Here is a 57671-nt window from a genome sequence, read left to right as displayed (position 1 = left end):
TGATGCAGGTACCCCTGCTGACCAGTGATATTCTCAAATCTGCTGTACAGCGTTATCCACGGCAAGAGATCGTCAGTCGCACCAATGAGGATAAGATCCATCGTTATACCTACAGCGATGCCTATCGGCGCAGCTGTCAGCTGGCCAATGTGTTGGCCAGACTGGGAGTTCAGCGAGGGGATCGAGTCGCGACCCTGGCCTGGAACAATTACCGGCATCTGGAACTCTATTACGGCATCTCCGGCTATGGCGCGGTGGTGCATACGCTCAATGCCCGACTCTTTGCCGAGCAGTTGCAGTACATAATTAATCACGCCGAAGACCAGTATATTTTTGTTGATGCTCCCTTTGTGCCGATGCTTGAAGAGGTTCGCGATCATATTCCGACTGTGAAGGGGTTTATCATCAATGGCGATCCGGAGCAGATGCCCGAGACTTCTCTCGCCCCCCTGTACTGTTATGAAACTCTGTTGGCGGCCGAGCCCGATGATTTTGCTTGGCCGCGGTTGGAGGCCACCGACGCTTCGGGGCTTTGTTATACCTCGGGCACAACCGGTAATCCCAAGGGTGTGCTCTACGATCACCACTCCAGCGTGTTGCATGCGATGATGAGTGGCAGTTCCCAGTACCTGGATTTTAGCGAGCGTAGCTGCGTGATGCCGGTGGTGCCCATGTATCACGTGTGCGCCTGGGGGGTACCATTTTCCGCGCCGTTATACGGCGCCAAGCTGGTACTGCCAGGGCCGAATATGGATGGGGCCTCCTTGCAGGCGTTGATCGAAGAAGAAAGCGTCGACAAAGCCTATGCGGTGCCGACGGTCTGGTTGGGTCTGCATAATTATCTGGAGAGCACGGGTAAGAAAATCGATTCATTGAAACTGGTCGGTGTGGGTGGTGCGGCGTCCCCCCGCGCTCTGGTCAAGCTTTATGCTGAGCGCTACAACGTTTACTGGATGGGTATCTGGGGTATGACCGAAACCAGCCCCCTGGCGACCGCCGCGATTCCGACCCCCGATATGGATGCCCTGGATGCCGAAGCACGCTACGACCTGCAAGCAACAGCGGGCAGGGCCATGTTCGGGGTGGAGGTCGAGATCTTCGATGCCAACGACGAACCCGCGCCCCACGATGGCGAAAGTCGGGGCAACCTTCGCGTACGAGGGCCCTGGGTACTGCAGAGTTATTACAAGGGTGAAGGTGAACACAGCTTTGCCGATGGCTGGTTTGATACCGGTGACGTGGCCGTGATCAATGCCGAGGGCTATCTGAAAATTGTTGACCGCAGTAAGGATGTAATCAAGTCCGGAGGGGAGTGGATCAGCTCGGTGGATCTGGAAAGTGCGGCCCTTAACTATGAGGCCGTCAATGAAGCCTGTGTGATTGGTGCGCGCCACCTCAAGTGGGACGAGCGGCCGATCATGCTGGTGACCCTGAAAGAGGGTAAGGCCTACGACGAAACAGAGCTGCGTCGGGTACTGGTGGAGCGGGTCGCGAAGTGGTGGATGCCCGATGCCATTATTGTGGTGGATGAGCTACCCCATACGGGGACGGGCAAGTTGCGGAAAGTGGAATTGCGCCAGGAATACGCCGATTATCTGTTAGAGTCGTCTGACTGATCGCGTTTGTTGTTGGTGTTATAGAGGATTTTTATTCTGAATCAGTGGGTTGTGGGGCTCGTCTCCCTTGCGTATGTGGGCATCCTGTTTGCCATTGCCCTGTTTGGGGACCGTCGCCCCGTGCCTCGCTGGCAACCTCTGGTATACAGCCTGGCGTTGACGACCTTTTGTACCACCTGGACCTTCTACGGTCGGCCCTTCCAGCATATTCAGGATGGTTGGTTATTGGCCCCGGCGTTTCTGGGGGCCATTTTATTATTTGTCGTTGGCGGCCGTTTTCTCGAACGAATGGTCACCCTGGCCAAACGCCAGAACACGACCACCGTGGCCGATTTTATCGCCTCGCGTTATGGTAACTCTCGCAGCATCGCCGGCGTCGTAACCTTGCTGCTGGTACTGGGGGTGGTGCCCTACATCGCCTTGCAGCTCAAAGGAGTGTCGATCAGCTACCACCTGCTCAGCGGCGAGAGTCAGATGGAGCTCGACTGGTGGCGCGATTCCACGCTCTATATCGCGGTGCTTATGGCGTTGTTCTCCATTCTGTTCGGCACCCGAAATATTGATACCAGCGAGCATCACAGAGGCTTGATGCAAGCGGTGGCTTTTGAGTCGGTGGTCAAGTTTGTCGCCTTTGTTTCGGTCGGCCTGTATGCCATTTATGGCATAAATGAAGGTTGGCTCGATCTTTTCTCTCAGGCCTGGCAAGAGCCTCAAATACGAGAAGTACTCACGGATTACTCCACGCCTTACGTATATTTGACTCATGTTGTGCTGGGGGCGCTGGCGATGTTCTGCCTGCCGCGGCTGTTTCATTCGATGGTGGTAGAAAATGATTCGGAACGGGACCTGCGTACCGCCCGTTGGCTGTTTCCCCTGTATCTGTTGTTGATCAATCTGTTTATTTTACCGATTGCTTTTGCCGGTTATTTTGCCATCGATACCAGCGGTATTAATGGCGAATACCTGACTTTGATGATACCCCTGCAGAATGAACAGAACGGCCTGTCGTTACTGGCTTATATTGGTGGTTTGTCAGCCGGCACCAGTATGGTAATTGTTGCCTCGGTCGCACTGGCGACCATGCTCTGTAATGAGATTCTGTTGCCGCTCTGGTTAAAAGTCACCCGACGTACGCTGGATGTGGGCAGCGAGAGTCTGGTGCGGCGGGTGCTGGTGTTGCGCCGACTCAGTATCAGTGTGGTGTTGTTATTGGCATTTGGTTATTACCGCTGGCTATCCGAAGTCGATGCGCTGTCGGCGATTGGCCTGGTCTCCTTTGTCGCCGTTGCCCAGTTAGCGCCGGCTATTTTATTGGGCATGGGGTGGCAGCGAGCCAATCGAAAAGGTGCCTTATGGGGGCTGTCAGCTGGTTTCGGTGTTTGGGGATACACCTTGCTATTACCGGTGCTAGTGCGTGCCGGTTGGGTTGATGGGGCCATTATGGCGGGGCCCTGGGGCATCAGTTCGTTAAGTCCACAGGCGCTGCTGGGTGTCCAGGGCATTGATCCTATAGTGCATGGTGCCCTGTGGAGTTTGCTGGCCAATACGGCAGGAATTATTGTCGGCTCGCTGATGAGTCGGGCTAATTTGTCGGATCATTTACAGGCCAATCTTTTTGTTCAACCGCTGGAATTGCCCGACGCCGTGCGCACTGATTCGGTGGTGAAAGTCTCGGATCTGCAATCACTGCTGGGCAAGTTTGTCAGTGATGAGAAAATCGAGCGCTTGCTGGACACTCATCGCAATCCATTTACCGGCCGTTTGTTGGGCGACGCCGCCGCTAATGCTGAGCTGTTGGCCAGTGCTGAAAAACTATTGGGATCGGTGCTGGGTATACCGGCCAGCCGCTTATTGCTGGAGTCCCTGGCACGCCAACACCATCAGTCGCCCGAGAATCTGGTGTCCATGCTGGACGAAGCCTCCGGGGTATTGCAGTTCAACCGCGAGTTGCTGAACTCGGCGATCCAGAGTCTGAACGAGGGCATCAGTATCCTCGACAAGGAGGGTGCGCTGGTCGCCTGGAACCGGCAGTATCAGCGCATGTTTGACCTGCCCGACAGTCTGATGCAGGTAGGGCGTCCTTTTTCGGATCTGGTGGCTTTCCGTGGTGAACGGGGAGAGTACGGCGAAGGCGACGTGACGGAGATCATGAGGCAGCAGGTCGGTAGGATATACCTGACCGAGCCGTTTGATATGGAACGGCGGCGCGGCGATGGTCGTTATGTTCGCGTTCAGGGCAGTCCGATGCCCGGTGGTGGCGTGATCACGATTTATACCGATATTACGCAGCAGAAACGTATTGACCAGCAGTTACGTCAGGCCAATGAAGAGCTGGAGGCGCGTGTCGACGAACGCACCTGCGAATTGAAATCCCTCAATCAGGAGCTGGATCTGGCGAATCGCAGCAAGACACGTTTTTTGGCGGCGGCGGGCCACGACCTGGTGCAGCCGCTTAATTCTGCATCTCTGTTTCTGTCCTCTTTATCCCATAAATTAGCGCGCCTTGAGGGCAGTGAAGAGGTTTCAGAGTTGGCGCTGAATGTGGAAAAATCCCTCGGCTATGCCGGTACGTTGCTGAGTGAGTTGTTGGAAATTTCCAAGCTGGATGCCCGGGTAGTGAAACCGGAGATTCGTTGTTTGTCTCTCAATCAGCTGATGCAGCCGCTGGTGGAAGAGTTTCGATTACAGGCGAGACATAAAGGGCTCGATATTCGATATCGAGTCAGTGGGGCCAATGTCGTCTCCGATGCTAACCTGCTGCGCAGAGTGATGCAGAATCTGCTCTCCAATGCGATACGTTACACCACAACAGGAGGGATTCTGGTCGCGACCCGGTTGCGTAAAGACCATTGTGTGATCGAGGTCTGGGATTCCGGACCCGGTATAGAGTCCTCGCAACTGGAGCGAATATTCGAGGAGTTTTATCGCCTTGAGGATCCATCACCGCAAGAGGAACGCGGTCTCGGGTTGGGGCTGGCAATCGTCCAGCGTACCTGTGATCTGTTATCCCACTCGCTCAGCGTGCGCTCCTGCCCGGGTAAGGGGACGGTGTTTCGGGTAACGCTGCCCCGGGCAACGGTGGAGCCCGTTATCAGGTACCGTTCGGTGATTGATGACCTGGCCCGCCAGGACCATGAAGCTCAGGTGTTGTGCATCGATAATGAATCCCAGATAGTGGCCGGGATGCTCAGCTTGCTCGATGAATGGGGCTATCCGGTGGTGGGAGCTGTTTCCGAGAAAGCAGCGTTGGAGCAGCTGCAAGGGGTGGTGCCTGATCTGTTGATTATCGATTATCACCTGGACCAGGGCGTGACAGGCATAGATGTCGCCGAGCGATTGCGGCAGCGTTGGGGGCGATCGGTGCCGGTCATTGTGATTACCGCCGACTATACCGAGGAGGTCACCAGTCTGATTCGCGCCCGGGGCCTGCAATTGCTACGCAAACCGGTCAAACCCCTTGCTTTACGAGCCTCATTGTTGGCCGCGCTCGATAGCTGAGCGTTGTTCGTGTGCGATTAGCCAGGCAGTTTGTTTAGTTACTGGGGGGTTTCCAGAAACTGGGTAAACATAGCCGCCTGGGTACGGTTGATAATCCCCAGTTTGTCGAAAATCTCAGAGATATGTGTCTTGACCGTGGTTTCCTTGATATTGAGTTCGGCCGCGATCTGTTTATTCAGCATGCCTTTGGCGATCATGCCCAATACATTCAGTTGCTGTCGGGTCAGGGTGGACAGCCGGCCGATTGCCTGATGATCGGTATCGCTGGTCGAGCTTAAATCAATGTTCTCGGGTACCCAACGCTGGCCGCTCAGCATGGTCTGCATGGCCTGTCGAATACAATCCAGCGAGGAAGCCTTGGGAATATAGCCCAGGGCCCCGTTGTGCATGGCCTTGCAAATGGTCGAAGGTTGATCGGTGGCGCTGACAATGGCCACCGCGATGGCGGGAAAGGTTGAACGTAACTGCACCAGCCCCATCAAGCCGTTGTTGTCGGGCATATTGAGGTCGAGCAGTACCAGGTCGATATGCTCCTGCTCTGCATCGGTGATCGCCATGCATTCGGCGAAAGTACTAGCCTCAAGCCAGTGGATCTGTTGATGTTTCTCCTCCAGGGCTTCCCGCAGCGCGGCGCGAAACAGGGGGTGATCATCGGCTACCAGAATCGTCAGTTTCATATTGTTGTTATGCGGTTTCTGAACAGTCGATAGTGTACCCATGTTGTTGTAGTGCGCAACCGGTACATAAGGGTGTTCAGGTCGCTTATTGTTGATACCATGCCGGACTATTGATGGATGCACGATTGCTTGTATTTGCCGTGGGTGCTGCGCTCTGCAGTCGGGACTTTGCTAAACAGGAAGGGTAATGCCAATGTCTGAATTCGATTTTGATCTGTTTGTAATTGGTGCGGGATCAGGTGGTGTGCGGGCCAGTCGCATTGCGGCGGGCTTGGGCGCACGAGTGGCAGTGGCCGAAGATCGCTACATGGGTGGTACCTGTGTCAATGTCGGCTGTGTGCCCAAGAAGTTGTTTGTTTACGGCTCCCACTTTGCGGAAGACTTCGAAGATGCCCGAGGATATGGCTGGACCGTTGGAAACGCGGAGTTTGACTGGCGGACCCTGCGTGATAACAAGACCCGCGAGATTGAACGCCTGAATGGTATCTATCGCAATATGCTCAAGGGGGCTGGCGTCAATCTGTTAGAAGGGCGCGCCCGCATTGTGGATAACCACCGGGTGGCAGTGGATGGTCAGCAGTACACTGCAGAACGTATTCTGATCGCTACCGGCGGCTGGCCTTTCGTCCCGGATTTTCCAGGCAACCAGCATGTGATCAGTTCCAACGAAATATTCTATCTCGACCAGTTTCCGAAAGATGTGCTGGTAGTGGGTGGTGGTTATATTGCGGTTGAATTTGCCGGCATTCTATCCGGATTGGGAGCCAATACCCGCCTGATCTATCGCGGCGAGCTGTTCCTGAGGGGGTTCGACCAGGAGGTTCGCGATGTGCTCAAAGAGGAGATGGGTGAGCGCGACAATCTGGAGCTGTGTTTCAATACCAATGTGGTTGCCATAGAGCAGCAAACCGACGGGCGTTTGCAGGTGGAACTCACCAGCGGAGAGAGCCTGCTGGTGGATCAGGTGCTCTATGCCACGGGACGGGTTCCCCATACTCATGATCTGGGGCTGGAAACGGTCGATGTAGAGTTGACGGCCAAGGGTGCGATCAAGGTGGATAACAATTTCCAAACCAGCGAGCCTTCCATTTACGCGGTGGGCGACGTGATCGACCGTATGCAATTGACGCCGGTTGCGCTGGCGGAAGGCATGGCGTTGGCGCGCCATTTGTACGGTGGCCAGACCATCGCGATGGATTACGATAACATTGCCACGGCGGTATTTAGTCAGCCCAATATTGGCACTGTTGGTTTGAGCGAGGAGCAGGCACTGGAGCGCTATGGCAAGCTGCGTATTTACACGTCTCGCTTCCGCCATATGAAACATACTCTGAGCGGGCGTCAGGAAAAAACCTTTATGAAGCTGGTGGTGGACGATGCCAGTGATCGTGTGGTCGGTTGTCATATGGTGGGCAGCGACGCTGGCGAAATCATTCAGGGGATTGCTATCGCGATCAAGGCTGGTGCCACCAAGGCGACCTTTGACGGCACCATTGGGATTCATCCCACCGCAGCGGAAGAGTTTGTCACGATGCGTGAGGCGGCTCGTACGGTTGGTGGTTAGCTCCAGGTTAAGACTACTGGCACTAGCGGGCTATCGAGTCGTGCTGGCAGCTGGTATCCTTCGCTCCCTTTATCATGAGCAAAGGCTTACCGCCTTTTAATTAATTGCTTCATTTGCACGGTTTGCAGTGTGGCCCTGAGGAGAATCTTTCAGCATGTCAGACAATAACGAGTCCCCCATCAGTACCGACGAAGGTCGGGTCAGTTACGGAATTGGTCGTCAGATGGGTGACCAGCTGCGCGACAACAGCTTCGACGGTGTCGATATCGCTCTGGTTCAGCGTGGTCTGGGCGATGCCTTCAATGGCGTCGAGAGTGCGGTGTCCAATCAGGATCTGCAAGCCGCGTTTCAGGTGATTAGCGAAAAGGTGCGTGAAGCCCAGGCCGAGCAGCACAAGGAGTTGGCCGCTGAAGGCGAGCAGTTCCTGACTGAAAATGCCAAGCGTGACGAGGTTATCGTGTTGGAGTCTGGCCTGCAGTACGAAGTGCTGGAGATGGGTGAGGGTGAGAAGCCGGTTCTGAACTCAACCGTACGCACCCATTATCACGGGTCCTTGGTTAACGGTACCGTGTTTGACAGCTCGGTCGAGCGTGGCCAACCCGCTGAATTCCCCGTGAGTGGTGTGATCAGCGGTTGGACCGAGGCGCTTCAGCTAATGCCTACGGGTTCCAAGTGGCGTTTGTACGTTCCTTATCAGCTGGCGTATGGTGAGCAGGGTTCGCAGGGCGCGATTCCTCCTTTCGCTGCCTTGATTTTTGAGGTGCAGTTGCTCGATATTCTGTAATTCGACAGCGCTTCTAATAAAAAACGGGATGGCCCTCAGGCTATCCCGTTTTTTTATATCTAACCTGAAAGTGCTGGTGTCGCGCTGAAAGTAGCCGGCGGTTTGTCAGGGGCGGAAGGTGCCCTTGTCGAACAGGTCAAACAGGTCATCGCCGCTCATATCATTGATGTCCGCAGGTTCTGGCTTGGGTTTTCGTTCCGGTTTGGCGGCAGCTGCTTCCGGTGGGTGGCTCGGTTTACCAGGTTTTGGTTTTTTTTGCGCAGCACGATTAGAGCTGGCCTTATTAAGCTCGGCGTTAGCGGCAGGCTTTTTCTGGCCAGTAGTTTTCACCGATGACTTCTTCGCCGGCTTATCCTGTTGTTCCAGATGTTGCTCATACACTGATTTCTGCCGGGGCTTGTCGCGACGGCTTTGCTTCTTGATATTTTTTGACTCTATAGCCTTGCGCGTCGTTTTGCTGATCTTGCGCATCTCTTCAGAAATCGATTTGGTTTTCTTGCGTCGAGTCATGACTCTGTGCCCTGTGGGGTAATAGTCATAGCTTAATCAGGCCGCGTTGCTCAGTCGAGCCATCTTTTGCTGTGCCAGTTGCTCCAGGGCATCAATGCGCTCAATTTGCTGGTGTGAAAACTGCTTCTGTTGCTGTTGGCACCGCTGGGCAAGTTGTTGTCGTTGTCGTGCGATGGCTTCGTTAAGTTGCTGGGCATGCTCGTCGATAGCGGACTCTTCATCCGTTTCAGTGACTGCTTCGCTGCTGGTCGTAAGCTGTGCTTCTGCTTCAGTCGTCTCTTCAGTCTGGGCGATGGGTGTTTCTTTAAGCTGTTGCAACACGCTTAGGGCATCGGCCAGAACCTGCTCGCGATCCTTGACGGCGCTGATGTCAGGCTCAGCTGCGGGTGGAATCTGGGCCGTTTGATGAGCGTTGATAGCATCATCGTCGGCTGCCGTTTGCTGTCCAGAGCCGGTTTCTGAGACGGGTGTTTGTGGCTCAGGCGCTGGCAATTCTATAGTCTCGCTGCTGCCGGGCGTCGAGGCATCAGGCGACGAGCTAGGAACTTGCGCACGAGAGGATCGGCTGCGAGACAGCGGATCTACGACGGTTTGTTCGGGCCGACGGTTGCCAATACCGGCGATGGCATCCTCAATGCTACTGCGCTTACGGTCGAATCGTACGACGGACTCGCCCCCGGCATTGACGTGGCGCAGGGTGCCGGTGTCTTTGGGTTTGCTAATCGGCGCCGGTTTGTTGTCTGAACTATTGGTTGTAGCGGGTTTTGCGTTGCTCGTGACTGCTTTTCGAGTGATTGGCTTGCGGCGCACCGGTTTGGTCACAGGCGCTTTGGTTGCGATGGCAGTTTTATAACCGCGCAACGATTCGCCACCCAGGGTGGTCAGTGCCTCGCGTTCCAGGGTTGCCAGTTCGTGTCGGTCATCGGTGTAGTCCCACTCCTCTACCTGGAAGTTGTCAGCCCCGTGCAGGCGAATTTCCTTATATAAGGGGAAGTCCAGGCCTTCTTCGGCGGCCGCAACTATTTTATCCCACTGCAAAGTGAGATCGTTACGGGTGGTACCAATATAGAGCTTTCCAGTGGAACGGTTGGAAACGGTAAATACGATCACTTATAACCCCTGTCACGGATTATCCGGAAGGATCCGGCGGCGAAAAAGGGCGCAATTATACCGATCGTTTTTTCCCTGAACAGTCTTGACAGTACGCTTATTGGAGAAAAAATTTGGCGGCCAAAACAGTCGATAGATTTGCTCGAAAAAACCAAGTTTGAACTAGAATGTGCAATAGTGGTTTATACCTACAGGTCGGTGTTGAGGTTGTTTTACAATCTTTTTACAGAAGTATCCCGAGATTGGTTGTCTTAATGAATGGTTGATCGCTTCAGAGGTTGGATTGATTGTCGGTGATGTACTTTGTTGGAGTTTTGTATCACCGAACAGATCAGGCCCCGTTTAACGAATTGTGAGGATCGCGAATGGACAGGTCAGAGCATAGCCTTTACACCTTATTTGAGCAGCTGGGTTTGGCTGGCACGGATCAGGAGATCGATGACTTTGTTGAGCAGTTTGGTCCTGTTGATGCCAAGATGGCCTTGGCCGACGCGCCATTCTGGACCGAAGCTCAGGCCCAGTTTTTGCGTGAGGCTATTGAAAGTGATGGGGATTGGGCCGAGCTCGTCGATGAGCTCGATACCCTGATGAGGAAATAGCGGGAAGCATCTGCTCGGGAAGTCGTTAGAAGCTGCGTGCGACGGAGAATTCCGCCAGGGATTCCATTGCGGTACGCGCCTCACTCGCTGGAAGTGCAGCAAGGGATTGAATAGCATCGTCCGCGTATCGTTGGGCCAATTTAGCGGTATAGGTTAAGGCGCCGCTGTCGCGCACGGCTTCAGATATCGCATCAATGTGATCGAGGCCACCCTTTTGAATGGCTTCACGAACCAGTACCGACTGTGCAGGGGTACCTTCTCGCATGGTATAGATCAGGGGCAGGGTTGGCTTGCCTTCCGCCAGGTCGTCACCCACGTTTTTACCCATCTCCTGAGCATCCCCCTGATAATCGAGCAGGTCATCGATCAGCTGGAAGGCAATACCCAGTTTGTCGCCATACTGTTGCAGGGCGCTTTGATGGGTTTTATCGACGCCGCTAAGCACGGCGGCGGCGTGTGTTGAGGCTTCGAACAGCATGGCAGTTTTGGCTCGAATGACATCCATATAGGTGGCTTCGCTGGTGCTGGCATCGCGAACCTTCATCAGTTGAAGGACTTCCCCCTGGGCGATCACGGTGGTGGCATTGGACAGTATGCGCATCACTTCCAGATCGCTGATATCCACCATCATTTCAAAGGCGCGGGAGTAAAGGAAATCACCGACCAGCACGCTTGGGGCATTACCCCATTTGGCGTTGGCCGTGTCCCGGCCCCGGCGCAGGTCCGAGGTATCAACCACATCATCATGCAGCAAAGTGGCGGTGTGCAGGAACTCAATGACGGCTGCCAGAGCGATGCGGGATTCGCCCTCAAAACCGCAGGCGCGGGCGCTCAGTAATACCAGCAAGGGCCGAAGCCTTTTGCCGCCGGCGTTAACGATATAGTTACCGATGGTTTGCACCAGGGGAACATCGGAGCTGAGTTGATGGTGGATGTGTTGGTCCACGGCGGCAAAATCATCGCTGACAACCGCTTGAATCCGGGCAATTGGGCTGCTGTTGGCCATTGGTGCGGGGCTACTTAATGAGTGCAAGATGGGCTCGCATCCTATGGGGTGCTCTCGAGAGTGTCAAGAAGTCACGGATTTCGGGCGTTGTAAGGGTTGTTTGAGGGCTTGGTATGCCGTAGAATCCTCGCCCCCTGATTTTGAAAATCCTGGGGCGCTGTTCCACTTGTTACCCGACTTTACGGTTGTGGATTGGGAATGGTAGCCCGCATGCACGGGTTTGAGCGGTTAAATACCCACCTAAGTGCAGGAGTTTCGGGAAAATTCTGGCCGGCTTGCCGGTTGGATGCCTTTAACAACAAGGCTCGCCTGTATCAGGCTAATCTTGGATTTTCGGAGAAAACATATGTACGCAGTTATTGTAAGCGGTGGTAAGCAGTACCGTGTCGCAGAAGGCGATAAGGTAAAGCTGGAGAAGCTGGAAGTTGCCACCGGTGACAACATTGAGTTTGATCGTGTGCTGCTGGTTGCAGCTGGTGATGACGTAAAGATCGGTGCACCTGTCGTTGAGGGTGCCAAGGTGACCGCTGAGGTGGTAAACCATGGCCGCGCCAAGAAGGTAACGATTGTTAAGTTTAACCGTCGTAAGCATCACCGTAAGCAGATGGGCCATCGTCAGTGGTTCACTGAAGTCAAAATCACTGGTATCAACGCCGGTTAAACGAACGAAGGAGTAATCTAATGGCTCACAAAAAAGCGGGTGGTAGTACACGTAACGGTCGCGATTCAGAAAGCAAACGCCTTGGTGTCAAGCGCTATGGTGGACAGCAGGTCGTAGCCGGTAACATCCTGGTTCGTCAGCGCGGTACACGTTTTCACGCCGGTGAAAACGTAGGTATTGGTAAAGATCACACCCTGTTTGCCAAGTCAGACGGCAAGGTTGTGTTCGAGGTTAAAGGTCCTGCCAAGCGCAAGTACGTTCGTATCGACGCCGCTTAATCGGCTGCCTGGTACGGCAAAAGCCCCGTCAGGTACGGGGCTTTTTTGTGTCTGCCGCCTGAGCGGCAACTGATATACTCTGAGATCGCAATGGCGATTTTTTCTGTTATGGAGTCTCTACATGAAATTTGTTGATGAAGCCCTGGTGCACGTAGCGGCTGGTGACGGGGGGAATGGCTGTCTCAGCTTCCGGCGTGAGAAATACGTTGCCAAAGGTGGCCCCGATGGGGGGGATGGCGGTGATGGCGGTTGTGTGTATATGGTTGCCGACCATGCGATTAATACTCTGGTCGATTATCGTTTTCAGCGGAAATACCGTGCCGAGCGTGGCCAGAATGGCATGAGCCGTCAGTGCACGGGTAAGAAGGGTGAGGACGTTTATCTGAAGGTGCCGGTAGGCACGACAGTGATCGATGAGGCAACCACCGAGGTGATCGGGGATCTGACCGAAGAGGGGCAGGTCTTGCTGGTGGCCCAGGGTGGCTTTCATGGTTTGGGTAATACTCGATTCAAATCCAGTACTAACCGTGCTCCTCGGCAGACGACCCACGGCACTTCCGGCGAGTTAAGAGATCTCAAGCTGGAGTTGAAGGTGATCGCCGATGTCGGCTTGCTGGGTTTGCCTAATGCGGGCAAGTCTACCTTTATTCGTGCGGTGTCAGCGGCCAAACCTAAAGTGGCTGATTACCCCTTTACCACATTGGTGCCCAATTTGGGGGTGGTCAGCGTACAAAAGCACCGCAGTTTTGTGGTTGCAGATATCCCCGGTTTGATCGAGGGGGCGTCTCAGGGGGCTGGTTTGGGGGTGCGATTCCTGAAGCATCTGGCCCGCTGTCGCATTCTGCTGCATCTGGTGGATGTGGCGCCGATTGACGGCAGTGATCCGGTAGAGGCTGCACAATCGATTATTCGCGAGCTGGAGCAGTTCAGTCCGGCGCTGGCGGCGCGGGAGCGCTGGCTGGTGCTGAATAAGGTGGATCTGCTGCCAGACGAAGAGCGTGAACAGGTATGCAGCGATATTATTTCCGGTTTGGGCTGGGAAGGGGAGGTGCGTCAGATCTCCGCAATTGGAGGCTTGGGTACCAATGAATTGTGCCAGCAGCTGCTGACCCGGATTGAAGAACGCAACGCACGGGAGCTTGAAGATGAAGCCAGTGCAGAGCAGGAGCGAGAGTTTAAGGCGCAGATGGAGGCTGAGGCGCGTGAGCAGATGCGCCTGCTGTCTGAAGAGAAGAAGCGTCGACGTGAGGCGCGCAAGCTGGGGTTGGTGGATGACGATGATGATGACGGCGATGATGATCATGATGTCGATGTTGTGTATCAGCCTTAAGGTTAGAAATCGGAGTGCCAATCGTGCGGCGTAATAAAATTCCTGGCTTTCGTCGCTGGGTGGTGAAAATTGGTAGTGCCCTGTTAACCGATGACGGCAAGGGGTTGGATGTTGAGGCTATCGGAGGTTGGGTGGATCAGATGGCCCGCCTGCGGGCTGAGGGTATCGAGTTGATGTTGGTATCCTCTGGCTCCGTTGCGGCGGGTATGACCCGTTTGGGGTGGTCGGAGCGCCCAAACTCCATGCATGAGCTGCAGGCGGCGGCCGCTGTTGGTCAGATGGGTTTGGTGCAAACCTATGAGAGTCACTTTAATCGCCATGGTATGGCGACGGCGCAGGTCTTGTTAACCCATGCGGACCTTTCCAATCGCCAGCGTTATCTGAATGCGCGAAGTACTCTGACCACGTTGCTGAAGCTGGGTGTGGTACCGGTTATTAATGAAAACGATACGGTAGTCACCGATGAAATTCGTTTCGGTGATAATGACACCCTGGGTGCGCTGGTGGCTAATCTGGTGGATGCGGACCTGTTGGTGATCCTGACCGATCAGAAAGGTCTGTTTACGGCTAATCCATCTGTAGATCCGGAGGCGGAGTTGATCGCCGAGTCGGCAGCGGATAATCCGGAATTACCCGCCATGGCGGCGGGTGGTATGGGTCGTCTGGGCCGTGGCGGTATGATTACCAAGGTGAAGGCGGCGGCATTGGCGGCGCGTTCTGGCGCTCATACGATTATCGTTGGTGGGCGAGAGCCGGATGTGCTGACTCGTTTGCTGGCCCAGGAATCGCTCGGAACCTTGCTGTGGCCGCAGCAGGAGCGCTTGGTAGCGCGTAAGCAGTGGTTGGCAGGTCATTTAAAAACCTGTGGCGTCCTGCGTCTGGATGCAGGGGCTGTGAGAGTGTTGCGTGAGTCGGGTAAAAGCTTGCTGGCGGTTGGGGTGACAGGGGTTGAAGGTCGCTTCCTTCGTGGCGAAATGGTCAGTTGTGTCGGTGTGGATGGGCGGGAGGTCGCTCGTGGTCTGGTCAATTACAGTGCCGAAGAAGCATCGCAAATTCTGGGTAAGCCATCCCGTGAGATCGAGTCCATTTTGGGGTACGTGGGTGATCCGGAATTGGTGAACCGGGACAATCTGGTGTTGGTCTAGCGCTGTGGTGAGTCAGATATCTTTCGTGTGACTTGCCGAGCGATATTTCAGGCATAAAAAAACCGGCAGATGCCGGTTTTTTTATATCGTCAGGGCTTACGCCTGAGCCAGTGCCTTTACTTTTGTGTTCAGGCGGCTTTTGTGACGAGCGGCTTTATTCTTGTGAATAATGCCTTTGTCAGCCATACGGTCGATAACGGGAACGGCAGCAGCGTAAGCGGCTTGAGCCTGTTCCTTATCGTTAGCTTCTACGGCTGAGAGAACTTTCTTGATAGTAGTACGTACGTAAGAGCGCAAGCTGGCGTTATGCTGACGACGGTTCTCAGCTTGGCGCGCACGTTTTTTAGCAGAGGGGGAGTTTGCCACCGTCTTGCTCCTTGAAATTAGGGTCGATGAATTTAAGACGCGCAACTATGCCGACTTGGTCGACCATTGTCAACAGTCGTCAGGGTAAAGTTTCGCGATGTTCGCCACTGGCAGGATTGTCAGCGGCGAGTGTGAATCTGGCGCTATAATAGCGCGAACTGTAATATCCGCAAGTAATCTGTTTCGGCGCGAAGCCGTCACCGTTAAGGGATCATTGAGTAGTGGCAGAAAGCGAAGCAAAAGCCGAAGGGGGATTGTTGCGATCCAGCGCCGTGGTGGGTGTGATGACCATGTTGTCGCGCGTTCTGGGTCTGGTGCGTGATGTGGTTATTGCCAACTACTTTGGTTCCAAGGCCGAGGCTGACGCCTTCTTCGTAGCGTTCAAAATCCCTAACTTTCTGCGTCGATTGTTTGCCGAAGGGGCTTTTGCCCAGGCCTTTGTTCCGGTCTTGAGCGAATACCGCAGTCAGCAGGGGCGGCCGCAGGTGAAAGAGTTGGTTGATGCCGTGGCCGGCAGTCTTGGCGGGGTATTGCTGACCATTACCGGTATAGGTGTGGTTGCTGCGCCTTTGCTTATCATGCTGTTCGCTCCGGGTTTTCATGATCTTCCGGAAAAGCTGAATTTGGCCGGGGAGATGCTACGCATTACTTTTCCCTATCTGTTGTTGATCTCTCTGACCGCATTTTGTGGTTCTATTCTGAACAGCTATGGGCGCTTTGCCGTGCCTGCATTTACCCCGGTCCTGCTTAATTTGAGCCTGATTGCGGCGACCCTGTTTTTTTCCTCAATGTTCGATCAGCCTGTTATGGCTCTGGCCTGGGGGGTGTTCGCCGCCGGCGTGGCTCAGCTGTTGTTTCAGTTGCCCTTTTTGTGGCGTTTGGGGCTTCTGCCCAGACCGCGTTTACGTCCACAGCATGAGGGTGTGAGGCGCATTATGACGTTAATGCTGCCGGCTCTGTTTGGGGTTTCGGTGAGTCAGATTAATCTCTTGCTGGATACCGTACTGGCCTCCTTTTTACAAACGGGTTCGATCTCCTGGCTCTACTACTCCGATCGTCTGTCGGAGTTGCCGCTTGGGGTGTTTGGTATCGCTATCGGCACCGTAATATTGCCCAGCCTTTCCCGCCGGCAAGCTGAAAACCAGCCGCAGGCGTTTTCCAAAACCCTCGATTGGGCGTTGCGTTTGGTGCTGTTGATCGGGTTGCCATCAGCGGTTGCTTTGTTTGTACTGGCAGAGCCACTAATCGCCACTATTTTCCATTATGGTGCCATGCAGGATCGGGATGTGCTGATGGCTTCGATGAGCCTGCGGGCTTACGCCAGTGGCTTGCTGGCCTTTATGATGATCAAGGTGTTGGCGCCCGGTTACTTTGCTCGACAGGACACCAAAACGCCGGTCAAAATTGCCATCAAGGCGATGGTGGCCAATATGGTGTTGAATCTTATTCTTGTATGGCCCTTGCAGCATGCGGGGTTGGCTCTGGCGACTTCGCTTTCGGCGTTTCTCAGTTCGGCGTTGCTGTTCCTCGGGCTGAGACGAGCAGGCGTGTTTGAGCTACAGCCGGGTTGGCATTTATATGGGGTTCGGCTATTGGTAGCGAATCTGGCAATGGTTGCGGTGCTGCTGTATCTGGTGGCGGATGTGCAATCCTGGTTGTCCTGGGGGTGGTGGCAACGATCTGTCGAGATGGCTCTGCTGGTGGCAGCCGGATTGCTGACCTATGGAGGGGTTTTGTTGTTGTCCGGAATGCGGCCCAGGCAATTCCGCTATTAGTGCCAGCCTTGTTTTGGTGCTTAATGCCACCTTTAGCGCCAGACAGGGCCTTACCCTAGTGTTCTCCCAAGCCCCACTACTATATAATTTCCGCCTTTGTCGCTCTCTGGTGAGTCTGGGCTAATTATCCCTGCTTTACCCTCTATATATGGAGACCCCTGGTTTAATTCTATGCAGTTGATCCGCGGATTACAGAATCTGGGCCGGCTTGTGCCGGGCTGCGTAGCGACCATCGGTAACTTTGACGGCGTGCATCGCGGCCATCAGGATATTCTGACTCAACTCCACGAGAAGTCGGAGCAGTTGCAGCTCCCCTCGGCTGTCGTGTTATTTGAACCCCAGCCCCGGGAGTTTTTTGCCCCGGATCAGGCTCCGGCGCGGCTGAGCAGCTTGCGCGAAAAACTGGCCCTGTTAACCCATCACGGTGTTGATAGAGTGGTCTGCCTCTGTTTTAACCAGCGTCTCCGTTCATTGTCGGCGGATCAGTTTATCGATCAGGTACTGGTGCAGGGTATGGGGGTGCGCTATCTGGTGGTGGGGGATGATTTTCGCTTTGGATGTGACCGCAGTGGTGATTTTCATCGTTTGCAAAGAGCCGGGTTGGAGCAGGGGTTTGCAGTAACCCATACCCGCACCATTTTGGACGAAGGCGAGCGCGTTAGCAGCACTCGCGTTCGTGCGGCGCTGGCCGAAAATCGATTGGACGAAGCTGAGCGCTTGTTGGGGGCTCCCTATGCCATTCGCGGTCGCATTGCCCACGGTCAGAAACTTGGCCGTGAACTGGGCGTGCCCACCGCCAATGTGCAATTGAAGCGTCTGCAGGCACCGTTGCGAGGAGTGTTCGCGGTAAGGGCCCGGGTTGCGGGTAAAGCCTACAACGGCGTGGCTAACATTGGCATGCGGCCTACGGTCGACGGCCGTAAAGCGTTACTCGAAGTGCACTTGCTGGACTTCGACGGCGACCTTTACGGTCAGGAGTTGGTCACAGAATTTGTGTGCCAGCTGCGTGATGAAAAAAAGTTTGAGTCTCTCGATGCGTTAACGTCGGCGATCCATCAGGATATCGATAACGCACGAAAGTTCTTTGTTTCCACAGATCAATAACTGAATAGATACCAAGCCCATGACTGAATATAAGTCCACACTGAATCTGCCCAAAACCAGCTTTCCGATGAAAGCCAATCTGGCTCAACGCGAGCCCCAGATGCTAAAGCAATGGTACGACATGGGCCTGTACGAAAAGATTCGTGAAGTGAGCCGTGGTCGTGATAAGCAGTTTATCCTGCACGACGGTCCTCCTTACGCCAACGGCAATATTCATATCGGCCATGCCGTTAACAAGATTCTCAAGGACATCATCGTCAAGTCACGCACGGTGGCAGGGTTCGATGCACCCTATGTACCCGGTTGGGACTGTCATGGTTTGCCTATCGAACACCAGGTCGAGAAGAAAATTGGCAAGGCCGGTAACAAGGTTTCTTACGCGGATTTTCGTCAGAAATGCCGTGAGTATGCCGCCAAGCAGGTAAATGGCCAGCGAGAGGATTTCAAGCGCCTGGGGGTTCTGGGTGATTGGGATAACCCTTATCTCACCATGAACTTCGAGACTGAAGCCAACATCATTCGAGCGCTGGGTAAGATCGCCGAGAATGGCCACCTGACCAAGGGCTACAAGCCGGTTTACTGGAGTGTGGTGGGCGCATCGGCTCTGGCTGAAGCAGAGGTCGAGTACCAGGACAAGGTCTCAACCCAGCTGGATGTGCGTTATGCACCCGTTGATGAGCAGGATTTTCTATCGGCCTTCGAGCCGCTGGAAGGCGGCGGCGAAGGGCCTGTTTCAGTGGTTATCTGGACCACGACTCCCTGGACCCTGCCTGCCAGTCAGGCGGTTTCCCTGAGTGCCGATCTGAGTTATGTGCTGGTTGAGCTGGATGCCGGCCAGGGAACTGAGCGCCTGATGTTGGCCGAACCGATGGTCGAAGATGTGATGCAACGCTATGGCATCGAGTCCTGGAAACTGGTGGCTCGAGCTTCTGGTAAAGCGCTGGAACTGAAGCCGTTGCATCATCCGTTCTATGAGCGACAGTTGCCGATCATTCTCGGTGATCATGTGACCACGGATGCGGGTACAGGTGCGGTTCACACCGCCCCGGATCATGGTGTGGAAGACTTCGTGGTCGGTCGCGCCTACCAGATCGGCACCCTGAATCTGGTCGATGATAATGGTGTCTTTATCGATGCCGCAGGTGAGTTTGCGGGTCAGCACGTATATAAAATCGATCCCGCAATGGTTGAGGTGTTGCAACGTAACGGGCGTCTGGTTCGTGAGGATAAGCTGGAGCACAGCTATCCCCATTGCTGGCGCACCAAGACTCCCCTGATCTATCGGGCCACGCCGCAGTGGTTTGTCAGTATGACGGTGAATAATCTCAAGCATGACGCTCTGGAAGCGGTTAAGGGCGTTCAGTGGTTCCCCGGCTGGGGGCAGGCTCGCATTGAATCCATGCTGGAAGCGAGTCCGGACTGGTGTATCTCGCGCCAGCGTACCTGGGGGGTGCCGATTGCCCTGTTTGTGAACAAACAAACCCAGGAGCTGCACCCGCGCACTGCTGAGCTGATTGAGCAGGTTGCCTTGAAAGTTGAGCAGAAGGGTATCGATGCCTGGTTTGAACTCGAGAGCGCGGAGCTATTGGGTGATGAGGCCGATCAGTATGAAAAAGTTACCGATACGCTGGATGTCTGGTTCGATTCCGGGGTGACCCATTATTCTGTGCTGGATCGTCGTGATGATCTGCGTGCCCCAGCGGATATCTACCTGGAAGGGTCGGATCAGCACCGTGGCTGGTTCCAGTCGTCGCTGAAGACGTCGATCGCTATTCGCGGTACCGCCCCTTACAAGCAGGTATTAACCCACGGATTTACCGTCGATCAGGATGGGCGCAAGATGTCCAAGTCGATCGGTAACGTGGTGGCACCTCAGGATGTGATGAATAAGTACGGCGCCGATGTGTTACGTCTATGGGTCGCTTCGACCGATTTCAGTTCAGAAATGGCGGTTTCGGATGAGATCCTTAAGCGCACCGCCGATGCTTATCGCCGCATTCGTAATACCGCGCGTTTTCTGTTGGGTAGTTTGCACGACTTTGATCCGAGTGAGCATCAGGTGGCGCCGGAGCAGATGATCGCGTTGGATCGTTGGGTGGTTGACCGTGCGTTGCAGCTGCAGGCAGAGATCGAACAACATTATGAGCAGTACAACTTTGTCAGTCTGTGCCAGAAAATCAGCAGCTTTTGCTCTCAGGATCTGGGCGGCTTTTATCTGGATATTCTTAAGGATCGCCTGTATACCACGCAGCCATCCAGCGTGGTGTATCGCAGCGCCCAGACGGCTATCTACCATGTGGTCGAAGCTTTGGTGCGTTGGATTGCCCCGATTCTGAGCTTTACTGCCGAAGAAATTTGGCAGGCGCTGCCGGGTGATCGCAACGAATCGGTTCTGCTTAATGTCTGGTATGACGGACTATCACCTTTATCTGACAGCGAAAAGCTGGGTCGCGACTATTGGTCGCAGGTTATGGTACTCAAAACAGCGGTCAATAAAGAGCTGGAAAATGCCCGTAACCAGAAGCAGATTGGTGGTTCGTTGGAAGCAGAATTAACACTCTATTGTGATGAGAGTTTGCAATCGTTGTTGGCTGAACTGGACGAAGAGTTACGCTTTGTATTAATTACTTCCAAGGCGCAGGTAGCACCTCTGGCAAAGGCGGGTGACGATGCCGTGGATACCGATTTGGAAGGCCTTAAACTTCAGGTGAAGGCATCTGAGCATCAGAAGTGCGTGCGCTGTTGGCACCGCCTGGAAGAGGTTGGCCAGAACGATGCTCATCCAGAGCTGTGTCCGCGCTGCGTGACTAATGTTGATGGTGAGGGTGAGCAACGTCGTTTTGCTTAACGGACTGATGGTAATAGATAAGGGCAGTCTCTGGTGCAGAAGTTAGGTATGTTGCGTTGGTTGTGGTTGACGGTGCTGGTAGTGGTGCTGGACCAATTGAGTAAACACTATGTTGTCGGTGCGTTTGAGCTTTATGAGCGTGTGTCCGTGCTGCCAATGTTTGATTTTACCCTGGCCTATAACACCGGCGCCGCATTTAGCTTTCTCAGCGATGCGTCGGGCTGGCAGCGTTGGTTTTTCGCTGCCATTGCCCTGGGGGTTAGCCTGATGTTGGTGTTCTGGTTAAAGTCTCTCAAGCAAAATGAGCGCTGGCTGGCGATCGCTCTGGCGCTGGTATTGGGAGGGGCATTGGGGAATCTGTATGATCGTGTAGTGCTTGGGCATGTGGTCGATTTTATTCTGGTGTATTACCAGAATAGTTATTTTCCTGCGTTCAATATTGCCGATAGCGCGATTACTCTGGGTGCATTTATGCTGATTCTCGATGCCATTCGCAATCGGGACTCGGCTAAAGAAACTGAAAACTGACAGGCACCTGGTTGCCGGGAAAGGAAAATGAGTCATTACTCCGTTGGCCCCGATATGGCCGTCACCCTGAATTTTTCTCTGAAGCTCGAAGATGGTGTCGAAGTAGACTCCACCTTTGATAAGGCTCCTGCTACTTTGACCATTGGTGATGGCAATTTGCCTGAGGGCTTTGAGAGCCTGATTCAGGGGTTGGTGCCTGGCGCCCGCGAGCAGTTTACTGTGGCTCCTGAGCAAGGCTTTGGTATACATAATAAGGCGAACGTGCAGCGTATGCCACGTACCCAGTTTGGTACTGATATTGAGTTATCTGAAGGGGTTATGCTGTCCTTTGCGGATCAGGGTGGCTCTGAGCTGCCGGGTGTGGTCACCTGGTTGAGTGAAACGGTGGTTGAGGTCGATTTTAATCACCCATTGGCCGGTCGAACCCTGCTGTTTGATGTGGAAATTATTGACGTTCAGCCAGCTGTATAAGTTGTAGGAGTGCTTGTGAAAATCAAACTTGCCAATCCAAGAGGCTTTTGCGCTGGCGTTGATCGTGCCATTGAAATTGTTAATCGCGCCCTGGACCTGTTTGAGCCGCCTATCTATGTGCGACACGAAGTCGTGCACAATAAGTTTGTCGTCGAGAACCTCAAGCAGCGCGGCGCGGTCTTTGTCGATGAGCTGGATGAAGTACCTGATGACTCCATCGTCATCTTCAGTGCGCATGGTGTTTCCCGTGCCGTTCAGGACGAGGCGGATGCGAGGGGTCTCAAGGTATTTGATGCCACCTGCCCTCTCGTGACCAAGGTGCATCTGCAGGTGGCTCGTCACAGTAACGAAGAGATGGAATGCGTGTTGATCGGTCACCAGGGTCACCCGGAAGTTGAAGGCACCATGGGGCGCTACGAGCAAAAGAAAGGTCGCGGCATCTACTTGGTGGAAGATGCAGAAGATGTTCTACGTCTGCAAGTGCAGGATCCGGAACACCTGACCTATGTCACTCAGACGACGTTGTCTATGGACGATACTGCCCGCGTTATCGATGCGCTTAAGGAGCGCTTTCCCGCTATCCAGGGGCCGCGCAAGGACGATATTTGTTATGCCACTCAAAATAGGCAGGATGCGGTCAAACAGTTAGCTACCGAATGTGAATTGTTACTGGTAGTTGGTTCACCCAATAGCTCCAACTCCAATCGTCTGCGTGAGTTGGCCGAGCGTATGGGTACGACGGCCTATCTGATTGATAATGCTGAGGAGATCGAATACTCCTGGCTGGAGGACTGTGGGACCGTGGGTGTTACTGCGGGTGCCTCTGCTCCCGACGTGCTGGTGAATCAGGTCATCCAGCGTTTACAGGCGTTAGGTGGCGGCAAAGTTGAAGAGCTGCAGGGGCGCGAAGAGAATATAGTTTTCTCGATGCCTAAGGAGCTTAGGAGTATTTCTCCTCATTAGTTTCAAAAAATAGTAGCTAAGGGTTGCAGCTGGCAGGGTTGTCGGTTATCTGTGCGCGACCGATACTATTTATAGTGATTGCTCTGCCACTATCAGTGCCTCGACCATCACAGACAGCAAACACGACATTGTTTATGCCAGCAGTCTCAAGTAGGCGTCCGTCACGCCTAAAACTGACCCAATTATTAGCGTTATTGTCAGCGCTTAAAGTCACTCCTTCGGCTTGTCTTACTACTGTGCGTAGCATTGTGTCTGTTGCGGCAGCAAAGGCGCTGTTTCCTGTGGGTGTTGCATCTACATAGATCTGCCAGCCGCCCTCCCAGGCTTTGTTAGCACTGCCTGGCGTCCTGCCCATAGTTATTACGGCATTGCGACTAACTGCTTCACTGCGAGCGTATTGAATGTTCCGAACGATTTCTTTCGAGGTTGCTTTAATTTGTTGATCGGCAATAAAGGTGGTATACGAGGGGGCGGCGAGGGTTACTAAAATAGCCAGTACCGTTATCGTGACCATCACCTCAACAAGATTAAAACCCCGCTGTTGTGCCTTGAATTGAATGTTACTGCTGTTCATTTTGGGCTCACCTGTGTGCACTTTTTTCAATTTCCGAGTATATCGATATTATCTATAAAGGATAGAGTCTGCCGATGCGTGGATAAAATGGCGGGATAACTAGTATATCGGTTGGATCTTGAATAATCAGTTAAAAGCATTGGTGTGCGTCGCCTAAAGGGGATAAATGGTGATGTTTGTCACTGGGAGTGTGTGAGCCATTTCACGTAAAAGCGGGCGTATGACCGCTTATTCTGGGTGTAAGCCCATTCATCGTTTCTGACTTCAAATTGTTATGCCCCAGCTTATACTGCTAGCAATCAAAGGTAGGCGGAAACCGGAATCAGGATGAAAACAACTATCAGTCAATATGATATGCCGTCAGGAAGGGGGGGCAACTCAATGTTGCAGTCCCAGCGAGGTGTGGGCCTGCTCGAAGTATTGATCGCGCTGGTGGTAATCAGTATCGGTCTGCTCGGAATGGCTGGCTTGCAGGCGCGAGCGGTCAAGGCTGAGAGGGACTCGTTCAATCAGACTATGGCAATGGTATACGCTGATTATATTATGGAACGAGTGAGAGCTAATGCAGAAGACCCTATGACGTCGACTTTTCCCTATGAGGATGGAGATGCTGTTATACCCAATAATCCGAATACTAACTGTGATCTTTTAGCGTCCAATTGTACGGTCGCTCAGCGTGCAACCCAGGATATCTATGAGTGGCAACAACAGGTAGCGCTAAATTTGCCCAATGCCAACGCGGTGATATGCAGAGATACAGATCCATTTGATGGTACAGCCAGTGTAAGTGCCGCAGGTGTGACGACGCTGGATGCTCAATGTGATGGTGTGGGTCCAAACTATGCGGTTAAAATTTTCTGGATAAATAACTATACGACTGGTGCTGCGGATAAAAGTCGCCTGGTTATGGAGTTTGTACCATGAAGGCATTCAATATCATGAATCGTGGTGTGCGTGGGTATTCGTTGGTAGAACTCTTGATCGCTATGGCATTGGGGTTGTTTCTTATACTTGGTGTCGCTCAGATTTTTATTGGCACCAGCAATTCCAGTCGTGGTCAAACGGCTTTGGCTGAAGTTCATGAATCGGCACGCTATGCTCTTCATTTCTTGCGCCAAGATCTGGAAATTGCCGGTGATAAAGGCTGTATTATGGGTAACGTTGGTTTGGTGAATAAGCTAAACGATGCCAATAATACGGCCACAAATTTCTGGTGGAACTTTAGTGAGGAAGTGAATAACTGGGTTCTGATGCGAGGCATTGAAGGTTTTGAATATGACGCGGGAACTAATGATTGGGATAGAACCCCCGATGCTCGTATTACCGATCGGCTAGCCAATAGCGATATTTTAGTGGTCCGCGGTGCAACGGGTATAGCCATTCCGGTTAAAGGTTCGGCGGGTGTAAATGGAAACTTGGATCTTCATGACAATATCCACACACTAGAAAAAGACGATATCGTTGTTGCTACCTACGACTGTTTGAATTCGGCTATTTGGCAGATCACTAATGACCCTGCTGGTGGTACAAGCGTTGAATACAATGCTTGCACAGCGACTGCTAACACCCCCTGTAATAATTCACTCAATACTCAGATGGAACTTGATCCTGCTCCCTCTAACGATATCTATCCTGAGCTGCGCAAGCTGTCTACCAGAGTCTATTACGTTCGGGAAAATGGTAGTAATGTGCCTTCGTTATACCGTGTGACAAACACCGATAGTGCACCGCAAGAGCTGGTCGAAGGGGTTGAACGGTTAAATATTACTTATGGCGTCAATAGTAATAACAATGAGTGGGAAACGGTTAAGGAATATTTAGCCGCCGACGAGATAGAAGCAAACGGTGGCGACTGGGGGCAGGTAACCAGTGCCCGTATCGAAATGCTCGTAAGAAGCACTATGCCTAATTCAGCGTCAGGTCGGCAAAATCTGCGCTTTGATGGCCAGAATGTACCTTTCAATGATGGCTTTTTGCGCAGCACGTTTGAATTGACCGTGAATTTAAGGGGGCGATAGTGATGCAATGTACTCAAGGGTATACAACCTCACTTGTTTTAAAGCGACAGCGAGGCAGTGTCTTGATTGTCAGCTTGCTGTTGCTCTTAGCGATAACCATTTTGGCGGTCAGTGGCATTCAGGATTCTGTCTTGCAGGAGAAAATGGTGAGAAACCAGCGCTTGGCAGCAGAGAGTTTTCAGGCTGCTGAATGGGGGGTGCGCCAGGGCGAACTCTTTATCTGGAATATCAACCCTGATCAACCTCCACAAGCGTATGACAATAAGCAAACGGGTGTCACAGTATGGCGCTTGAATGCTGATGATATTGCCACTAAGTCCAGTGATAACCTAACGCAAACCGCTGGTTGGTGGTTTGATCCTGCACAAGGAGGCGTGGACTCCTGGTGGACGACTAAGGCAGAAGATCCGACTGCTTCATACGGTTCGGTTTTTTACACTCCCCGTTATGTAATCGAACAACAGGTTTGTAACGACATCAGTGGCAGTGGTGGTTTGGGCTCCGGACAATCCAAACAGTGGCGATGCCTCTATCGGATAACGGGCAATAGTATGACAGTGGACGCGGATGCCTATGGGCCCTCGGCTAAGGTGCAATCCACCTTTGTTAAAAATTACGCAACCAATTGATCCAGGTATTGAGTGATTTGGTTTGATCAAAGCGCACCAATGTTAAGAGTGCGGTAACGAGATTTACACAACAGGAAGGGCGTTGCCTTTCCAGAGTCCGTCGAGGCGGAGGATATATTATGAAAACTGCAGTGATTCGTATTAAAAAAACGTTGGTTATGGCTACCACCAGCGCCATCGTTGCCATGGCCGGAAATACACAAGCGGATTTAAGTATAGCCCCCACGCCGCTGTTTCTGGGTGTGTCACCGGACCCTAATGTGTTGTTTGTGGTCGATGATTCGGGCTCTATGGACTGGAGTGTGACCACGACGGCTCACTTCCTGCAGTGCGCATATTATGCAACAAGTAACAGCGATAATGGTCACTCGACAAGGCGTCGGAATCCCTACGTGGGACAGTATTATCGGGGAACCAGCTGTTCGAACGTTACTAGTTATCATTACAGCTTTAACAACAAGTTGAATAAGTATAATAATCGAGCCTGTAATTCTAATACCACATCCGGTGATACCAAGAGCGTAACTCAAGGATATTGTACGGGGGAGTCTAGTGACAATTATAGCCCTACTGACAAAAATCATGACTGGCGCCCATTGAGCTCAGATCTTAACGCAACCTACTTTGATCCAGGTCGTAAATACCTGCCTTGGCACGGTAAAGCTAATATGGAAATCACCAAGGCTAAAGTGGATGGAGATTCCACTCTGACATCGAATAATGGCACGCGTGATTTGACAGGATTGAGCTGGGCCGTGTGGATAGATGATAAGGGTTGGAACGAAAACGCTTCTGATTGGCCTGGACATGATATTGCGACTATGGGAGCTAACGGTTGGGTTGATGTGTGGGATAATTATGTTCGTTATAAAATATATAAGGATGGTAGCATTTGGAAAGTAGAGCGAACTCCCTACACCTACAATATTAGTGGTACAGGCCCCTATTCGGCTTCCAAGGGCACAGTTACCCAGTTGGTGGAAGGCGATGATATCTCAGGTAATGATGATCTGGCTGGTGCACGTCGTGAAGATGGCACTCTGGATATGGAGCTTTTAAAAACCAATGTTGCCAACTGGTTTACTTATCATCGAAAGCGTCAGCATGTGAGCAAATACGCCGTAGGGGATGTGATTATCAAACAGCCGGATTTGCGTTATGGTTTTCACACCATTAATAATCGATTAACTATTGATCTACCGACTGCTGATTATAAAGATGATAATAGTAGCTATGTTAAACACAACGACAATATCATTGAATCTTATTTTGAGTTTCGGCAGGGCCAATACGGTACGCCGTTAAAATCGGCGTTGTCTCGAGCAGGGCGTTACTATGAAGGCAAAAAATTTAACAATAATGGCAAGTATGATATTAGCGAGGGTATGGGGTCGACAGAGAAAACAGACCGAATTACTAGCTCTTGTCAGGCGAACTATACACTGTTGTTTACCGATGGCTTTTACAGTGAAGAGAACACTAAGTATGGAGATCATGATGGCGACGGTTCATCAGATACCCTGGCCGATATCGCGCGTTACTTCTATATCACGGATTTGCGCCCGGATTTGGACGACAACGTAGGACCAGTTTCCGCGGATCCGGCTGACTGGCAGCATATGAACACCTTTACCGTTGCCTTTGGGGTGAGTGGTTTGTTGCAAGATACCGATAGCCCTGAAGACGGCATTGCTAATGATCCAGTATCAGGAAAGAACCTTACAGTGGACTCTAAGGCTTGGGGTGCTAAAGATATTGATCAAGATAGCAATAATGATCCGAGGAAAATAGACGATCTTTGGCACGCGGCGGTTAATAGCTACAGCCAATTTATTTCGGCCAAAAATCCTCAAGAATTGATCGACGGTATCAACAGAGCTTTATCGGAAATTGTAGACCGCACCGGCTCGGCTGCAGCCGTTGCCGCCAGTACCGGCTCTTTGAATACCGATACCCATGTTTATCAGGCCAAGTTTGATTCAAAACGCTGGAGTGGCTCTTTGGTCTCTTTGCCATTTTCCGATGGTACTCATACCAATACCGAGGGACACCCTTGTTCTGGGAAAGATCCGGTAACCAAAAAACCCCTCTATCCACGCGGTACTCTGTGCCCCAGCGAATGGGATGCGGCTACAGTATTGGCGGGACAAAATTTCTCCAGCGGTCGGGCCATTATTACCAATGTGCCCTCAACTAATCCTGCACAAGGGCATGCTTTTAAATGGAGTAATTTGAACGCTACGCAACAAGCATCGCTGCAAAATGCCATGCCAAGTGGAGCGGATGGTGCGGCTTATGGTGAAGCTATAGTCAATTACCTCAGAGGTGATAGAAGTAACGAGGATGGCAAGGCGGGAACCTATAAATTCCGCCTGCGAAGCACTCCCCTGGGTGATATTGTTCATTCCTCGCCACAATATGTACAAGCGCCAATAAATTCGTACCCTAATGCTGTTGCTAGCAAAGACTATAGTAGCTTCCGTGCAGCCAATCTCGATCGTCAGGCGGTTGTTTATGCGGGTGCCAATGACGGCATGATGCACGCTTTTAATGCCGATACCGGCGAAGAGTTAATGGCATTTATTCCTAATGGAGCCTATAACAAACTGGGTAAGTTGGCAGAGACGGACTATTCCCATGAGTATCTGGTTGACGGTTCGCCGACGGTTGTTGATGTGTATTTTAATTCGAAAAATTCGTGGAAGACCGTATTGGCTGCCGGTATGGGGGGGGGAGGTCGTTCAGTTTTTGCACTAGATGTTACTGACCCCACAAAGTTCAGTGAGGCCAATGCCGATAGCCTCTTCTTATGGGAATATTCTAACGATGATTTAGGGTATACCTACAGCGACCCCCAACTTGTTAAGCTTAATAATGGTCAGTGGGGAGCGGTTTTCGGAAATGGTTATAATTCCGATAACCAGAAAGCCATGCTGTTTATTATTAATATCGAGACAGGTGTAAAAATTGCAATCATTGATACCAGCAATGATGGTGATACCAACAGTTCGCCTAATGGATTATCTACACCCAATGTGGTAGATGTTGATGGGGATTCTGTTGCGGATTATGTCTACGCTGGCGACCTTCAGGGCAATATGTGGAAGTTCGATCTGACCGATAAAGATGAGAAAAAGTGGAAAGTCGCGATCACAGAAGGCGGTAAAAAAGCCCCCCTCTTCCAAGCCATAAATGAAAAAGATGAACCACGACCCATTATGGCGCAGCCTGTGGTTAATACGCATCCTTTAGGTCGACAATTTGGTTATATGGTGTATTTCGGCACGGGTAAATATATTGGTAGAGAGGATGCTATAGGAGGAAGCTCACAACCCCTTGAGGATTTTTACGGGATTGCTGACCGCAAGGCGTCGGGCAGTTTCGTGCATGAAAAAATCGAAAAATCAGAGTTGCTGCAACAGTTTCTCGTTGAAGAGGCCAAGAACGATTTTTACAGCGTCACCGTTAAGCGAGATAGCAGTAATAAGGTGATTGAAACGCCAGGAAAAGATTCTGATGGTAATGACGTAGTCTTCGTTGATGTCTACAACAAAGATACGAAAGGCTATGACAGAAAGTCAAAAACGGAACTTGTTCAGGAGGGAGTGCTGTACGAAGAGTGGTATCGCCACAGCACACAGAAACAGATCAATTTTTATGCGACAAACGGGTTGGCTCAGGATAAGGGTTGGTTTATGACTCTCTGTGCGATACCTGATTTGGGACCGGGCGGCGATGCCAACTGTTTTAAAAGTACAACTAAAGATGCGGAGCTAAAGTCGAGCTATAACAATCAGTCAGAGAAACAGACAGTAAGAGCCTCCTTTTTTGACGGTGTGATCACCTTCAATACCGCGATTCCATCATCCGATGAGTGCAGTGGCGGCGGCGATGGCTGGATTATGAAAGTGAATGCCACGAATGGCGCTCAATTGAATCAGTCCCCTTATGATTTTAACCGTGATGGCCTATTTGATAGCAAAGACTTGATTGGGTTGAATGCAGCCTCTGGAGCCAAAATTGATGGAATTCCAACATCCTCGACGCGTATCGGTGAGCATGAATTGACAGTAAGCTCCGATGCACAAGAAGGGATTGATGTGAAAAAAACCAATGTAACATCCACCCCGTTGGGTCGGTATAAATGGCGCCGGTTACTGGAAGAGTAAGGGTGAGTAGGAGAAAGGTAATGAATAAACAAGTATTGGTATTTGTAACGACTTTATTGTTCCCTGTTCTGGTGCAGGCGCAGGGTTACTTCTTCGGGCATGTTTATATTGATGAAGAGCTTCCCCAGCTGTTCGTAAAAGATCAGCGAGAGGGGATGGAGCGTATTAAGGTTAGTTTGGACAAGGTAACAATCTACGATCGAGATAATCAGCAGATTGAGGTTGGAAAATTACACAGTGGCGACGCTATCAGTTACAAGTATGACAGTTATACCCAGCAGCTTGAGCTCTGGGTAGACTTTGTTTCAGATGAGAGGGTTGGGGGTGGTTTGTGGTAGTAAAACAACAAGGCTTTAGTTTGATAGAGCTGATGATAGTGGTAGGGATAATTGCAATTATCGCAGCTGTTGCTATCCCGTCATATCAAAATAGTGTTCTCAAAAGTCATCGAGCTGAGGCTAAGGCGGCGTTAACTGATATCGCATCGGTTCAGGAACGAATTTTTACCGAGAACCGTACTTATGTAAATAATGCGGGACGGGTACGTTTTGACTTGGACGCCAGTTTTGATACTGAAAATGGCTATTATCGAATTACTATTGCTAATACTAATTGTACGGTTTCTGTTACGGATGCGTTTGTTGATTATGATGGCGATGGTACCGATGATTCTGATAATCTTCTAACCTGTTTTACGGCGACTGCTACCGCGCGGGGATCACAGGCTGATGATTTGGAATGTGCTTCTTTTAGTATTACTGAGGATGGAACGAGAACGGCTTTAGACTCTTCAGGAAATAACTCTCCTAATTGTTGGTAAGCATGTAGAATGCTTTATTCTTGCCCTGCCTCTGTCGGGTTGTCGCTAACAGCCAAAGTCTTGATTTAATCGATCGTTAGATAGGCCTCGCTCAGGCTGTGAAATTCTTACACGACCTGAGCGAGATATCACCAGCTTACGGTAGCTATTGGTTTTGGTTTGATCCTGAGGGCAATAGCGTAAGCTGCCATTGGTGGCCCTGGTAAATCCTTCCCTATTAAATTGCAAATAGGGTTGTAATGAACTCCAGCGAAGGTTTGCCTCCCCTGGCTTTAGCTCCAGCTGCCGTTCTAATATCTCGTCATTGTCGACTTGTTCATTGTGGTTAGGGTCAGTGAAAACAATCAATGGGTCAGACCACTCCTTACTGCAGCTGATCTGGTCGGCGCTGGGACATAGTGTCACGGTTGTACCCTCAAATACGGCCAGCTGACGTGCACTTTTAATTATCAAGCGCAGCTGGCTTACGGTGGTTTTCATGCGTTGATCCGCTATTACGCCGGCAAGCGTCGGGTAGGAGAGGCTCGCCACGACCGCCATAATTGTGCAGACGCCGAGTATTTCTATCAGGCTGGCACCTCGACATTTTGATTTCATGATAACCTCCCTGTTTCTGTTTCCTGCTCGCATCCTTGCGGACAGGGTGAATGCTTTTTAAGCAGGAGTCTGGCAGTGAGCGATACATTGATCATTGGCGCCGGCGTGATCGGTTTGATGTTGGCCAGGGCTTTGGCGATCAAGGGACAACGAGTGACCTTGCTGGACCGACAAAGCTTCGGACGAGCATCAAGCTGGGCGGGCGGTGGTATCGTTTCGCCGCTTTATCCCTGGCGCTATCAGGATGCTGTCACGCAACTGGCTAGCTGGTCTCAGGGGCAGTACCCAAAGCTCAGTCGGGAGCTACGTGAACAAACAGGAGTCGATCCAGAGTTCGATCAGCAAGGCCTGCTTCTGCTGGATATTAATGATGAATCAGAAGCTCTTAGCTGGTCTGCACGATATGAGCGAGAACTGACTCGGGTTGATAGTCAACGGTTGTGTGAGCTGGAGCCGCAGCTGCAAGGCAGTAATCGTAACGGACTCTGGATGCCCGAGGTTGGCAGTATTCGTAACCCCCGTTTGTTACAGGCACTGATACGTTGGGTTCGACAGTCATCACGAGTGACTAGTCTGGAAAACAGCGGAGAGATCCGCCTTAGGGTGCACAAGGGAAAAATTGAAGGTGTTGGCTCTGCGAACTACGGGAAACTCAGTGCTGGTAAGGTAGTCGTTGCCGCAGGTGCCTGGAGCGGGCCGATTCTGAATTCTGTGGGAGTAGATCTGCCCGTCGTGCCGGTGCGTGGCCAGATGCTGCTGTATAAAGCTCAACCGGGTTTGATCAAACGAATAACTTTAGTCGGTAACCGCTATGTTATCCCACGCCGAGATGGCCGAATTCTTGTAGGAAGTAGCCTCGAATATGAGGGTTATAATGCCTACCCAACGATAGAACAACGCTACAGTCTTGAGCGTACTGCACAAGAAATTATTCCAGCGTTAGCGGATTATCCGGTTGAGAAACACTGGGCGGGGCTTAGGCCAGGATCGTCACAGGGAGTTCCTTTTATTGGAGAGGTTACAAACACAAAGGGGCTCTACGTGAGCGCCGGACATTTTCGAAATGGCTTGGTATTGGCGCCTGCGTCTACTCATCTTCTGGCTTGCCAGATAACCGGAGAGCGTTGTGACCTTGATCCGATGCCCTATTGTGTGCCGTGACAGGGGGTCAGTGAGCGCTCGGTTGAAGTGCAAGGTGCCTTACTCGAGATCGAGCTTTTTTAGTCGATAGCGTAGCGCTCGAAAACTGATCCCCAGCCTTTTCGCGGCAGCGGTTTTGTTGCCACGGGTGTTCTCAAGTGCCTGAATAATCGCATCTCGCTCGATGGATTCCAGAAATTCTTCTAGGGATTCCACGCCTCCCAGAGGCAGTTTGGGCTCGGCGCCTTTGAAGCTTTCGGTGGGCATTAACTGCAAATCATCCACTTCAATACTATCGTCTTCGCAGAGGGTGAAGGCGCGCTCAAGTACATTCTCCAGCTCTCGCACATTGCCTGGAAAAGGGTAATGTAATAACGAGTTGATAGCTTCCTCGCTGACACGCGGAGGCGGGGTCTCGCACTCCTCGGCCAGCTGTTTCAGGATCTTTTTGGCGAGCATGGGGATATCATCCGGGCGTTCGCGCAGGCTGGGTACTTTAAGTTCAATAACATTGATGCGGTAAAAGAGATCCTGTCGAAACAGTTGATCCTGTACCAGTTGTGCCAGATCTTTGTGCGTTGCACTCAGTATGCGGACATTCACTGGAATCTCCTGTTCGCTTCCCACGGGACGAACGGATTTTTCCTGAATGGCCCGTAGTAGCTTAACCTGCATTTGTAAGGGAAGATCGGCCACCTCATCCAGGAACAAGGTGCCGCCATCCGCGGCTTGAAACAAGCCGGCTTTCGATGCTACCGCGCCGGTAAAGCTACCTTTTATATGGCCAAAGAATTCGCTTTCCATTAATTCCGAAGGGATGGCACCGCAGTTAACCGGAACGAAAGGGGAGTCGGAACGAGGACCCTGTTCATGGATTTGGCGAGCAACCAGCTCTTTACCGCTGCCCGACTCGCCGCTGATATAGACCGGTGCCTGGCTTCGGGCCAATTTACGAATGCGGGTCTGTAATTGGGCGATGCTGGGAGACTCTCCCAGTAACGGGGAAGCGCCGGGTTCGCTATCCGGTGTGTTGCTGTTATCAAGTTTGAGCGCCGTTGCTACCAGATCTCGCAGCCGACTTAATTCCACGGGTTTGGAAACAAAGTCGAACGCACCGGCTTTGAGCGCCTTAATAGCGGTATCCATGCTGCCAAAAGCGGTGATCATGGCAACAGGGATATCGCTGTGGTGTTTCTGCATATGCTTGACCAGCTCGATACCGTTGCCGTCGGGTAATTGCATGTCGGTGAGACAAAGATCAAAGTGATGTTGCTTGAGCAGATCCTTGGCATCTTTAAGGTTGGCGGCTGATTGGGTTTCAAGATCCATACGGCCCAGAGTGATCTCCAGCAGCTCGCGGATATCGGGCTCGTCATCAACAATTAGTGCGGTAGTGTGGCTCATGGCGTTTAGTTAATACGTTTGTCCGGGTGAGCAAAGGTGATCCGAAAACAGCTGCCCTGTTCGCTATTTAGCAGTTCCAGACTAGCATGATTGGCTTCGCATAGCTCTTTGGATATGTAAAGCCCCAGCCCTGTTCCGGTGGTTTCTGTGGTGTAAAAAGGCTCGAATATTTGCTCGCGCATGGCTTCGGGAACGCCTGGACCCTGATCGATCACGTCGAGGTAAGGGTGGCCGCTATCACCTTTGATGCCCACTCGAAGGGTGAGGGAGGCTTGTCCGGTTTTCATCTCACTGTAACGCAGGCCGTTTTGGCATAGATTGTTGAGAATCTGAGTAAACTGATCACAGTCCATGTGAACGCTTAGCTCTTGTGGAGCATCGAACTCAATATTGGTATTGGATTTTTCGGCCAGTTGATGCTCTTCAAGGTACTGCTCAAGCCATGGGAATAATTGGAACTGTTCTGTCAGACTGGCTCGTCGACGAGAAAGCTGCAGGATATTCTCAATGATGCGGTTCATTCGCCGAGAGTGATTCTGGATTATTTCGAGTAGCCGCAAATCGCTTTTCGGGAGTTGTGGGGACTCTTGCATGAGCTGTGCAGCATGGCTGATGGCGCCAAGAGGGTTGCGTATCTCATGGGCAATGCTGGCCGTCAAACGACCCAGGGAGGCCAGCTTTAATTGCTGAGCCTGCTGCGTCACCATAAGAGTGTCGTCCAGGAAGATCAGCAGGTGGTGCTGTCCATCGGCATCAAGCTGGGTAAAACTGGCCTGGATTTTGGCGGTGTCAGGCCGCACCTGAAAGGGATCACCCATTAGGGTGGGGTTTTCGAACCATTCTTTAAGGCGTTGACTTAACTGGGGGGCAATGTTGTCCAGGAGGCCGTGCCTTTGCGAGCAATCCAGCAGTTGGGCCGCGGCTTCATTCATCAGCACAACCTGTTGTTGCTCATCGATAACGACTATGCCGGTGCGCATCCGTTGAATAATGCTGTGATTGAGCTGTTGCAGTTGCTGGTATTGCCGCTGTTGTTCGAGGCTTCGTAGCTCGATACGACGTAACCGACCGGCCAGGGTCTGCATTCCAAACGCCGTGGCAAAGAAGAGAATTCCTAAAACCCCTGCGTTGATGTGTCCTTTGGCAGGGGTGTCCTGAAAGACGACAAAGTAGAGGGTGTTGCCCAGCATGCCCAGAGTGGCAATAGCGGCCAGTAATGTTCCGGCCCGGCCAGTCACCAGAACATTACCAGCAGCGACGGCGATAATGATCAGGTTACCCAGTACCGCACTTTTATTACCGCTTAGAAAAATCAACAGCGTCAATAGCAATATGTCGATGCAACACACCAGAAAGTAATGGGTTCGGCGGCTCGCACGGTTGCTCAACAATACGATAAGAATATTGATTAGCGCGTATCCGGCCGAAAACATCTGGAAGCGCGGTAAGTTGGAAAAGGTGATCAGTTGCTGGCCGAGGTCGGTAAAAGTCGCCGATAAAAACAGAACCGCTAGGAGTATGCGATAGCCGTTGTAGATGCTTAGAAGTTGCAGATTACGCTGTTGGCTAATGGTCAAGGCTTTTGCATCCTGATAAGAGCGCGCCCACAGCTTCCAGCTGATGCGCAAAGGGATTATTTTACACCGCTTGTGCTTTAGCGGAAAATACCGGCCATCAGTTTATCGCCACCTCTATCATGGGGCGTTATCCCAATGACTTCAGTCCTGAGGCTTGTTTTTCTATGAACCGTCCTGTTCGCATCATTATGGCTCAGCTCAATACGGTAGTGGGCGATATTCCCGGCAATACCCGGCGTTTGATCGATGCCGCAGAGGATGCCCGGAATCGTCTACAAGCGGATCTTATCCTTTTTCCCGAGCTGGCACTTTGCGGTTACCCGCCGGAAGACCTGTTGCTGCGTGAGAGCATGATGACCCGCATCGACCGCGCCCTGGTGCAGCTGTGTGAGGTGAGTGGAATTCATATGGTCGTTGGGTTACCGGGCAAAGGACCCGAAGGCCAGTTGTACAATCAGGCGGTCGTGCTTCGTGATGGCGAGATTCTTGGACGATATAACAAGCAGCATCTGCCCAACTACCAGGTGTTTGATGAAAAGCGCTATTTTGTCGAAGGTGATAGCCCGTTGGTGATCGACTGCTTTGGTACAAAAATGGCAGTGACCGTTTGTGAGGATATTTGGTATTCGGATCCTGTGACTCAGGCCAGAGAGCAGGGCGCTGAACTGATCCTGAATATTAATGCATCACCCTTCCATTTGAATAAATTGCAAGAACGTTTGAATGTTGTCCAGCATCGTTGCCAGGAAGCGAAGGTGCCGGTGATCTATATCAATCAGGTGGGTGGTCAGGATGAGTTGGTGTTTGATGGTTGCTCCTTTGCTATGAATGCCCTGGGTCAGGTCGTTGTGAGTGCTCCAGGTTTTGAAGAGGGGCTTTATCTGGTCGAGTATGATCCCGGTACCGGTGATTTGTTGCCGGGCCAATGTGTGGAGCCCCCGTCGCTGCATGAATCGGTTTATAACACGTTGGTGCAGGGAGTACGCGACTACGTCAACAAAAACGGCTTCAAAGGCGTTGTGCTGGGGCTGTCGGGTGGTATCGATTCGGCATTGACCCTGGCGGTTGCCGTCGATGCCCTGGGTTCGGATAGAGTCGAGGCGGTTATGATGCCATTTCGCTATACCTCGCAAATGAGCCTGGATGATGCCGAAGAGGAAGCCACCACATTGGGTGTGAATTACAAGGTGTTATCAATCGAGCCCATGTTTAACGCATTTATGGCCACCCTCGAGCCCGAATTTGCAGGTACACAGCGAGATACTACAGAGGAAAACTTGCAGGCCAGGTGTCGTGGGGTATTGTTGATGGCGCTCTCGAACAAGAAAGGCTATCTGGTATTGACTACCGGCAACAAAAGCGAAATGGCGGTAGGTTATGCCACTCTGTATGGCGATATGGCAGGAGGCTTTGACGTCCTTAAGGACGTACCGAAATCCATGGTATTCGAGCTTTGTCGCTACAGAAATCGTTTGTCTCCTGCAATTCCCCAGCGGGTGATCGATCGTCCCCCGTCCGCCGAACTGGCGCCCGATCAGGTGGATGAGGATAGCCTGCCCCCTTATGAGGTGTTGGACCGAATTCTCGAACTCTATATCGAACAGGATCTGAGTGCCGATGCGATTGTCGCCCAGGGCTTTGAACATGATGACGTCTATTCGGTTCTGCGTCTGGTGGATATTAATGAGTACAAGCGTCGTCAGGCCGCCATTGGCGTGAGAATCACCTCACGAGGCTTTGGCCGAGATCGACGTTACCCGGTAACCTCCGGGTGGAAGCTGGGTGATTGATCGGCCTCTCGAATACTGGGCGTCGAGTCGGGCCAGGTCGTGATACGGTAATTATCCAGGCATGGGACTAGACTGCAGAGCACCTGAATCGCTATGAAATATTTTATGCCTGCCGGGCTGTTGGTGGCTTTTATCGTGGCACTTTTGCTACCGGGGCCTGGACAATGGCTTGAACAGTTGGGTCTGGTGCAATGGATGGTGGTGGTCATCTTCGTGATCAATGGCTACCAGACCCGTTTGCAAGGCACTGCTGTCGCTAGCGGATATGGACGGCTGGTGTTGAGTGCGATATTAATCAATCTGATTATTGCGCCCTGGATCGCCTGGGGGGTAGCGACTCTGCTGCCCTTGGGTACGGCCCTGTCGGTCGGGATTCTGGTCATGGCGGCCGTCCCTTCAACCCTGTCGTCGGCCATTGTAATGACGAGAATTGCAGGGGGGGACGCCACGGCATCCCTGATGCTGACGGTAATATTGAATTTGCTCGGCGTGTTTAGTATTCCGCTGATGTTGAGTGGGACACTGGGCACTTCGGGGTTGGTCGAATTGTCGCCCTGGAATTTATTGTACAAGCTCGCGCTGTTAGTCTTGTTGCCCTTTGTTATAGGAATGCTGCTGCGGCGATGGCGGGAATGGCCTGTGCCGGCGTGGGTGTTGGGCTATCTACCTTCCCTCTGCGTAATTGGCACGGTGTGGATGCTGTTATCTCGTTCTCACCAAACCCTACTCAGTGTTGCGGTCAATGAAGTGCTTTGGGCCGCTTTGGCGTCCTTGTTGGTGCACTCAGCATTGCTTTGTTTGAGTTATTGGGCAGGGAAGTATCATATATCCGAACCAGCTAAGCGCCTTGCGCTGCTGTTCACCGCCTCGCAAAAGACATTGCCGGTTGCTATCAGTGTCATGGCGGCCATGGCGATAGGGCCGTTAGCCGGACTGGCACTGCTGTGTTGCATCGTCTTCCACTTTCTGCAATTGCTGATGGACTCGGTGATTGCCGCGCGGTTGGTAGCTGGTTCAGAGCACTGACCCAACAGCCTGCTCAGGATGCCGGGTCGTTCAGCGGCTTGTTAGGCGAAACGCTGTTCGAGATAACTGATAATTTCTGAGGATTCGTACATCCAGCGAATATCACCCTGCTCTGTCTCGATGCGTAGGCAAGGTACCTTGATGCGGCCACCCTCTGCCTCCAGTTCGGAGCGGTAACCCGAATCGCCCTTGGCATCGCGAGTTTGAATATGCAGCCCCTGACGCTTGATCGCGCGCCTGACCTTGACGCAAAAGGGGCAAGCCTGAAATTGGTACAGGGCCAGTTTGGCGGTTTGTTGATCCAGCAGCTGTTGCTGCTCTGGCGAACGTTTGGGGGATCTGGGGGTGAAAATGAAGTCCAGGGCCAGAATAATCCGGCCCAACAGGAATCGTATCAGGGTCATAAAGCTACTCATTTAAAGCTTAGTTTTCGGGCTGAGGTGGTGTTGGATCGGGGGCATCCGTGCTGATCAGGTCAAAGCTGATCACCGTCCAGACCGAAGGGTCAACATCGTTGAAATTCTTGTAACCCGTGAAGTTACCTTTTTCATCAAGGGAGGGATGCTTGGGATAGTTCATGCGCATAACCTTGAGAATGGCATCAGCCTCTGCCTGCATATCCAGGCGCTGATAGCCTTCGATCATTACGGCCATCGCGGCGGGTACGGCGGGGGTGCGCTGCATATTTTCCAGCACATACTGGCCACGATTGACGGCTGCGACATAAGCCCGGCGCTTGAGGTAGTAGTCGGCAACGTGAATTTCGTACAGTGAAAGCTGATTACGAAGGAAAATCATTCGCTGTCGGGCATCCGCTGCGTAGGGACTATCGGGAAAGCGATTCAGCAGTTCGGCAAACTCGGCAAAGGACGCTCTGGCTTGTCCGGGGTCGCGCTTGCTCATGTCTATCTCGACATACCGCTCCATTAAACCCACATCAGCGGTGTAGGAGGCCAGGCCTTTCATGTAGTAGGCGTAATCAACATTAGGGTGTTGAGGGTGCAAGCGGATAAAGCGGTCGGCTGTTGCCTTGGCGGCTTCTGGCTCTATGCGTTTGTAATACGCATAGATAAGCTCCAACTGGGCTTGTTCAGCGTAAGATCCGAAAGGGAAGCGAGATTCGAGGGCACGCAAATGATCAATGGCTTCACCATAGTTGGTGGTTTCCAGGGCAAATTGTGCTTTGCGATAGAGCTCCGATTCCGAATACCCTTCATCTATTTTAACTTTATCGTCTGATGCGCAGGCTACTAAAACTAACGCCAGTAATGGTGTGATCAGATTGCGAAGTGATCGCATGAGCTATGTCATTCCTTGGTCAACGTCATGGCGCTTACCCAAAAGGGACGCCTGGATTTGGGCCGGGCTGTGTTATTATGCGGGCTCCGATACGAAAGTTTGATAGGAATCCCTGCGCTCTAAAGTAGAGCCAGTCCGATGGCTGGGTGCCATTTAAACACAGCCGTCAATGTAAACCAAAATGTAACCGAAAGTGCCGGTAAACTAAAGCACAAGCCAATCTCAAAACGCTAACAGAAGGCCCCTATGGCTGAACAGATAGAACTCAGTGCCGTTGTTCCTATGGATCTTGGCGGGCAGCGCCTCGATCGGGTCGCTGCCCATTGTTTTCCCGACTATTCCCGCTCACGGTTGCAGGAGTGGATCCGCGGAGGCCAGTTGACGGTTGATCAGCACCAGCGCAAAACCAAAGACAAGCTGGTGGGAGGAGAAACCCTACGGGTTCAGGTAGCGGTTGAGGATGAAGAGCGCTGGGATCCCGAAGCCATGGCACTCGATATTCTTTATGAGGACGACAGCATTCTGGTGCTTAACAAGCCGGCTGGGCTGGTCGTCCATCCGGGAGCCGGCAACCCACAGGGCACGCTGCTCAATGGCTTGTTGCATCATTGTCCGGATAACGCCAGCGTGCCCCGTGCCGGTATCGTGCACCGGCTCGATAAAGACACTACCGGACTGATGGTCGTGGCCAAAACCCTGGCCGCCCATACGGATCTGGTGGAACAGCTGCAAGCGCGCAGCGTCAGTCGCGAATATGAAGCTGTTACCATGGGCGTCATGACCGCGGGAGGAACGGTGGATGAACCTATTGGACGCCATCCAACCCAACGAATACGAATGGCGGTCAATGCCAGCGGCAAACCTGCCATAACCCATTATCGAGTGTTGCAGAAATATCGCCATCACACCCATGTTCGCGTCGGTCTGGAAACCGGACGTACCCACCAGATTCGGGTGCACATGAGTCATATCCACTTTCCTCTGGTCGGGGATCCCGTCTACGCCGGCAGGTTACGGCTACCGGCGGGTGCTACGGATGAGCTTCAGCGGGCTTTGCAGGGCTTTCACCGTCAGGCGTTGCATGCCTGTCAATTAGGTCTGTATCACCCGACCAAGGATGAATATATGGAGTGGCAAGTGCCTCTACCGGAAGATTTTCAGAACCTGCTATCGGTATTGGAGCAGGATCAGCAAGCTCATGATGCGCTCGATGCCTGATCTGTTTCTGGGCCGCTATATCAAGGCATCCTGGGACGCCCCGGGCAACGTCCATGCCCTGGTTACGACCCGAGTCAAGGGCGACAGTGTCGCCCCTTTTGATCATTTCAATGTTGCCGATCATGTCGGCGATGACCCGCAGCAAGTAACCCTTTATCGTCAGCAGATGTGTGAGGAACTTGGTTTAAACCTGCCACCGCAATGGTTGCATCAGGTGCATGGCGTGGATGTGATAGAGGCAAGGTCAGATGGCGAAGTGCGTGAAGCCGATGCCGTTTACAGTCAGCAGTCGGGCCAAGCTTGTGTGGTTATGACGGCAGATTGCCTGCCGGTTTTGTTGTGTAATGATAAGGGCGACCGGGTCGCCGCAGCCCATGCCGGTTGGCGCGGTCTGTTGGCTGGCGTTCTGGAGAACAGCATCGAACAGCTCGCTTGTGATCCGGCGGATCTGCATTGCTGGCTCGGCCCGGCGATTGGGCCCCAATGCTTCGAAGTCGGGCCTGAGGTGCATCGGGCCTTTTGCGATCACAGCCTTGAGGCTGAGACCGCATTTGCCCCGAGCAGTGAGCGCCCAGGGCATTTTTTTGCGGATATTTATCAGCTGGCACGGCAGCGACTGCAGCGCGCCGGTGTTACGAATATCAGCGGAGGCGAGTATTGCACGTACTCCCAGCAGGGCCTGTTTTACTCCTACCGACGAGCACCGGTCACCGGGCGCATGGCGAGCATCATCTGGCTCGATTAGTCGCTGGTATCTGGTGGTTTTAGGGTGCTATAAAAATCTCTGTATGTGGTTTGTAATACCGCCGGCTTAATGCGCCGGCGTTTTACTATAACAATAAAAATGCGGAGTTCGTTATGGAGCAAAAACTCAAGTTTTGGGGTTGGGGCTATGAAGGCCAGGGCCTAGATGAGCAATACATTCGTCAGGTAGAAACCCTCGCCAAAGCCCTTTTCGGGATTGCTGAGCTACCCCGGCTAACTCCTCCGACACTTGCAAGCCTTGAGCTCCGCTCGCCAAGGTGTCAGGTCCCGGAAACCCTCAAGTCTGTTTGTTCGACTGATAAATACGATCGTGCGTTGCACAGTTACGGTCAATCCTTTTATGACGCCGTGCGCAAACTGAATAATGATTTTTCCAACCCCCCCGATGTGGTGGCTTACCCGAAGAGCGAGCAGGATATTGTTGACCTGTATGCCTGGGCTGCCGACGAGGGCGTAACCATTATCCCCTTTGGTGGTGGTACGAGCGTTGTGGGAGGGGTTGAACCACCGCAATCAGACCGTCCTGTAGTGGCGATGAATCTTCGCCGTTTCGATCGGGTGCTGGAGGTCGATGAACAGTCTCTGGCCGCCAGGATACAGGGCGGCATTTACGGCCCGGATCTGGAGGCTCAGCTAAAGCCTATGGGGTATACGCTGCGTTTTTTTCCCCAGTCCTTCGAGTTTTCCACCCTGGGAGGCTGGATTGCAACCCGGGCTGGCGGGCATTTTGTGATGGGGCCAACCCATATTGATGATCTGGTCGAAAGCGTTCGGGTGGTGACCCCAAAGGGGATCATTGAATCGCGTCGTTTACCGGGGTCCGGTGCGGGCCCCAGCCCTGATCGGATGATGATTGGCTCGGAGGGGATTCTGGGCGTGATTACCGAAGCTTGGGTACGAATTCGCCGGCGTACCACCAGAAAGTGGTCCGCCAGTATTCACTTTAGTGACTATGATGCTGCACTCGAGGCCGTCAAAGATATTGCTCAATCGGGGTTGATGCCTTCGAATTGCCGCCTGCTTGATGCGCGTGAAGCCATGCTGAACGGCATCGCGGCAGGAGACTGTTCTGTGTTGGTACTGGCTTTCGAATCTTGCGGCGAATGCTGTGAAGATCGATTCCGGCAAGCGCTTAACATCGCAGAAAATGCGGGAGGCCTGCCCTCGATCGATGTGTCGGCTGGAGACGCTAAGCAGGGTAATGAGTCAGCCGAGAGCGTCGGAAGTAAGGATGAAGAACTTGCAACTGTTGGTGAAGATAGCTCAGAGCAGTGGAAACAGAGTTTTCTGAAAATGCCTTATTTACGCGAATATTTGTGTGCCCGGGGCATCATCAATGAAACCTTCGAAACGGCCATGACCTGGGAGCGGTTACCGGAGTTTATTCGCTCGGTAAGGCGAGCGACGATCGAAGCGATCAAAGAGGTTACTGGTCGAACGGGGTTTGTTTCCTGTCGGCTGACCCATGTCTATGCTGATGGCGCTGCTCCCTATTTTACTTTTCTCGCTTATGGCGACCCGGAACGCATGATCGAGCAATGCGAAGCGATTAAAACGGCAGCGGCTAACCGCTTGATTGAACTGGGCGGTACCATTACGCATCACCATGCGGTCGGTCGTGATCATCGGCCCTGGTATGACCAACAGCGTCCCGATCTGTTTGCTCAAAGCTTGCAGGCTGTAAAGGCTCAACTCGATCCCGATGCGATACTCAATCCGGGGGTATTAATCGATCCCTGATGCGTGGATTGAAGGCAGGAGTTTCAAACTGAACGAGAACAGCGCTTGAAAAAAAGCCGAATCACCACCATATAGTTTGTAACTTAAGCGGGCTGCGGGTGTCGCTCGCCAAGACTTGAGCAGTGACAAGATCGGTAAAGGCACCCACGCCAATAGTGATATATGGTGAGGATAATGAGAATCGATCGATTAACCAGTAAGTTGCAAGGTGCCCTGTCAGATGCGCAGTCTGTTGCTGTAGGGCGAGATCATAATTACATCGAACCGGTCCACCTGCTGGTGGCCATGCTGGATCAGCAGGGCGGTTCCATTCGCCCTTTGCTGCGGCAAGTGGGCTTTGATGTTGAAAAATTACGTGGACAACTGGACGAGCAGCTTGAGCGTTTGCCCAAGGTGAAAAATCCCGATGGGGATATTCAGATGTCCGCGAATGTCGGTCGCTTGTTGAATGTTGCCGACAAACTGGCGCAAAAAAACCAGGATCAGTTTATCTCCAGCGAAACGGTTTTGCTTGCCTCGATGGAAGATAAAGGGCCGTTGGGTGAACTGTTGAACGCGCAAGGTGTTAGCCGACAGGCGCTGGAAATGGCGATCAATAATTTGCGTGGTGGTGAAGCAGTCAATGATCCCAACGCAGAAGATAACCGCAAGGCGCTTGATAAATACACCATCGATCTGACCGCCAGGGCCGAGCAAAGCAAGCTTGATCCGGTGATTGGCCGGGACGATGAAATTCGCCGGACCATTCAAGTCTTGCAGCGTCGCACCAAAAATAATCCAGTAATTATCGGTGAGCCTGGTGTCGGTAAAACGGCGATCGTGGAAGGTCTGGCGCAGCGTATTATCAATGGTGAGGTGCCCGAAGGATTGCGAGACAAGCGCATATTGGCCTTGGATATGGGCTCTTTGCTGGCTGGGGCAAAATACCGGGGCGAATTTGAAGAGCGCTTAAAATCGGTGCTCAATGAACTTTCCAAGCAGGAAGGACGAATCATTCTTTTTGTCGATGAACTGCACACAATGGTGGGGGCTGGTAAAGCCGATGGCGCCATGGATGCAGGGAATATGTTGAAACCTGCGCTGGCTCGCGGTGAGTTGCACTGTGTTGGTGCCACGACTCTGGATGAATACCGTAAGTTTATCGAGAAAGATGCGGCACTGGAGCGACGCTTTCAGAAGGTTATGGTTAACGAACCCTCGGAAGAAGACACCATTGCTATTCTGCGGGGTCTTAAAGAGCGTTATGAGGTGCACCATGGTGTGGACATTACCGACCCGGCCATTATTGCTGCCGCCAAGTTATCCCATCGCTACATTCCTGACCGTCAATTACCGGACAAGGCGATTGATCTGGTGGATGAAGCGGCCAGTCGTATCCGTATGGAAATGGACTCCAAACCCGAAGCTATGGATCGACTGGAACGCCGGTTGATTCAATATAAAATTGAGCGAGAAGCCCTGAAGAAAGAAGAGGATGCGGCTTCCCGCAAACGACTCGATAAACTCGATAGCGAGATCGGGCGGCTAGAGCGAGAATTTGCTGATCTGGATGAGGTTTGGAAGTCTGAAAAGGCAGCTTTGCACGGGTCTCAAAAGGTTAAGGAGGAATTGGAAAAGGCGCGAGTGGAACTGGATACGGCGCGGCGCGGAGGTGATTTGGCCGCTATGTCTGAGTTGCAGTATGGACGAATTCCTGATCTGGAAAAACAGCTCGACCTCGCCAGTCAGGCTGAAATGAACGACATGCAATTGTTGCGAAATAAAGTCAGCGATGAAGAGATTGCTGAAGTTGTTTCCAAGTGGACCGGTATACCGGTCTCCAAGATGCTGGAAGGCGAACGTGAAAAACTATTGCGTATGGAAGAGTCCCTGCATCGACGTGTGATTGGCCAGGAAGAAGCCGTGGTTGCGGTATCTAATGCCGTGCGACGCTCCCGAGCCGGTCTTTCGGAGCCGAATCGTCCTAATGGCTCTTTTATGTTCCTGGGTCCCACCGGTGTGGGTAAAACCGAGCTTTGCAAAGCATTGGCAGAGTTTCTGTTTGATACCGAAGAGGCCATCGTGCGCATCGATATGTCGGAGTTTATGGAGAAGCATTCAGTGGCTCGGCTGGTCGGTGCGCCTCCAGGATATGTGGGTTATGAAGAGGGCGGTTATCTGACCGAAGCCGTGCGTCGTCGTCCCTACTCCGTCGTGTTGTTGGATGAAGTTGAAAAGGCCCATCCCGATGTTTTTAATATCCTGCTGCAGGTGTTGGATGATGGCAGATTGACGGATGGTCAGGGGCGAACGGTTGATTTCCGTAATACCGTGGTGGTGATGACCTCTAACCTGGGCTCGGACCTGATTCAAAATATCAGCGGTAGCGACTTTGAGGAGATCAAAAACACCTTGATGGAAGTTGTAGGTCAACATTTCCGCCCCGAGTTTGTTAATCGGGTGGATGAGCTTGTGGTGTTCCATCCCCTTGCTGCTGAGCAGATTGCCGGAATTGCCAGTATTCAGCTCGATCTGCTGCGTGGTCGTCTGAAGGAGAAGGATTTAGCTTTAGAAGTGGATGATGAAGCGATGAACCGTCTGGTAGAAATTGGCTTCGATCCTGTCTATGGGGCGAGACCGCTGAAGCGGGCGATTCAACGCTGGATTGAAAACCCATTAGCGCAAGAGATTTTGGCCGGTAAGTTTGAGCCGGGTAAAACCATTCATGTTTCTGCTGAAAGCGATGGTATGAACTTCTACTAAGGGCACATCTGAATTAATCAGAGGTGCCCTAAGCTTTGGTAACGGATAAATCTGTAAAATACGATTGACTGTTAGAGGTTCAATAAAAAGAGGGAGCCATAGGCGCCCTCTTTTTGTTTTGTTCGATGCAAAACCATACAGGCACCTTTTTGGTTTCGAAAACCGGACCCAGTGTCTGGTTCTTCACTAATCCATGGGGGTGCTGCTAAAAGACATAATTCTGTTAATAATGTCCCGATCTTTTTCGTTAATTTCGATTAAATGAAAGCCTGTCCAGTAATGAGACGGAGTGATGCTTTGCTTGCACCAGAGGCTATCCACGCCGATATGAATGACATCGGTGTCATCGACCGTCTCCGGAAGGTTGATCCGGCACTGGAAAATGGTGTTGGTTTTAATCGGTTCGCTACTCATTAGCATAAAACCATCACTGGATATGTCTACCAGACTGCCCATGTATTTTTCGGTGTTGCAGTCGTATACGTCCAGATTATTCTGTAGTTTTACGCGGCCTTCTTTGCGATTTTCCTGCATGCCTTGAGTCTCTTTTGAGTGAAAGGAACGAACGAAATGGTTGGGCGGCTAAGAGCCCATAAAGCGTTTCAGGAGGTTATGAATTGTCTCCATCGCTCTATCCATTAGTGGGGCTCGCTCTATTTCGGCGAAGCGGGTTGTTCCTGTAGTCAGTTCTGTGGCTAAAGTAAAAATAGGCTTTACTGCGGCTTTATTTCCGACAGTATCGACAAACATATAGTTCAGTGTCGTGGGGCTGAACCAGCTTAACTTTAACCGAAGTATAGAGTTATCGGCTTGGGTAAAGTCGAACCAGGTACCAAATTCAAGCTTTTTTAAGCGATTGATCAGGTCGGGGTCGATATCGACATTCTGATTTTCTATTTCAGGTTCGGCTTCCTCTTCTTCAATGGGGATGCCGCCAAGAGTTGCCAGGGCAGCAGCCTCTACCTCGGCTTCCACCGGATGATGCTCAGGCGTTTCAAGGGGTTTGCCTTGAATCGCCCGTAATGCGGCGCGCTGGCACATAACTAAAGGCTTGACCAGTCCCTTGATGTCCTCTTCCTGATGCCCGCCCAGATTAATCAGGTGCTCCTTGATGCTGGCAATCAGGTGGGGCTGCTTCTCTTTTAAGAGGTCTTTTTCTTCTTTGTTGTATTTGGGCTCAACACTCCAGAAAATATCGTCGGTGATGTTGCTGGCCCGTTGCCAGGCATCACTCTCCTCGCTATGACGTAGTAATACAAAAACCAGCACATCATTCCATGCCGAAAGCAGGAAGTGCACGGTGGTCTTAGGGGGTTGCTCATCTCGAATGCGGGTTTCCAGTATTTCTCGTGCTGTCTTTCTTGCCGCCAGCAGACGATCACGGCCTTTGGTTGCTTCGACGGCCCGTCGCTCGATAATTTCCGACTGTCGTTTAAGTAAATTAATAAAATTGTTGAAATCTTTGATCAGCAGATCGAACAGTTCAATATCGCCGTTGTAGTCGTTAATAACTCGTTGCACGACGTATTGAATTTTGCCCAGAACACCCCGGTCGTTGCTCTCATCGGGTGCCCACAACACGGCAGCCTGGGCCATGCTGTTCAGCAAGCGCCTCGCGGGATGCTGGTGTCGAACAAACATCTCCTTATCGGTCAGCGCTATCTTCAGGTAGGGCGTATGGAGGTGACTAAGGGCTGTTTTGCACACATCCGGCAGGTTTTCGTCATCCAGAATAAAGTCGAACAGCATTCCGACCAGATCGATGATGTCTGCATCTTCGGTAGATATGTTCCTGTTGTGTTCTTCGTCTGCATTAAGGTGTTTTACCAGGTCATCCTTGAAGGCGTTGACCGTTTGTGGGGTTGTGAAGGGGGTGCCTTCGGTATCCAGATTCTGTTTTTGCAGCGCGGTTAGTGCGTGTAGCAAATCATCGGTTGTGTAAGGCTGTAAGCCCTCTTCGGGAGGAGAAAAGGCGTGTACGCTGCGGAAATTCGCTTCGGGGATTTCCAGCGGCATATCATTGACATGGCGGTTAGTGATCAGGTCACTGATTGCCGTGAATAACTGGTCGCTGGTCGCCGGGTCCATATAGGTGGCGCCGTCCATGGCCGCATCCTGTGGCGTACTGTTGTCATAGTGCTGCGGTATATTGCTGGCCAGAGGACCCTTATTGGCAGGTGCAGGTTGCCCTGTGCCCGGAACAAAAGGGGGGGCTGCATGCTTTTGCTCATTGGGCTGGTCTTGAACTGATGGCTGATGCCCGCCTGGTGGGAACTGGGTGTGAGGCTGGGGTTGACTCGGCACCGGGGCATGGCCTTCAGATTCGTCAGGGCCTTCAGCGTCATCCTTGCCGGCATCGGTGATGTCCAGGTGTCGTTTTGCCCCCTGGCTTTCCGCGTATTGGCGGGCAGAAAACTTCAGGTTAGGCAAGACATCCGCTTGAATCAGGCGTTTGTTCAAGTCATCGTAAATCGCATCCAGGCCCGTCATAACGTATTCGTCGAACAGCTGGTACAGGATTTCCTGAATACGCTTGTGGGTCTCCAGTGCTTCCAGGGCTTTGCAGAAGCTGGTGGCGATTTTCTTGGCGGCCACCGGATTGCTACCCTCGTCCACCTTATCGCCATTAATAACAATTGAGAGTCTTTGGTTCAGTGCATACAGGGCTTCGGTGCAGCGCCCATTAACCTTGGTGGCCATGTTGGTGACGACCAGGGATTCTTCATAAGCTTCGTTCTGAACCAGCGACAGATCTTCTGCATCGACATTTTGGCTATCGTCTTGTTGCCCGCTCATCTTTGGGCGCGATTCGATAAAGTCGGTAAAGAGCTGGGAAATCTCCTGATGGAAGACCCGCTCTGCCTGGGGGCGCTTGAGTCGCACCTCCCGCATGCTGTCAAAAAACAGGGTTTGGATGGAGTTGTTTTCTGCTTTTTCAGCCGCATCGAATAGAGCATCGTCGATGTTTTCGAACATTTCGGCGAGCAAACTGGCCGTACTGTTCATGGTGATTTTACGGCAGTCTTGAATGAGCTGCTGGAAGCGCGGCTGGATATGATCCAGATTCTCCTTCCGGCTTTGCAGGCTGACAACCTTGGGCGGCTCAGTTTCTCTCATGGTATTCCCTGTTGTTATGCGAGACTTTTTTGGTCAAAAGTCTCTTTTTTTATAGTAGTTCATTATAAAGCTCCCTCGTAACGGCCTGCCTGCTGCGATGCAGAACCATTTGCGCCAGTATATGCCTTAATAATCCAAGGCTCTAGCCAACTTTTATCGAACATCCATGAGATAAAGGTCTAGCTGGAGGATGGGGGAAGAATCTCCGTGAGAATGCCTGGTAAAGGGGTTGACTCTCGAGCTGGCTAAGGTAATATGCGCGCTCCAAGGTTGAGGGTGACCCATTTATGGGGCCGGAAGTCTTGTGTAGTTCCCCGATAGCTCAGTTGGTAGAGCAAATGACTGTTAATCATTGGGTCGCTGGTTCGAGTCCAGCTCGGGGAGCCATTTCGGGGTATAGCGCAGTCTGGTAGCGCGCCTGCTTTGGGAGCAGGATGTCGGGAGTTCGAATCTCTCTACCCCGACCATTTTTCGGGTCGTTAGCTCAGTTGGTAGAGCAGTTGGCTTTTAACCAATTGGTCGGGCGTTCGAGTCGCCCACGACCCACCATATAGAAAAGGAACCGCCACGCGGTTCCTTTTTTTTTGCTTACAGGATGTAAGTAGATCGCGTGAGCCAGGGAGGGCAGCAGCGATCCAAGGTAGATATAAGTAGATCGCTTTTTGCTCCTGCAAAACCGATACTTCCGACGTCCCTGTCGGTCGTCGCGTGAGCCACAGGCGGCGGTAACGATCCAGGGTAAAAGTAAGCAAGTTGCGTGAATCAGGAAAGCCGGTAGCAGTCCAGAACAGAAGTAATCAGACCGAATCAGGTAAGGATGGCAGCCACGTTTCGGTAAGATGCGCCGAGAACCTTATGGCTGACGTCCCTGTCAGCCATTGTCTAGGCCGAAACCTTATACGAGCTCGATGGCCATTGCGGTAGCTTCTCCGCCGCCGATACACAACGAGGCCACACCACGCTTTTTACCCTGTTGTTTCAGTGCGTAAATCAGGCTGATGATAATGCGTGAGCCGGTCGATCCCACCGGATGGCCCTGGGCGCAAGCACCGCCGTTGACGTTAACCTTGCTGTGATCAAGCCCATGTTCCCGCATTGCCAGCATGGTGACCATGGCGAAGGCTTCGTTGATCTCAAACAGATCAACATCCGCTTTGCTCCAGCCGGTTTTGGTAAACAGCTTCTCCATGGCGCCAACCGGGGCAATGGTAAACTCTGATGGGTGCTGGGAATGGGTGCTGTGCCCAACGATACGGGCCAAAGGCTTCAGGCCGCGTTGCTTGGCTTCCGATTCGAGCATCAACACCAGCGCCGAAGCACCGTCGGAGATGGAGCTGGAATTGGCTGCGGTAATGGAGCCATCTTTGGCAAAGGCGGGTCGCAGCTGAGGGATTTTGCCGATATTGGCGTTGTGAGGTTGTTCGTCGTCAGCCACGACGGTTTCAGTTTTGCGGCTTTTTACGGTCACGGGAACAATCTCGGCCTTGAGGTCGCCGGCATCAATGGCACGCTGAGCTCGCTGAAGGGACTCGATGGCAAAGGCATCCATCTCTTCCCGGGTGATGCTGTAACGGTCAGCTACTTCCTGGGCGAAGGAGCCCATCAAGCGACCTGTTTCGGCGTCCTCCAGGCCATCCAGGAACATATGGTCTTTGACCTCGCCGTGGCCCATACGCAAACCATCGCGAACCTTGGGTAGTACGTAGGGTGCATTGCTCATGCTCTCCATGCCGCCAGCGACCATAATGTTGTTCGTGCCCGCTTTGATCAGGTCGTGAGCCAGCATGGTGGCTTTCATGCCCGAACCGCAAAGCTTGTTGATGGTGGTGCAGCCGGTTGCTTCGGGTAGACCAGCCTTCAAAGATGCCTGTCGGGCGGGGCCCTGCTTCAGGCCGGCCGGTAGCACGCAACCCATAATCACTTCCTGTACATCGTTGGCATCAACTCCGGCGCGGCTGACCGCCTCGGCAATCGCGATAGAGCCCAATTCTGGTGCGCTGACGCTCGCCAAACTGCCCTGAAAACCACCCATAGGGGTACGTGCCCCGCTGACAATGACTACGCAATCATCTGACATCTTGTTTGCTCCTGAATTGTATTGAGAAAGGCTGCACCATGCTCGGGGTTGGCCCGATGTTATTAGTGGCGGTACAGGGATGAGTCTATGGTATCAAAATTGGCCCGCTTCCGGTTTTGAATCATTCCTTGCGGTTCGAAAATCATACTTTATGGCGATAGGGAGGAAAGGGGGCGCTGGATATAGTGATGTCATTAGAGTCAAACCTGTAGCGCAAAGCTTGGCTTGGAAACTGGCAGAGTCCGGTGGCCGCGTAAGTAATAACAACAATAAGAGCAAACCTATGACCCAAACCCGTGTCCTTGAGCCAACTCCCTCCGCCTATCCCTACCCCTTATTAATCAAGCAGTTGTTGCTATCCGGTCGTCGCTACGAGGCGGGGCGTGAGATTGTCTATCGTGATCAGGTGCGCTACGACTATAAAACATTGAACGAACGCATCTGCCGTCTTGCCAACGCCCTGAAGGCATCCGGTATAGGACCGGGTGATGTGGTGGCGGTGATGGAATGGGACAGCCACCGTTATCTGGAGGCGATGTTTGCTATTCCCATGATCGGCGCGATCATCCACACCATCAATGTGCGCCTGTCACCGGACCAGATTATCTACACCGTTAACCACGCCGAAGACAAGATGATTCTGGTGAATGATGAATTCCTTCCTCTGCTAGAGGGAATGCAGTCCCAGTTCGAGACCGTCGAAAGCTATATGCTGATCAGCGATAGCGAAGGCGCAAGCCCTCCAACAGGTTTGCCCTTTGTGGGTGAATACGAAGCCCTGTTGGCGCAACAAGCGCCCCATTGTGATTTCCCCGATTTTGACGAAAACAGTGTTGCCACCACCTTTTATACTACTGGCACCACCGGTAATCCCAAGGGGGTTTACTTTACCCATCGCCAACTGGTGCTTCATACCTTGGTAGAAACGGCGACCCTTGGCGCTTTAGGTCGCTCGCCACTGATGAATTCGGATGATGTCTATATGCCGGTCACGCCGATGTTTCATGTCCACGCCTGGGGGGTGCCCTATGTGGCAACCATGTTGGGTGTCAAGCAGGTTTATCCGGGGCGTTACGAGCCGGACTTGCTGGTGGATCTGCAACAGCGTGAAGGGGTGACCTATTCCCACTGCGTGCCGGCCATTATTCAGATGATCCTGGGTTGCTCCCGCGCCCAGCAAGCCAACTTCGATGGCTGGAAAGTGTTGATTGGTGGCTCGGCCCTGAATAAAGGCTTGGCCTTGGCAGCGCTCAATAAAGGCGTGCAATTATCCGCCGCCTACGGCATGTCGGAAACCTGCCCGTTGCTCTGCGGCGCCTATGTCACCGAGACATTACGTGAAGAGCTGACCGACGATCAGCAGATTGACTATCGTATCGCCGCCGGTATCCCTGTGCCCCTGGTGCAGCTGGAAGTGGTTGACGCGGAAGGCAATGTCCAACCCCATGATGGTGAGTCTGTGGGGGAGATTGTCGCCCGCGCACCCTGGCTGACTCAGGGCTACTTTAAGGAGCCGGAAAAGAGCGAAGAGCTTTGGGCCAATGGTTGGTTGCACACCGGTGACGTTGCCACTATCGATGAGTTGGGTACGGTCCGGATTCGTGACCGTATCAAGGATGTCATTAAAACCGGCGGTGAGTGGATCTCTTCTCTCGATCTGGAAGGTTTGATGAGCCTGCATCCGGCCATTTCCGAAGTGGCCGTGGTCGGAGTGCCCGATCCCCAGTGGGATGAGCGCCCCTTTGCGCTGGTGGTGGTCCATCCGGGCGAAGAGGTTGATGCGGCGAGCATCAAGGATCACCTCAAGCGCTATGTCGAGGAGGGGCGTATTAACAAATGGGCGATTCCAACCCAGGTGGCTGTGGTGGAGTCGATCCCCAAGACCAGCGTCGGCAAACTCAACAAAAAGCAGATTCGTGCCGACTATGCCGAGTACCTGAAAGGTGATGGTGCCTTCCTGTCTTCGGTGTGATTTATGGCGGTTTTTTCAATTGGCGGTGGTTTTCACTCTTTAGGATGATTAATTGGCCAAACCTGAAGGTCTATAGTGGGAGCACAATAGGGGAGGGATCTCAGATTAAAGGTTATCGAACGTCGAGATCGGCTTTCAATAGCTGCATTTTATAACAATAAAAGAGGCGAAAAACGCCTTAATAACAACCATGACAACAATCATAAAAACAAATGGAGTAGTGTCCAATGAGTATGCGTAATTCCTCACGCGCCTGGCACCAGGTAGCCCGCCTTCCGCTGGCGGCGGCGGTGACTGCAGCGGTGCTGTCGACCCAGGCCCAAGCAGTTAGTTTTGAACTGATGGATGGCGAGATCGAAGGTACCTTCGACTCCAATATTTCTTACGGTATTACTTGGGCGGCGTCCAATCCGGATAAGGATTATATCGGTGCCAACAATGGTGGTGCGGGTCTGTCGCAAACCACTGACGATAACCACCTGAACTATAAAAAGGGCCAGCGTGTATCCGAGGTGGTCAAGGGTATTCATGATCTGGAGCTAACCTACGGCGACAGCGGTGTTTTTGTTCGAGGCAAATATTGGTATGACTTTGAGCAGCGTCGCGATACCGAATTTAAAAATATCAGCGACAAGGGCCGTCGCAGCCTGGCGCAAACCAAAGGTGCCGAATTCCTGGATTATTATGCATGGCACAACTATGAGTTTTTAGAGCAGCCCGGTAGTGTGCGCTTGGGTAATCAGGTGGTTAGCTGGGGTGAATCAACTTTTATTCAAAACTCTATCAATAGTATCAACCCTGTCGATGTTTCGGCCTTCCGTAAGCCCGGCGCCGAAATCAAGGAAGGGTTGATGCCCGTACCTATGCTCTATGTGCAGCAGGGAATTACCGATAACCTGAGTTTTGAAGCCTTTTATCAGTTTGAATGGGAACCCACCACGCTGGACAACTGTGGTACTTTCTTCTCTGGGCCCGATGTGGCGGCCCAAGGCTGTAATGATAATTTAACAGTACTAGCGCCATTAACAGATGCTGATGTTGCTGCTCTTAATGCGGGTATTGCAGCTACTGCCGGTGGTTTAGGATTAACGGGTGATTACAGCATTAGTGGTGGTGCCGAAGGTACAATCGTTCCTAGAGTTAAAAACGATGAACCCAGTGACAGTGGGCAATGGGGAGCCGCTCTTCGTTGGTATGTGCCGGAATTAAACGATACCGAGTTTGGTGCCTACTTTATTCACTATCATAGTCGCACTCCTGTGCTTAGTGGTGTCGGAGCAAGTCAGGATGTTTATGATATAGCCAATGCGATTGGTGATCCTAGCGGTAGGGTAGTTATTGCGGGTAATTCAGAATATTTCATGGAGTACGCAGAGGATATTCGCCTCTATGGGTTGAGTTTTGCGACAACGTTGGGAACTACTGCTGTTAGTGGTGAGGTGAGTTATCGCCCTAATTCCCCTATAGGCTTAAATACTACAGATGTTCTTTTCTCTGGGCTTGCTTCTAGCGCTTATCTTGGTGGTGCTTTGGGGAACGTTTCCTTAATAAATGGTAGTCCAGGTGAAACAGTGCATGGCTATGTGCGTAAAGAGGTGACTCAAGCTCAGTTAACAGCGATCCACTTCTTCGATCAGGTGATGGGCGCTAGCCGGTTATCGCTAGTTGGTGAAGTGGGTGCGAATTGGGTTGGTGGTTTAGATGATTCAAGTGACCTGCGTTATGGTCGAGATCCGGTCTTTGGAACAGGACCTTTGAATGGCTTTCTGGCACCAGGAGTTAGTACTTGTGATGGCTTGGCAACTAGCCTGAGTGGCGGACAAAACAACTACTGTGAAGATGAAGGTTTTGTAACCGATTTTTCCTGGGGTTATCGTGCTCGTGCAACTTGGGAATATAACGATGTTTTTGCTGGTATTAACCTGAAGCCTTCCCTGGCTTGGCAGCACGATGTTGATGGTTTTTCCCCTAACACCAACTTCCTCGAGGATCGTAAAGCGGTCTCTGTTGCCTTACGTGCGGATTACCTGAACACCTATAACGCCAGTGTTTCCTTTACCGATTTCTTCGATGGCAAGTACAACACAACTCAGGATCGTGACTTCTTCGCGGCCAGTGTTGGTATGACCTTCTAAGAAACGGATTACGGAGAATAAAAATAATGATCAATCATAAAAAAATAATCGGTGCCGGTGCAGTAGCGCTGACTTTGATGAGCGCCAGTGTGATGGCGGCCGTATCTCCTGAGGAGGCGGCGCGCCTGAATACCGACCTGACTCCTTTGGGCGCCGAGCGCGGTGGTAATGCCGATGGTTCTATTCCCAAGTGGGAAGGTGGTTTGCGCAGTGAGTACGCCCCCTTCTTCGATGATGGCTCCCTGGCCGATCCATTTGCCGATGAGCAGCCGGAGTTCACCATTACGGCGCAAAACTATGAGCAGTATGCCGATAAGCTGAGCCCGGGCCAGATCGCCTTGTTCAAGCGTTTCCCGGAAACCTACAGCATGCCGGTCTACAAGAGCCATCGTACGGCGACGGTTCCGGATGATGTGCAGCAGCAAACCTTTAGCAATGCGACCAATACCAGCACGGTACGCGGTGGCAATGGCCTGGAGAACTACACCGATATCGGTTCTACGCCATTCCCGATCCCGCAGGCTGGTGTAGAGGCGATCTGGAACCATATCGTGCGCTATCGCGGTGGTAGCACCAAGCGTACGATCATCCAGGCAACGCCGACCGCCAACGGTTCTTTCACCCCCGTTAAGTTCCAGGACGAGTTTACCTTCAGTAACAAGGTCACCGACTTCGAAGGGGATGTAGGTAACCTGCTGTTCTACTTCAAGCAGCGCGTACTGGAGCCTGCGCGCCTCGCGGGTAACGTCTTGCTGGTCCACGAAACCATCGATCAGGTTGAGCAGCCCCGTATGGCTTGGGTTTACAATGCCGGTCAGCGTCGTGTACGTCGTGCCCCTCAGGTGGCTTATGACGGTCCAGGTACTTCCAGTGATGGCCTGCGTACGGCGGATAACTTCGATATGTACAACGGAGCCCCCGATCGTTACGACTGGGAAATAGTCGGTAAGAAAGAGATGTATATTCCTTACAACAACTACGACCTGTACTCCAAGGAGCACTCCTACGACGATATCATCGAAGCTGGGCATATTGATCCTCAATATACCCGTTACGAGCTACACCGTGTGTGGGAAGTGGTCGGTACTCTGAAGGAAGGCGCCCGTCATATCTATGCCAAGCGTGTGATGTATCTGGATGAGGATACCTGGCAGGCGTCTGTTATTGATCACTACGATGGTCGTGGTCAGCTGTGGCGTGTGGGTCAGGCGTACAACATGCACTACTACCCAATCGATACCCCCTGGTACGCAGCGGAGACTCTGAACGACCTGCTGTCTGGCCGCTACCTGGTATTGGGTTTGCAGAACGAAGAAAAAATGGGTTACCAGTTTGGTTTCCAGGTTTCTTCCAAGCAGTACACCCCATCTGCTCTACGTCGTGAGGGTCGTCGCTAAGCGCGTCTCCAAACGATAGTCCAGCCCGCGCAAGCGGGCTGAACCTACTCTGTTTAAACCGGGCTCCGCCCGGTTTTTTTGCTTACAAGGATGTAAGTAGATCGCGTGAGCCAGGGATGCGGCAGCGATCCAAGGTAAACGAGTAAGTGGATTGCGTAAGCCAGGGATGACGGAAGCGATCGAAGGTAAATAAGTAAGTAGACCGCTGTTTGCTCCTGCAAAAGCGGTACTTCCGACACCCCTGTTGGCCGTCGTGAGAGCCAGAAAAGGCGGCAGCGATCCATAAGCCAATCACCATTTGCTCAAACAGCAGTGATACACCCACAGCCTCTTTCGAGAAGATGAACCCTGATAGGCGACAATGCTATAAGCATGGCTAATACCCAGCTATTAGGGATCTACCGGTGATGCCGGCAAGCCCGCAGTTAACGCCATTTTGGCCCTGAATGGTTCTTTAACGGTCTGATCGGGAACAGAGCCATTAAGCCTTAAGGCACCTCTGATTAATTCAGATGAGCTCTGGCTTTCAGGCGAATTCAGAATCGCGGCACGTCTTTGCAGTAAGGTCTAGACCTTTCAAAAAGGCGTAACAAAGAGTCTGGGTTCGCCTGAAAGCCCCGTAGGGCGGTCCT

At 52.2% G+C, this 57671-nt stretch carries 45 protein-coding genes and 3 tRNA genes (1 of these 48 running past the window's edge); 34 read left to right on the top strand and 14 right to left on the bottom strand.

Annotated elements, in window-relative coordinates; translation table 11 throughout:
- Together MIB40_RS11760 and MIB40_RS19750 are read left to right on the top strand one after the other, a co-directional pair.
- Window positions 1-1616 carry the 3' portion of a long-chain fatty acid--CoA ligase gene (locus MIB40_RS11760; protein WP_249694329.1) on the top strand. It extends 13 nt beyond the left edge of the window, so the window shows 1616 of its 1629 coding nt (coding positions 14-1629); its start codon lies beyond the left edge, outside the window; the stop codon is at window positions 1614-1616.
- Window positions 1617-1667: 51 nt separating this feature from the next.
- On the top strand, window positions 1668-5114 hold the full coding sequence (locus MIB40_RS19750) for a PAS domain-containing hybrid sensor histidine kinase/response regulator (RefSeq protein ID WP_249694327.1): 3447 nt from the start codon (window positions 1668-1670) through the stop codon (window positions 5112-5114).
- 38 nt (window positions 5115-5152) lie between these two features.
- Here MIB40_RS19750 and MIB40_RS11750 read toward each other — a convergent pair whose 3' ends face one another.
- Window positions 5153-5791 carry a response regulator gene (locus MIB40_RS11750; RefSeq protein WP_249694325.1) on the bottom strand — a complete coding sequence of 213 codons (639 nt, stop codon included), beginning with the start codon at window positions 5789-5791 and terminating at the stop codon, window positions 5153-5155.
- A gap of 193 nt (window positions 5792-5984) precedes the next feature.
- Between MIB40_RS11750 and gorA the strand changes: the two genes are divergently transcribed.
- A complete protein-coding gene (gorA, locus tag MIB40_RS11745; protein ID WP_249694366.1) occupies window positions 5985-7355 on the top strand; it encodes a glutathione-disulfide reductase in 1371 nt (456 codons plus the stop codon).
- Window positions 7356-7509: 154 nt separating this feature from the next.
- Window positions 7510-8139 carry an FKBP-type peptidyl-prolyl cis-trans isomerase gene (locus MIB40_RS11740; RefSeq protein WP_249694323.1) on the top strand — a complete coding sequence of 210 codons (630 nt, stop codon included), beginning with the start codon at window positions 7510-7512 and terminating at the stop codon, window positions 8137-8139.
- A 105-nt stretch (window positions 8140-8244) separates the two neighbouring features.
- On the opposite strand, the gene MIB40_RS11735 is transcribed toward MIB40_RS11740, so the two are convergent.
- Together MIB40_RS11735 and MIB40_RS11730 are read right to left on the bottom strand one after the other, a co-directional pair.
- Window positions 8245-8649: a hypothetical protein gene (locus tag MIB40_RS11735; protein WP_249694321.1), complete on the bottom strand. Its 405-nt coding sequence runs from the start codon at window positions 8647-8649 to the stop codon at window positions 8245-8247.
- A gap of 36 nt (window positions 8650-8685) precedes the next feature.
- Window positions 8686-9759, bottom strand: a complete 1074-nt coding sequence (locus MIB40_RS11730) for a GIY-YIG nuclease family protein (RefSeq protein ID WP_249694319.1) — start codon at window positions 9757-9759, stop codon at window positions 8686-8688.
- Window positions 9760-10124: 365 nt separating this feature from the next.
- On the opposite strand from MIB40_RS11730, the gene MIB40_RS11725 reads away from it, so the two are divergent.
- The gene (locus tag MIB40_RS11725; protein ID WP_249694317.1) at window positions 10125-10358 is read left to right on the top strand and encodes a DUF2789 domain-containing protein; all 234 of its coding nucleotides are present in this window, start codon (window positions 10125-10127) and stop codon (window positions 10356-10358) included.
- Window positions 10359-10383: 25 nt separating this feature from the next.
- On the opposite strand, the gene MIB40_RS11720 is transcribed toward MIB40_RS11725, so the two are convergent.
- Complete coding sequence (locus tag MIB40_RS11720) at window positions 10384-11364, bottom strand: polyprenyl synthetase family protein (RefSeq protein ID WP_249694315.1); 981 nt, start codon at window positions 11362-11364, stop codon at window positions 10384-10386.
- A gap of 346 nt (window positions 11365-11710) precedes the next feature.
- Between MIB40_RS11720 and rplU the strand changes: the two genes are divergently transcribed.
- From rplU to proB, 4 genes are all read left to right on the top strand, one after another.
- A complete protein-coding gene (rplU, locus tag MIB40_RS11715; protein WP_249694313.1) occupies window positions 11711-12025 on the top strand; it encodes a 50S ribosomal protein L21 in 315 nt (104 codons plus the stop codon).
- 20 nt (window positions 12026-12045) lie between these two features.
- Window positions 12046-12303, top strand: coding sequence for a 50S ribosomal protein L27 (gene rpmA / locus MIB40_RS11710; protein ID WP_249694311.1), 258 nt, complete (start codon window positions 12046-12048; stop codon window positions 12301-12303).
- Window positions 12304-12424: 121 nt separating this feature from the next.
- Entirely contained in the window at window positions 12425-13633 is a 1209-nt protein-coding gene (cgtA, locus tag MIB40_RS11705; RefSeq protein WP_249694309.1) for an Obg family GTPase CgtA, read from the top strand.
- Window positions 13634-13656: 23 nt separating this feature from the next.
- Window positions 13657-14778 carry a glutamate 5-kinase gene (proB, locus tag MIB40_RS11700; protein WP_406566464.1) on the top strand — a complete coding sequence of 374 codons (1122 nt, stop codon included), beginning with the start codon at window positions 13657-13659 and terminating at the stop codon, window positions 14776-14778.
- A 96-nt stretch (window positions 14779-14874) separates the two neighbouring features.
- Here the strand turns inward: proB and rpsT are convergent, their stop codons facing one another.
- Window positions 14875-15144: a 30S ribosomal protein S20 gene (gene rpsT, locus MIB40_RS11695; RefSeq protein WP_249694290.1), complete on the bottom strand. Its 270-nt coding sequence runs from the start codon at window positions 15142-15144 to the stop codon at window positions 14875-14877.
- Between the two features lie 221 nt (window positions 15145-15365).
- Between rpsT and murJ the strand changes: the two genes are divergently transcribed.
- The 6 genes from murJ (at window position 15366) to ispH (ending at window position 22833) form a co-directional block, all read left to right on the top strand.
- On the top strand, window positions 15366-16919 hold the full coding sequence (gene murJ / locus MIB40_RS11690; protein ID WP_319941658.1) for a murein biosynthesis integral membrane protein MurJ: 1554 nt from the start codon (window positions 15366-15368) through the stop codon (window positions 16917-16919).
- 171 nt (window positions 16920-17090) lie between these two features.
- A complete protein-coding gene (gene ribF, locus MIB40_RS11685; protein ID WP_249694288.1) occupies window positions 17091-18023 on the top strand; it encodes a bifunctional riboflavin kinase/FAD synthetase in 933 nt (310 codons plus the stop codon).
- Window positions 18024-18042: 19 nt separating this feature from the next.
- Complete coding sequence (gene ileS, locus MIB40_RS11680; RefSeq protein WP_249694286.1) at window positions 18043-20871, top strand: isoleucine--tRNA ligase; 2829 nt, start codon at window positions 18043-18045, stop codon at window positions 20869-20871.
- 48 nt (window positions 20872-20919) lie between these two features.
- Window positions 20920-21399, top strand: coding sequence for a signal peptidase II (gene lspA, locus MIB40_RS11675; protein ID WP_249694284.1), 480 nt, complete (start codon window positions 20920-20922; stop codon window positions 21397-21399).
- 27 nt (window positions 21400-21426) lie between these two features.
- Window positions 21427-21870: an FKBP-type peptidyl-prolyl cis-trans isomerase gene (locus MIB40_RS11670; protein ID WP_249694282.1), complete on the top strand. Its 444-nt coding sequence runs from the start codon at window positions 21427-21429 to the stop codon at window positions 21868-21870.
- Between the two features lie 15 nt (window positions 21871-21885).
- On the top strand, window positions 21886-22833 hold the full coding sequence (gene ispH, locus MIB40_RS11665; protein ID WP_319941657.1) for a 4-hydroxy-3-methylbut-2-enyl diphosphate reductase: 948 nt from the start codon (window positions 21886-21888) through the stop codon (window positions 22831-22833).
- Between the two features lie 16 nt (window positions 22834-22849).
- Here the strand turns inward: ispH and MIB40_RS11660 are convergent, their stop codons facing one another.
- On the bottom strand, window positions 22850-23407 hold the full coding sequence (locus MIB40_RS11660; protein WP_249694271.1) for a GspH/FimT family pseudopilin: 558 nt from the start codon (window positions 23405-23407) through the stop codon (window positions 22850-22852).
- 327 nt (window positions 23408-23734) lie between these two features.
- Here MIB40_RS11660 and pilV point away from each other — a divergent pair, with 327 nt between their 5' ends.
- The 6 genes from pilV to MIB40_RS11625 all read left to right on the top strand — a co-directional run bounded on the left by pilV (window position 23735) and on the right by MIB40_RS11625 (window position 31043).
- Window positions 23735-24331, top strand: coding sequence for a type IV pilus modification protein PilV (pilV, locus tag MIB40_RS11655; protein ID WP_249694269.1), 597 nt, complete (start codon window positions 23735-23737; stop codon window positions 24329-24331).
- Window positions 24328-25425, top strand: coding sequence for a PilW family protein (locus tag MIB40_RS11650; RefSeq protein ID WP_249694267.1), 1098 nt, complete (start codon window positions 24328-24330; stop codon window positions 25423-25425). Before pilV ends, MIB40_RS11650 begins: the two co-directional genes overlap by 4 nt.
- 2 nt (window positions 25426-25427) lie before the next feature.
- Window positions 25428-26054, top strand: coding sequence for a pilus assembly PilX family protein (locus MIB40_RS11645; RefSeq protein ID WP_249694265.1), 627 nt, complete (start codon window positions 25428-25430; stop codon window positions 26052-26054).
- A gap of 119 nt (window positions 26055-26173) precedes the next feature.
- Window positions 26174-30223 (top strand): pilus assembly protein, encoded by a 4050-nt coding sequence (locus MIB40_RS11640; protein ID WP_249694263.1) that lies wholly within the window; start codon window positions 26174-26176, stop codon window positions 30221-30223.
- Window positions 30224-30243: 20 nt separating this feature from the next.
- On the top strand, window positions 30244-30561 hold the full coding sequence (locus MIB40_RS11635) for a hypothetical protein (protein ID WP_249694261.1): 318 nt from the start codon (window positions 30244-30246) through the stop codon (window positions 30559-30561).
- Window positions 30555-31043, top strand: a complete 489-nt coding sequence (locus MIB40_RS11625; RefSeq protein WP_319941656.1) for a type IV pilin protein — start codon at window positions 30555-30557, stop codon at window positions 31041-31043. The genes MIB40_RS11635 and MIB40_RS11625 overlap by 7 nt, the downstream gene beginning before the upstream one ends.
- 45 nt (window positions 31044-31088) lie before the next feature.
- Here the strand turns inward: MIB40_RS11625 and MIB40_RS11620 are convergent, their stop codons facing one another.
- On the bottom strand, window positions 31089-31640 hold the full coding sequence (locus MIB40_RS11620; protein WP_249694259.1) for a GspH/FimT family pseudopilin: 552 nt from the start codon (window positions 31638-31640) through the stop codon (window positions 31089-31091).
- 75 nt (window positions 31641-31715) lie between these two features.
- On the opposite strand from MIB40_RS11620, the gene thiO reads away from it, so the two are divergent.
- Window positions 31716-32801 carry a glycine oxidase ThiO gene (gene thiO, locus MIB40_RS11615; RefSeq protein WP_249694257.1) on the top strand — a complete coding sequence of 362 codons (1086 nt, stop codon included), beginning with the start codon at window positions 31716-31718 and terminating at the stop codon, window positions 32799-32801.
- A gap of 39 nt (window positions 32802-32840) precedes the next feature.
- On the opposite strand, the gene MIB40_RS11610 is transcribed toward thiO, so the two are convergent.
- The gene (locus MIB40_RS11610; RefSeq protein WP_249694255.1) at window positions 32841-34184 is read right to left on the bottom strand and encodes a sigma-54-dependent transcriptional regulator; all 1344 of its coding nucleotides are present in this window, start codon (window positions 34182-34184) and stop codon (window positions 32841-32843) included.
- 5 nt (window positions 34185-34189) lie between these two features.
- Complete coding sequence (locus tag MIB40_RS11605) at window positions 34190-35761, bottom strand: sensor histidine kinase (RefSeq protein ID WP_249694253.1); 1572 nt, start codon at window positions 35759-35761, stop codon at window positions 34190-34192.
- 164 nt (window positions 35762-35925) lie between these two features.
- Here MIB40_RS11605 and MIB40_RS11600 point away from each other — a divergent pair, with 164 nt between their 5' ends.
- Together MIB40_RS11600 and MIB40_RS11595 are read left to right on the top strand one after the other, a co-directional pair.
- Window positions 35926-37551, top strand: coding sequence for an NAD+ synthase (locus MIB40_RS11600; protein WP_249694252.1), 1626 nt, complete (start codon window positions 35926-35928; stop codon window positions 37549-37551).
- Window positions 37552-37644: 93 nt separating this feature from the next.
- Window positions 37645-38577 (top strand): bile acid:sodium symporter, encoded by a 933-nt coding sequence (locus MIB40_RS11595; RefSeq protein WP_249694250.1) that lies wholly within the window; start codon window positions 37645-37647, stop codon window positions 38575-38577.
- 41 nt (window positions 38578-38618) lie between these two features.
- Here the strand turns inward: MIB40_RS11595 and MIB40_RS11590 are convergent, their stop codons facing one another.
- Both MIB40_RS11590 and MIB40_RS11585 read right to left on the bottom strand, forming a co-directional pair.
- Window positions 38619-38981 (bottom strand): glutaredoxin family protein, encoded by a 363-nt coding sequence (locus MIB40_RS11590; protein ID WP_249694248.1) that lies wholly within the window; start codon window positions 38979-38981, stop codon window positions 38619-38621.
- A gap of 19 nt (window positions 38982-39000) precedes the next feature.
- Window positions 39001-39876 (bottom strand): outer membrane protein assembly factor BamD, encoded by an 876-nt coding sequence (locus MIB40_RS11585; RefSeq protein ID WP_249694246.1) that lies wholly within the window; start codon window positions 39874-39876, stop codon window positions 39001-39003.
- Window positions 39877-40122: 246 nt separating this feature from the next.
- Here MIB40_RS11585 and rluD point away from each other — a divergent pair, with 246 nt between their 5' ends.
- From rluD to clpB, 4 genes are all read left to right on the top strand, one after another.
- A complete protein-coding gene (rluD, locus tag MIB40_RS11580) occupies window positions 40123-41094 on the top strand; it encodes a 23S rRNA pseudouridine(1911/1915/1917) synthase RluD (RefSeq protein ID WP_249694243.1) in 972 nt (323 codons plus the stop codon).
- Window positions 41075-41839 (top strand): peptidoglycan editing factor PgeF, encoded by a 765-nt coding sequence (pgeF, locus tag MIB40_RS11575; RefSeq protein WP_249694241.1) that lies wholly within the window; start codon window positions 41075-41077, stop codon window positions 41837-41839. The genes rluD and pgeF overlap by 20 nt, the downstream gene beginning before the upstream one ends.
- Window positions 41840-41952: 113 nt before the next feature.
- Window positions 41953-43599, top strand: a complete 1647-nt coding sequence (locus MIB40_RS11570; RefSeq protein ID WP_249694239.1) for an FAD-binding oxidoreductase — start codon at window positions 41953-41955, stop codon at window positions 43597-43599.
- Between the two features lie 174 nt (window positions 43600-43773).
- Window positions 43774-46341 (top strand): ATP-dependent chaperone ClpB, encoded by a 2568-nt coding sequence (gene clpB, locus MIB40_RS11565; RefSeq protein ID WP_249694237.1) that lies wholly within the window; start codon window positions 43774-43776, stop codon window positions 46339-46341.
- 186 nt (window positions 46342-46527) lie between these two features.
- Here clpB and MIB40_RS11560 read toward each other — a convergent pair whose 3' ends face one another.
- Together MIB40_RS11560 and MIB40_RS11555 are read right to left on the bottom strand one after the other, a co-directional pair.
- Window positions 46528-46875, bottom strand: coding sequence for a PilZ domain-containing protein (locus MIB40_RS11560; protein WP_249694236.1), 348 nt, complete (start codon window positions 46873-46875; stop codon window positions 46528-46530).
- Window positions 46876-46923: 48 nt separating this feature from the next.
- On the bottom strand, window positions 46924-49458 hold the full coding sequence (locus MIB40_RS11555; RefSeq protein ID WP_249694235.1) for a DUF1631 domain-containing protein: 2535 nt from the start codon (window positions 49456-49458) through the stop codon (window positions 46924-46926).
- Between the two features lie 311 nt (window positions 49459-49769).
- Between MIB40_RS11555 and MIB40_RS11550 the strand changes: the two genes are divergently transcribed.
- The 3 genes from MIB40_RS11550 to MIB40_RS11540 all read left to right on the top strand — a co-directional run bounded on the left by MIB40_RS11550 (window position 49770) and on the right by MIB40_RS11540 (window position 50007).
- Window positions 49770-49845, top strand: a tRNA-Asn gene (locus MIB40_RS11550).
- 3 nt (window positions 49846-49848) lie between these two features.
- A tRNA-Pro gene (locus tag MIB40_RS11545) sits at window positions 49849-49925 on the top strand.
- A gap of 6 nt (window positions 49926-49931) precedes the next feature.
- Window positions 49932-50007 (top strand) — tRNA-Lys (locus MIB40_RS11540).
- A gap of 346 nt (window positions 50008-50353) precedes the next feature.
- Here MIB40_RS11540 and MIB40_RS11535 read toward each other — a convergent pair.
- Entirely contained in the window at window positions 50354-51535 is a 1182-nt protein-coding gene (locus MIB40_RS11535; protein WP_249694234.1) for an acetyl-CoA C-acyltransferase, read from the bottom strand.
- Between the two features lie 283 nt (window positions 51536-51818).
- Here MIB40_RS11535 and MIB40_RS11530 point away from each other — a divergent pair, with 283 nt between their 5' ends.
- From MIB40_RS11530 to MIB40_RS11520, 3 genes are all read left to right on the top strand, one after another.
- The gene (locus tag MIB40_RS11530; protein WP_249694233.1) at window positions 51819-53507 is read left to right on the top strand and encodes a fatty acid--CoA ligase; all 1689 of its coding nucleotides are present in this window, start codon (window positions 51819-51821) and stop codon (window positions 53505-53507) included.
- Between the two features lie 290 nt (window positions 53508-53797).
- Window positions 53798-55642 (top strand): DUF1302 domain-containing protein, encoded by a 1845-nt coding sequence (locus tag MIB40_RS11525; protein WP_249694232.1) that lies wholly within the window; start codon window positions 53798-53800, stop codon window positions 55640-55642.
- Window positions 55643-55668: 26 nt separating this feature from the next.
- On the top strand, window positions 55669-57039 hold the full coding sequence (locus MIB40_RS11520) for a DUF1329 domain-containing protein (protein ID WP_249694230.1): 1371 nt from the start codon (window positions 55669-55671) through the stop codon (window positions 57037-57039).
- Window positions 57040-57671: the final 632 nt, after the last annotated feature.

The sequence above is a fragment of the Aestuariirhabdus haliotis genome (assembly GCF_023509475.1).
Lineage (GTDB): Bacteria > Pseudomonadota > Gammaproteobacteria > Pseudomonadales > Aestuariirhabdaceae > Aestuariirhabdus > Aestuariirhabdus haliotis.
This window is presented reverse-complemented; position numbering and strand designations above follow the sequence as displayed.

Excerpts from the sequence above, each read along its gene's own strand:
- rplU (WP_249694313.1), top strand. The coding sequence starts at position 11,711 with ATGTACGCAGTTATTGTAAGCGGTGGTAAGCAGTACCGTGTCGCAGAA.
- MIB40_RS11555 (WP_249694235.1), bottom strand. The coding sequence starts at position 49,458 with ATGAGAGAAACTGAGCCGCCCAAGGTTGTCAGCCTGCAAAGCCGGAAG.
- MIB40_RS11660 (WP_249694271.1), bottom strand. The coding sequence starts at position 23,407 with ATGAACAGCAGTAACATTCAATTCAAGGCACAACAGCGGGGTTTTAAT.
- MIB40_RS11650 (WP_249694267.1), top strand. The coding sequence starts at position 24,328 with ATGAAGGCATTCAATATCATGAATCGTGGTGTGCGTGGGTATTCGTTG.
- rluD (WP_249694243.1), top strand. The coding sequence starts at position 40,123 with ATGGCTGAACAGATAGAACTCAGTGCCGTTGTTCCTATGGATCTTGGC.
- MIB40_RS11740 (WP_249694323.1), top strand. The coding sequence starts at position 7,510 with ATGTCAGACAATAACGAGTCCCCCATCAGTACCGACGAAGGTCGGGTC.
- gorA (WP_249694366.1), top strand. The coding sequence starts at position 5,985 with ATGTCTGAATTCGATTTTGATCTGTTTGTAATTGGTGCGGGATCAGGT.
- MIB40_RS11720 (WP_249694315.1), bottom strand. The coding sequence starts at position 11,364 with ATGGCCAACAGCAGCCCAATTGCCCGGATTCAAGCGGTTGTCAGCGAT.
- MIB40_RS11600 (WP_249694252.1), top strand. The coding sequence starts at position 35,926 with ATGAACCGTCCTGTTCGCATCATTATGGCTCAGCTCAATACGGTAGTG.
- MIB40_RS11725 (WP_249694317.1), top strand. The coding sequence starts at position 10,125 with ATGGACAGGTCAGAGCATAGCCTTTACACCTTATTTGAGCAGCTGGGT.
- pilV (WP_249694269.1), top strand. The coding sequence starts at position 23,735 with ATGAAAACAACTATCAGTCAATATGATATGCCGTCAGGAAGGGGGGGC.
- MIB40_RS11620 (WP_249694259.1), bottom strand. The coding sequence starts at position 31,640 with ATGAAATCAAAATGTCGAGGTGCCAGCCTGATAGAAATACTCGGCGTC.
- cgtA (WP_249694309.1), top strand. The coding sequence starts at position 12,425 with ATGAAATTTGTTGATGAAGCCCTGGTGCACGTAGCGGCTGGTGACGGG.
- MIB40_RS11585 (WP_249694246.1), bottom strand. The coding sequence starts at position 39,876 with ATGCGATCACTTCGCAATCTGATCACACCATTACTGGCGTTAGTTTTA.
- MIB40_RS11640 (WP_249694263.1), top strand. The coding sequence starts at position 26,174 with ATGAAAACTGCAGTGATTCGTATTAAAAAAACGTTGGTTATGGCTACC.
- ribF (WP_249694288.1), top strand. The coding sequence starts at position 17,091 with ATGCAGTTGATCCGCGGATTACAGAATCTGGGCCGGCTTGTGCCGGGC.
- MIB40_RS11735 (WP_249694321.1), bottom strand. The coding sequence starts at position 8,649 with ATGACTCGACGCAAGAAAACCAAATCGATTTCTGAAGAGATGCGCAAG.
- MIB40_RS11535 (WP_249694234.1), bottom strand. The coding sequence starts at position 51,535 with ATGTCAGATGATTGCGTAGTCATTGTCAGCGGGGCACGTACCCCTATG.
- pgeF (WP_249694241.1), top strand. The coding sequence starts at position 41,075 with ATGATGCGCTCGATGCCTGATCTGTTTCTGGGCCGCTATATCAAGGCA.
- MIB40_RS11635 (WP_249694261.1), top strand. The coding sequence starts at position 30,244 with ATGAATAAACAAGTATTGGTATTTGTAACGACTTTATTGTTCCCTGTT.
- rpmA (WP_249694311.1), top strand. The coding sequence starts at position 12,046 with ATGGCTCACAAAAAAGCGGGTGGTAGTACACGTAACGGTCGCGATTCA.
- MIB40_RS11560 (WP_249694236.1), bottom strand. The coding sequence starts at position 46,875 with ATGCAGGAAAATCGCAAAGAAGGCCGCGTAAAACTACAGAATAATCTG.
- MIB40_RS11670 (WP_249694282.1), top strand. The coding sequence starts at position 21,427 with ATGAGTCATTACTCCGTTGGCCCCGATATGGCCGTCACCCTGAATTTT.
- MIB40_RS11590 (WP_249694248.1), bottom strand. The coding sequence starts at position 38,981 with ATGACCCTGATACGATTCCTGTTGGGCCGGATTATTCTGGCCCTGGAC.
- MIB40_RS11530 (WP_249694233.1), top strand. The coding sequence starts at position 51,819 with ATGACCCAAACCCGTGTCCTTGAGCCAACTCCCTCCGCCTATCCCTAC.
- lspA (WP_249694284.1), top strand. The coding sequence starts at position 20,920 with ATGTTGCGTTGGTTGTGGTTGACGGTGCTGGTAGTGGTGCTGGACCAA.
- MIB40_RS11610 (WP_249694255.1), bottom strand. The coding sequence starts at position 34,184 with ATGAGCCACACTACCGCACTAATTGTTGATGACGAGCCCGATATCCGC.
- ileS (WP_249694286.1), top strand. The coding sequence starts at position 18,043 with ATGACTGAATATAAGTCCACACTGAATCTGCCCAAAACCAGCTTTCCG.
- MIB40_RS11750 (WP_249694325.1), bottom strand. The coding sequence starts at position 5,791 with ATGAAACTGACGATTCTGGTAGCCGATGATCACCCCCTGTTTCGCGCC.
- MIB40_RS11570 (WP_249694239.1), top strand. The coding sequence starts at position 41,953 with ATGGAGCAAAAACTCAAGTTTTGGGGTTGGGGCTATGAAGGCCAGGGC.
- clpB (WP_249694237.1), top strand. The coding sequence starts at position 43,774 with ATGAGAATCGATCGATTAACCAGTAAGTTGCAAGGTGCCCTGTCAGAT.
- MIB40_RS11645 (WP_249694265.1), top strand. The coding sequence starts at position 25,428 with ATGCAATGTACTCAAGGGTATACAACCTCACTTGTTTTAAAGCGACAG.
- MIB40_RS11520 (WP_249694230.1), top strand. The coding sequence starts at position 55,669 with ATGATCAATCATAAAAAAATAATCGGTGCCGGTGCAGTAGCGCTGACT.
- MIB40_RS11595 (WP_249694250.1), top strand. The coding sequence starts at position 37,645 with ATGAAATATTTTATGCCTGCCGGGCTGTTGGTGGCTTTTATCGTGGCA.